Raw genomic sequence first — 57,671 nt, forward strand, 5'->3', positions numbered from 1 at the left:
CAAAAAAACTAAACCAATAGCCAACCAAAGAAAGCAAACAGTATAGAAGTAAACCACAACAAAAAGAAAACCACCGCAATAATCAAAAATGCAAGTCTAAAGGACAGCTAATGAAAGGAGATGGTTTATCACAGTTGTGAGGTAAAGCATAATAGCATTACAAAAGCCGGCTACAAAAAAAGCTTCCATCTCTTCAAGAGATGGAAGCTTTGAGGTTATTTATTGCGGTTTGAATGAACCGTTACTTTACGCCGGAACCCGGTTGTGTGAGGTTGTGCGGGCCAACGAGGATCAGCGAGCCGTCGGGCTGTTCGGCCGACAGGATCATACCCTGGCTTTCGATGCCGCGCATTTTGCGGGGCGCCAGGTTAGCTACCACAATTACTTGTTTGCCTACCAGGCTTTCCGGCGTAAAATGCTGCGCAATGCCCGATACGATGGTGCGGGTTTCGGCTCCCAAGTCCACCTGCAGCTGCAACAGCTTGTCGGCTTTGGGCACTTTTACCGCCTCCGTGATGGTGCCAATACGCAGGTCGAGTTTGGCAAAATCGTCGTATTGAATCTCCGGGATTTCGGGTTTCGGATTGGCGATTTCGGATTTGGGTGCTGTCGCCTCTGTTGCGGGTTGTGCTTCAGCAGCCTGTTCCTGTGCTGCTTTTGATGCTTCCAATGCTTTGGTTAGTTTTTCCATTTGATAAGCCACTTCGGCGTCTTCGATTTTTCTAAACAATAATTCGGGTGCCCGCAGCGAATAGCCCGTGCTGAGCAACTTCATGGAACCGGCGTTCTTCCATTCCAGCATGCGGTCCACCACTTTCATCATGTGGCACATTTTACGGGCCGTGTTGGGTAAAAACGGGTTGATGAGCACGGCCAGGTTGGCGCACAATTGCAGGCACACGTGCAGGCAATTGTCAATCAGCGCTTGTGCCTCGGCGTTAGGTTTGCCGTCTTCGCCCACTTGTTTGGCTTTGATCCAGGGCTCCTGCTCCTGCATGTAGCGGTTGCCTTTTCGGGCCAGGTCCACCACTTCAAAAAGTGCATCGCGGAACTTGTATGCTTCAATCAAATCTTCCACTTTGGCTGCCGCAATGCCAATTTCTGAAACCAGGCCTTTGTCGGCTTCGGAGGCAATATCGTTGTGGAAGGGCGGTACTTTGCCGCCGCACAGTTTGTGCATCAGCACAAAAGTGCGGTTTACAAAATTGCCAAAAATGGCCACCAGTTCGCTGTTTACGGCGTCTTGGAAACCTTTCCAGGTAAACTCGCTGTCTTTTGTTTCAGGTAAAATGGCAGTAAGGTAATAGCGCAGGGCATCGGCCAGTTGCGGGCCGCCATTTTCCTTTTTAATAAAATCGTCGATGTAATCTTGCATGTCCAGCTTCCATCCACGGCTGGTGCTCATTTTATCGCCTTCGAGGTTCATGAACTCGTTGGCCGGCACGTTTTCGGGCACAATAAAATCGTGCAGCCTCAGCATGGTGGGGAAAATGATGCAGTGGAACACGATATTGTCTTTGCCAATAAAATGCACCAGCTTGGTTTCCTTGTCTTTCCAATACGGCTCCCATGACTTTCCGTTGTTGAGCGCCCATTGCTTGGTGGCCGAAATGTACCCGATGGGTGCATCGAACCACACATACAGCACTTTTCCCTCGGCATCGGGCAGGGGCACTTTTACGCCCCAGTCCAGGTCGCGGGTAACGGCGCGGGGCTGCAAGCCATTGTCGATCCAGCTTTTGCACTGGCCCAGCACATTTGCTTTCCAGTCGTCTTTATGTTCTACGGTGATCCATTGGCGCAGCCAGTCTTCGTGGCGGTTGAGGGGCAGGTACCAGTGTTTAGTGGCCCGCTTTACGGGCGGCTGGCCGCTCAGCGTGCTCACCGGGTTGATCAATTCGTCGGGGCTGAGTGCGGTGCCGCATTTTTCGCACTGGTCGCCAAAGGCGCCGGGAAAGCCGCAGTTGGGGCAGGTGCCTTTGATGTAGCGGTCGGCCAGAAAGGTTTGCGCCTGCTCATCAAAATATTGTTCTGTTTCGGCAGTTTCCAGTTCGCCACGGTCGTTGAGGTAAGTAAAAAACTCCTGTGTGGTTTCGTGGTGAATGGGGCTGGAAGTGCGGTCGTAAATATCGAAGGAAATAGCCAGGTCCTCGAAGTTTTCCTTCATGATGGCGTGGTACTTATCGATGATGGCCTGCGGCGTGGTGCCTTCCTTCATGGCCTGGATGGGAATGGCAGTGCCGTGCTCATCGGAGCCGCACACAAACACCACATCGCGGCCCTGTGCCCGCAGGTAACGTACATAAATATCGGCCGGGATATAAGCACCCGCCAGGTGGCCAATATGTTTTTGGCCGTTGGCATAAGGCAGTGCCGATGTGATCAAATATCTTTTGGGTTGGTTCATGCTTTGGAAAGTTGAAGCGTTTGTGGCCAGGGGTTCAGGTTCTAGGTTTAAGGCTGGATGTACAACTTTCAACTTTGAACTTTAAACTGTTTCCGGCTTGGCGGCAAAAATACCGCATAGCGTTCAAGGCAAAAAAAGTGTCTGTTGACTGGTTGACTGCTTTGAGAAATATGGGTTTCGTTGTTTTGTTTTCTTTATGTTCCCTGTTTACAGATAGTTGTAGCCCTGTTGTAATTTGGACCAATGGATCGAAAGCAATTCCTGCAACTGGCTGCAACCAGTGGGTTGGTATCGGTGGCCCACCTGCCGGCTGCAGGTGCGGGGCCAACGGCAAAGGGCATACGCATTCCACCTTATTTAAAGGCTGGCGATACCATCGGCATTACGGCGCCGGCCGGTGCCATCTCCGCCGGCGAAATGCAATCGGCCATTGGCGTGCTGCAGTCCTGGGGTTTTAAAGTTCGGTTGGGCCAAACCATCGGGCTGCAGCATTTTACGTTTGGCGGCACCGATGAGGAGCGCCGTGCCGACCTGCAGCAAATGCTGGATGATCCGGGCATCCAGGCCATTTTATGTGCCCGTGGCGGCTATGGCGCCGTACGTATTGTGGATGCGCTGGACTGGAAAAGTTTTAAAAAACACCCCAAATGGGTGATTGGTTTTAGCGACATAACGGTGCTGCATGGGCATATCCACAGCCAGTGCAACGTGGCTACCATCCATTCCAAAATGACCAACAGCTTTCCCGATGACTGGGCCACTGCCGAACCGATTCAATTGGCTACGATCAATTCCATAAAAGATGCGCTGATGGGACTGGCACCCATGCGGTACGGTGCGCCGCCAAACATGCACAACCGCACCGGCACAGCGGAAGGAACCCTGGTTGGCGGCAACCTCAAAACCATCGAATCACTTTGCGGCAGCGCATCGGATATTGATACAAAGGGTAAAATACTTTTTGTGGAAGATACCGGCGAATACCTGTACAGCCTCGACCGGATGTTCTGGAACCTGAAGCGGTCGGGTAAACTTAGTCAACTGAATGGATTGATCGTTGGCGGTTTCAATATCAAACCGGATGAAGAGGGGGCGGAGTTTGGTAAAACGCTGGAGGAGCTTGTGCTGGAAAAAATATCGGGTTATAACTACCCGGTTTGTTTTGATTTTCCGGTGGGCCACCAGCGGGCCAACTTTGCGCTGAAATGTGGTGTGCGGCATCAACTCTTCGTGCATAATGATGTAGTTTCACTCACCGAAATATTATGATCACCATTCCACCCTATTTGCAAAAAGGCGACACCATCGGACTGCTGGCGCCGGCCGGCTTTATGCCGTTCGAAAAAATCCATACCTGCATTGATGTATTGGGCGACTGGGGCTACTCGGTAGCACTTGGCGAAACGGTACACAGCCACTCGGATACTTATTTTTCGAGCACCGATGAAGAGCGGTGTGCCGACTTGCAACGGATGCTGGACGACGACCACATCAAAGCGATTCTTTGTGTGCGGGGTGGCTATGGCGTTAGCCGCATCATAGACAAGCTGTCGTTTAAGAATTTCAAAAAATCGCCGAAGTGGATCATTGGATATAGCGATATAACGGTGCTGCATGCACACTTGTACCGCAAGCATAAAATAGCATCGCTGCATGCGCCGATGGCGGCTGCCTTCAACGATGAAGGATTCATGTCGCCTTATGTGGCATCGCTGCGGTCGGCGCTGACTGGGGAAACTTCCAGCTTTCGTTGCGAGCCGCTCCAGCTAAACCGCACTGGCGAAGCAGAAGGGAATTTAGTTGGCGGCAACCTGACGCTGCTGGCGCACCTGGTGGGCACTGCATCGGACCTGCCTACGAAGAATAAAATCCTTTTCATCGAAGATGTAGGCGAATACCTATACAACATCGACCGGATGCTGCTGCAATTAAAACGCAGCGGCAAATTGAAAAAACTTGCTGGCCTGGTAGTGGGCGGCTTTACCGATGTAAAAGATACCGAGCGGCCATTTGGTGCTACCGCTTATGAGATCATTCAAGACGCGGTGAAAGAATATGATTTCCCGGTGTGCTACAACTTCCCGGTGAGCCATACCAACGAGAACTATGCTTTGAAGAATGGCTTGCCGCACAAACTGGTGGTGGATGAAGCCGGCGTTCGACTGAGTGAAATAGTAGAAAAATAAATGCTACAGCTGTTGCAGTATGAATTAAAGGCTGTCCTGTGGGACAGCCTTTTTCGTTGGGTTTCCGTTGTAATTATTTCGAGTTACTGCGTAGTAAATGATCGTTTCAATTTTTGCCGCTTGGCTGGAACAAATGTGTAAACTTTTCCGGAGATTATTTATCGATTTTTTCGAATGCGTGATAGACGGAGTCTATAAAAGCTGGTCTACCTAGAGTGTAGCAATATGATGCTTTTGCGGTTGGTTAAAAATTAAGTAATGCATTTTTCTATTTTAATAATGCTTGCGTTGTTGGCGTGTAGTAAACAGTTAGTCTTTAATGTAATGCCTATAATGCTTGTTTGCTGTTGACATTATCAAAATGCTGAGCGCCGTTCCGGACGATGCAGTGTGCGACGCAAGGAACGATGATGGCTGTATTAAAGCCGGTAACATAAAAAATCCCGGCATGTTGATGCAGGGATTTTTATTTCAATAAAGGCTATGCAATTAACGCGAAATCCATTTGATCATTTCTTTCCAGCTTGGTTTTTTACCATACATCAAAATGCCGGTGCGATAGATTTTGGCGCTGAGCCAGGTGGTAGCTAAAAAGCCTGCTACCAGCAGCACCGCCGACAAACCAAGTTGCCAGTAAGGCACGGTATCGGGTACGCCAAAAGGTATGCGCGACATCATGACAATGGGCGAAGTAAACGGAATGATGGACGCCCAAACGGCCAGCGTGGAACTGGGATCATTGATGGAGTTGATCATAATGACAATGGCCAAAATGATGGGAATGGTGATGGGGAAGGTGAGGCTTTGTGCATCCTGTGCATCTTCGTTTACTGCGCTGCCCACAGCTGCAAATAGTGATGCATAAAACAGGTAGCCACCTAAAAAGTAAAAGATAAATGAGCCGATCACCATGGGCCAGTTGACCGACGAAAGTGTTTGCTGTGCCGATGCAATGTTGCGGATGGCATCGGAAGTTTGTGCATTGGCACCACCCATGCCGCCGCCGGCCTGCGCTGCCTGCTCCATTACGCTAGCGGGGATCAGCATGGATATGCCCGAAAAAAGCAGCGCCAGTAAAATGATCCACATAAGGAATTGTGTGAGGCCCACTGCACCGATGCCGACTATCTTGCCGAGCATCAGTTGAAAGGGCTTAACGGAAGACACGATCACTTCGGCGATGCGGTTGGTTTTTTCTTCCATTACGCCGCGCATCACCATTACGCCATATACAAACAGCGTGATGTAAATTAAAAACGCTGTGACATAACCAATGCCGCTGGCCAGGTCGAAGTTGGACGAGGAGAGTTCACCCATTTCATCTTTTTTCACCGCGTCGATGCTGATGGTGCGGGCCTGTTGTTTCAGCGAATCGATTTGTTTTGGATTGATGTGCAACTTCTGCGAAATAAGGTTGCTTTCCAGTGCCTGTGTAATGTCTTTTTCAATGCGTTCGTTGGCTACGCGGCTCAGGCTTTTTTCGGAAACCAGCTTGAAATTTCCGGTGTTGTTGATGCCGGTGTTTGGTGCATACAAAACTGCGGTAAAGCCTTTTGCCAAAAAGTTGCCCGTATCGGCATCGGTGGTAAACTGGTAGTTTACTGCTTTGCTCGATGTGAGGTTTTGCTGCAAAATGCCTGTTGGGTCGATTACGGCTACTTTTTCATTGCGTACATTCTTTACCGTTATATAAATAACAACGGCAAAAAATAAGGCGAACAGTAACGGCGTAAGCAGCGTGGAAAGAATGAATGTTTTTTTGCGAACACGGCTTAGGTATTCGCGTTTTATGATGATGAGTGTTTTGTTCATGTTGGTGGGGTTGTGGTGAAGAAGTGAATGGGCAATTGTGAATGGTGAATGTTTTAGCAATCTTGCTTATCGGCCATTCGCCATTGACGCTTCACGGTTTAAAAACTGTCTGCTGGCTGGTGTGCTTTCCACCAGTTGAATAAAGATGTCGTTGAGCGAAGGCAGCACTTCGTTGAACGAATGGATAACGGCACCCTGCTGCATCAGGGATTGCAACACTGCATTGGGGCCGTAGCCGTCGTTGATCTTTACGGTGAGTGTGCCATCTTTGCTGGCATCGGCTACTGAAAATACAGGCGTTTCCTGCAAGGCAGGCAATGCTTCAAAGCCAACACGGAACAAGTGTTTTTTAAACTGTTGTTTTACTTCTTTAACCGTGCCGTCCAGTATTTTTTTACCCCTGTTTACCAACACAATCTGGTCGCAGATTTCCTCTACCTGCTCCATGCGGTGGGTGCTGAAAATTATGGTGGCGCCGCGGCGTGCCAGTTCGTGAATTTCTTCTTTGATCACGTTGCTGTTTACCGGATCAAGGCCGCTGAACGGCTCGTCGAGGATAATGAGCTTGGGGCGGTGCAGCACAGTGGTTACAAACTGCAGTTTTTGCGACATGCCTTTCGACAGGTCTTCTACTTTTTTATTCCACCAGCTTTCCATTTCCAGTTTTACAAACCATTCTTTGATGCCCTCCATCGCTTCCGATTTCGACAGGCCACGCAGCTGCGCCAGGTACAGTGCCTGCTCGCCGATCTTCATTTTTTTATACAAGCCCCGCTCTTCGGGCATGTATCCAATGCGGCCAATGTCGTTTTGCGGATCAAAGGGTTTGCCTTCAAAAAGTATCTGGCCTTCGTCGGGGTAAAAAATACCGGTGATCATGCGCAGCAGCGTGGTTTTGCCGGCGCCGTTGGGGCCCAGCAGGCCAAATATTTTTCCGGGTTCAATGCCGAAGGAAATATCATCCACCGCTTTTTGCGTGGCGTAATACTTTTTCAGGTTTCTGGTTTCAAGTAAGTACATGTGTGTGCAGTTCCAGTTTAAGTAATAACGGTTGGTGCGAGGCAACCGGCAGTTTCAATGTCAATTTTCTGCTGGCAAGATAAAGTTTCTGCCACATAGCTGGTGCCTTCGGTAACGTTAAGCCGTTTGGTATGGACCGATTTGGCGGATAAGCGGAATTATTTGCGGGCAAGCGGTGAAGCAGGTTGCATGTAGGCAAATTGCTGCAACTTTGCAGAAATTTTCGGAATGAAACGTTTGTTGTTGTTTAGTACCCTGCTTTTTTCCCTGCTCGTTCTTTGCTCCAGCTGGGGTTTTTTGGTGCACCGCACCGTTAACCAGTTGGCCATTTACCAGTTGCCCAAAAACCTGCGCAATTTTTTTTATAACAATAAAGATTATATAGTGCGCCAATCGGTGCGCCCCGACCAGCGCCGAAATACCGACAAAACCGAAGCACCCAAGCACTTTATTGATGCGGAGCCATATGGCGATTCATCGCTATGGAAAATGCCGCATCAATGGGATGCAGCCGTGGCCAAATACACAAAAGATACATTGGAAAAATATGGCTACGTGCCTTACGTGGTCATGATGATGAAAGAAAAGCTGACCGGTGCTATGCGCAATGGCAACAAGGACAGTGTTTTGTTTTACGCCGCCGATATGGGCCACTATATTGCCGATGCGCATGTGCCGCTGCATACTACGGTTAATTATGATGGTCAGCTTTCGGATCAAAAAGGGCTGCACAGCCTTTGGGAAAGCATGGTACCTGAGCTGGAAATGAACCAGTATAATTTGTACAACCGCCATCGTGCACGTTATTTAAAAGATCCAGAAGAAGCCATCTGGAAAGCTTGCCGCGGTGGCTTTACGCTGGTGGATGATGTATTGCGCATTGAGCGGGAAGTATCGAAAGGATTTACCGACAGCACCAAGTATCGGTACCAGATGCGCAACGGCCGCCAAAGCCGCAGCTATTCCAGTGCATTCGGTAGGGCTTATGCAAAAGCACTGGGCAGCACGGTAAATGAACGGCTGTTGTTGTCGGCAAGATTGATCACCGATTTTTGGTACACCTGCTGGGTGGATGCCGGCAAGCCCGATTTGATGAAGGCGGCACCCATCACTAAGGAAAACAAAAAGGCACTGCGCAAAGAAGTACGTTCGTTTAAGGACAATGATTTGATTGAAGACGGATTGTTGCTGTCGCGGCAGCCGCAGGGTGGTAGTGAAGAATAGCGTATAGATAAGAGTTATTGAGTTGTGTTTTTGAACTGCAACGTCATGCCGAGCTCCATTCAGCATCTCCCATAATTAGCGGATTTTACGACAGTCGAAGGAGATGCCGAATGGAGCTCGGCATGACATTTCCGCTAAGCAAGGCGATACTTAAATAGCGGTTGGTTAAATGAAAAAGTGCTTCCGGGTTGGAAGCACTTTTTTTATGTTGTTGTTAAACTCTTTCGGTTTAAACAGAAAGGTTTTTATCAATAAAAATGCGGTTGCTGCTGTTACTGTGCGGCAATCAATGCAGCCACCCGTTCGCCATCCATTGCTGCACTTACAATGCCACCGGCATATCCAGCGCCTTCGCCGCAGGGGTATAAATTAGCTATCTGCGGATGTTGTAATGTTTCAGCATCCCTCGGTATGCGCACCGGCGAGGAAGTACGGCTTTCCGTAGCCACCACCACCGCTTCGTTGGTCAAATACCCGCGCATCTTTTTGCCAAACTCTTTAAAGCCGCCTTGCAGCGATTTGTGTATAAATGCAGGCAGCACGCTGCGCAAATCGGCAGGGGCAATACCGGGCAGGTAACTGCAATCAGGAAGGGATGCGGTGGCTTTGTTGTTGACAAAATCTTCCATCCGCTGTGCCGGTGCGACCAGCCCGCCTCCGCCTGCCACAAAGGCCTGCTGCTCCACCATTTGCTGGAAATGCAGGCCCAGTAATTCTTTGCCTTTTGGTAGTTCCCGCTCTTTAATAAATCGCTTCAATTCCTGCAGATCCTGCAAGTCCGCATACTCCGCGGTCACCACCATGCCGCTGTTGGCAAAAGGGTTGTTGCGCTTTGATGGCGACCAGCCGTTGACCACAATTTCGCCGGGTGCCGTTGCTGCCGGAGCAATGATGCCGCCGGGGCACATGCAAAAAGAAAACACGCCTTTTTGCTCCACCTGTTGCACCAAACTATACGATGCCGGCGGCAGGTGTTCGCCGCGCTGCGGTGCATGGTATTGAATGCTGTCGATAAGTGTTTGCGGGTGCTCAATGCGAACGCCCAGTGCAAAAGGTTTGAACTCGATCGCTATTTTTTTCTGGTGGAATAAATAAAAAATATCCCGCGCCGAATGGCCCGTAGCAAGGATCACGGCATCGGCATCAATGCGTTCGCCATCGGCTATAACTACACCGCTGCATGTATCATCGGCGATGATAAAATCGGTTACCTTTTTTTCGAAACGCACCTGGCCGCCGCAGGCTATGATTTTCTCCCGCATGGCCACCATTATGTGGGGCAGCTTATTGGTTCCGATGTGTGGGTGTGCTTCGTATAATATTTTTTCGGCTGCGCCAAAATGAACGAGTATGGAAAGAATGCGTTGTATGTCGCCGCGTTTGTTGCTGCGGGTGTATAGTTTGCCATCGCTGTAGGTGCCGGCACCGCCTTCGCCAAAACAGTAATTGCTTTCCCCATTTACAATGCCTTCTTTATTCATGGCTGCAAGGTCGCGGCGGCGACTGCGCACATCTTTGCCGCGTTCCAGCACAATGGGCTGTATGCCCAATTCAATCAGGCGTATGGCAGCAAACAACCCTGCCGGACCCGCACCAATCACCACTACTTTTTTTGTTGCGCCGTGCACATCCTGCAAATGAAGCGGCAGCAGGGCATGCGGCTGAAATGGCTCGTTGATAAACGCCTGCAGCGTCAGGTTTACCCACACCTGCGAACGGCTGCGGGCATCGATCGATTTTTTTAAAATGTTGTAGCCGGTAATTTCCGTTGGTTTTACCGCGCAGGCTTTGGCCACTATGTTGAGGAGGCTTGCTTCATCGGCTGCTTCTGAAGGCAGAACTCTGAGGCTGATTTTTTGTTGCATAAAAAGCTGCTTTGTGCAGCATGCAAAGGTAGGGAGGATGGAGGGAGTTGGCAGTTGGGAGTTGGGAGTTGGGAGCTTCCGTCATTGCGAGGCGCAGCAGTGTTTAATGATTACAATGATGTTTAGGCGCCGAAGCAATCTTCAGCTATACGTAGTGTCTTAGTTTTTGCGCTTATGAGGGATGTGTGAAAGAGAACGGGTATTTTGGGGTTTGCTTCGGCGCGGTAAATGGGTTTAATCAACAAGTGTTTTCGGCGCCTCGCAATGGCGGAGGCACATAGTATTTTGCAATGGGCTTTTGCTGGCAGTTTCTCTACTACCTACTATCAACTACCAACTACAAACTCCCAACTAGCATCTCCTAAATAAACACCCTAACCCCGGAAGTCTTATAATAATTCTCCCGGAACTCCTTCGGTGTGCAGCCTTTTTTGCGTTTGAAAATGCGGTTGAAATTGGCCATGTTGTTGAATCCGCAGTTGTAGGCAATTTCCGAAACAGAACCGGTTGTTTCAATTAGCAGGCGGCTGGCATGGCCCAGGCGGATGTCGTTGAGGCTGTCAATGAAATTGATGCCGGTGCGGGTTTTAAAAAACCGGCTGAACGCCGTTTCCGTCATATTGGCCAGGCGGGCCACATCGCCAAGGGTGATGTTTTTTTCAAAATTGGCGTGCAGGTATTCCATCGCTTTTTCAATACGGCGACTGTTGTACGATGGGGTGCGGTTGGCCGTAAACGTTACATCGGATAAGAATTTCATGTTGCGCGACACAGACAGGTCGTGCAGAATAGAAAACAGCTCCAGCACCGAATCGAAGCCGTGTTTTTGGTTCAGGTTCAGTAGCCGGTCGATGAGCATGCGGGTAGTTTCCGGCGAAAAAAGAATACCCCGAACCGACTGTTCAAACATTTTGCGGATAAATGCCAGCTGGTTGCGCCGCAGCAGCTTCTCATCGATCAGGTCTTTGTGAAACTGTATCGTCACCTCGCGGATTTCTTCGTTGGTGCATTTGTGGGTAAACCAGGCATGCGGCACCCCCGATCCCACTAGCACCAGTTCCACTTCTTCCAGTTCGCCAATATGGTCGCCCACCACGCGTTGCACGCCTTTGCCATTCAAAATAAGGTTGAGTTCAAATTCATCGTGGGTATGCAGGGGAAAATCGAAACTCGACTTGATACGGCTAAACACGGTAAAACAATCGTTTTGCGTCAGCGGTATCAGCTCTTTCATGATTTGATCTTTCATGAGCTGAAAAGAGGTTAAATGTTGGCAAGCTTAACTTAAATACGGCAGAGTATGCACTACTCGTCGGGAATAAAGCTATAGAAAACCGGTAATAATAGTACCAATATTTTGAAATTGTACAGTTGTCATGTATGCACATGATTTGCATCATGTTATGAAGTGTTTGGTTTACACTTATTAAAATAGTATGCTAAATAGTATCAGAGTTGAATAAAAAAGTATCATTGTTTGTCGCATTTATCCACCTAGTTTTGACATACAAAATAGTCTTGCTATATGAAAGGACATCGCATCCGCAGGGCGCTCACAACCATGTTGTGTGCCCTTGCTGTCTTCGTAACTATGGCCCAGAATCGGGAGGTCACCGGGGTGATCACCGATGACACCGGGGCCCCGCTCCAAAACGCAACTGTTGCCGTAAAAGGCGCCAACCTCAACACCACCACCGACGTACGTGGTGTATTCCGTCTCTCCGTTCCCGCTTCGGCACAAGCACTAACCGTATCGTATGTAGGCCTGCAAACACAGGAAATTGCCATTACCGGTAAGAACTCGATTACCGTAAAAATGACCCAGGCCGAAAACAAACTGAATGAAGTGGTGGTAGTAGGCTACGGCACCGCCCGCCGCGCCAACCTGACCAATGCCCAAACAACGGTATCGGCCCGGCAAATTGAACGCACCGTGAACACCACTGTAGAGCAGGCACTGCAGGGCAGGGCTGCCGGTGTGTATATTACCCAAAACTCGGGTCAGCCCGGTGGCGGTATCTCGGTAAATATCCGCGGTGTCAGCACCATTGGCGGCAACACTGAGCCGCTGTATGTAATTGACGGCGTGCAGATCCAGGGCGGCGGTACTACCAACTCGTCCAACCCGCTGGCATCGCTCAACCCCTCGGACATTGAAGATATCCAGGTGTTGCAAGGCCCATCGGCTACGGCCATCTACGGCAGCCGCGCCACCAACGGCGTACTGCTCATTACCACCAAGCGTGGTAAGTCGGGCGAAGCAAGACTGAACTACAACTTCCAGTACAATATTCAAACACCGCCCACCGACCTGCCGGTAATGAACCTGCGCCAGTATGCGCAGGCCCGCAAAGAGTTTCATGCGCTGGCTGGCGGCACCACGCCCCAAGAGTTCCTCGATCCTTCGATCCTGGGCACCGGCACCAACTGGCAAGACGAATTGTTCAACAACGCTGCCATGCAAAAACACCAGTTGAGCATCAGCGGTGGTAACAACAACACTACCTATTACATGTCGGGCGAATACCTGAAGCAGGAAGGCGTGGCCATCGGCTCCGGTTTTGACCGTTATGGCTTCCGCATCAACCTGGATAACAAGCCCCGCACATGGATTACACTGGGTGCCAACCTGAGCTTTAGCCAAACCAATGAAAAGTTGACCACGTCTTCGGAAAACGTAATTGCCGATGCGCTGCAGCTCACGCCGCAGGTGCCGGTGAAAAACCTGAACGGCGACTGGGGTGGTGGCGACGAAGTAAACGGCGCAACCCAATTTGCACCAGTTAACCCCGTTGCCATTGCCAACCTGCGTACCAACACCAACCGCAGGCGCCAGTTTTGGGGTGGATTGAACCTGGGCCTGAACCTGGCCAAAGGCCTGACGTTCCGCACATCGCTCAATACCGACATTGCGTACGGCAACTCGCTGTATTTCAACCCGGCATACCGCATTGGCTGGGCCATCAACAACAGTGCTACGTTGAACGAGAACGTAAACATGAGCACTTACTGGAACTGGAACCAGTTGCTGGAATACACCAGGCAAATTGGCAAGCACAATTTTACCGCCATGGCCAGCCACGAGTCGCAGGAGTCGATGTGGAAAAACATCAGCGCTGGTCGTGCAGGCTTTTTGACCAATGATGTATTTGACCTGAACGCCTCCGGTACACAAGGCACCGTGGGTGGTGGCTCGGGCCCCTGGGCACAGGAGTCGTACCTCGGACGGATCAACTACAACTACGACAACCGCTACATCATCACCGGTACGTACCGCGCCGATGGTTCGGCCCGTTTTGGCCCGGAAAAACGCTGGGGCGCATTTCCTTCCATTTCTGCCGCATGGCGTGTAGCACAGGAAAAGTTCTTTAACATTCCTGCCATCTCCGAGCTGAAACTGCGTGTGGAAACCGGTCTTACCGGCAACCAGGGTGGTGCCACGGGTATTTATTCGCCGCTGTCTTCCGGCATTTCCGATCTCGGCAACGGCTTTTTGCCCAATGCTTATGGCAACCCCGCACTGGCCTGGGAAGAAACCCGCACCGACAACATTGGTCTGAACCTGGGTTTGCTGAAAAACCGCATTTCGCTGGAGTTTGATTACTATATCAAAAACACCGACAACCTGATCATGCCCAACCCGCTGCCTTTTTACATGGGCACACAGGGCCAGGGCTCGGTAGGCAACCCGGTGGTAAACATCGGCGCCATGCAAACAAAAGGCTGGGGCTTTGCTATTAACTCTACGAACATCAACAACAAAAACTTCAAGTGGGAAACCAACCTGAACCTGTCGCATTTTAAAAGCGTGGTGAAAAGGTTTTACTCCGATGCTGCCGTGATTGACCGCACCTCTTCGTGGTACGACAACTGGTCGCAAACTTGGGTGCAGCGTTCGGCCGTAGGCCTGGAGCCCTGGCTGTTCCGCGGCTATGTAGCCGAAGGTTTGTTCCAATCGGTAGATGAGATCAACAAAAGCGCAGTGCGTGTTGACAACAACGGCAACCGCATCCCGACCGATCCAACCGGTGTGTGGGTGGGCGATGTTAAATACCGCGACCAGAACGGCGATGGTAAAATTGATTTCAACGATGAAACATACATCGGCAACCCATGGCCCAAACTGTTTGGCGGTTTAACCAACTCGTTTTCCTACAAAGGATTTGAGTTGAGCGTATTGGTTACCGGCACATTTGGCAACGATATTTACAACATGCTGAACATGGTGAACAACAAAGCCACCCGCTTTTACACCAGCCGCAACCTGATGATCGATGCCATGAACTATGCACGCCTGGCCGAAAAAGACGGCGTGGTGGGTATTGAAAATGCAGGCACCAATGTTCCCCGCCTTACCGGTTCGCAAATCCCCAACGACAACAACTACAACGTGATCAGCACCCGCTGGGTAGAAGACGGTTCGTTTGTACGCATTAAAAACGTTTCGCTGGGCTATAACGTGCCCGCAACTTACCTGGCCCGCCAAAAGCTGGTGAGCGGTATCCGCGGCACATTGGGCATCCAAAACCTGTACACCTTCACCAAGTATTCTGGGTACGATCCGGAAGTTGGTGCCTCTGTAGGTGGCAACGTAAACGGTGGCAACCAGGCCATCGGGCTGGATTATGGCCGCTATCCGTTAACCCCCATCTACTCGTTCACACTGGGTGTAAACTTCTAAAAAAAGACCAATGAAAAAGATCAATATAAAATTTGGCTGGAAAAACATCACTGCCTTTGCACTGCCCCTGGTGCTGCTGGCCGGCTGTAAAAAAGACTTCCTGGAAAGACCGCCCACAGATGCGATTGTGGATGCGAATTTTTATAAAACCGACGAGCAACTGCAGGCTGCCACAGCCTTGCTGTACAACAAGGTTTGGTTTGATTATAATGAAAACCCTGCTTTCTCCATTGGCGATATTCGGGCCGGTACCGCTTTCCGCGGATACAACGAACGCTCTAACGTAGAATTCAACACCACCGACCTGACGCCTGAAAACCGCAGGGCATGGCAGTCGCTTTTTGTAGTGGTGGGCCAATCGAACCTGGCCATTGCCAACGTAAACCGCTATGGCGGTGCAGCCGTTACGCCGGTGGCTAAAAAAACAGCCATTGCCGAAGCCCGCTTTATGCGTGCCGTGGCCTACAGCCTGCTGACGATGAACTGGGGCGAAGTGCCGGTGATTGAAAACAACCTCGACCTGCTGTCGGACCCGACCGTGAAGAAAGCAACCGTGCCCAGCATCTGGCGTTTTTTGACCCGTGAAATGCGTGCCGTAGCCGCCGACCTGCCCGAAACTGCAGCACCCGGCCGCGTAACGCGGTGGAGTGCCGAAGGCATGCTGGCCCGTTTTTACCTGACCCGTGCCGGCGTGGAAGCCACTGGCGCTACCCGCAACCAGGCGTTTTTGGACAGTGCTAAATATTATGCACAAAACGTAATTGCCAACAGTGGCAAAGCGCTGCTCACCAACTACGAGGATTTGTTTAAATATCCTTATGATAACAACAACGAGTCCTTGTTTGAATTGCAGTGGGCGTTCATCCCCGGCAATGCCGGTTATGGTTTGGGCAATGCGGCTATTTCGCATTTCAACCCAAGCAGCGAAATCAGCCCTGAAGGTTGGGGTGGCGATAAAGCTGCAACCTGGTGGATGTTGAGCCAATACGAAGGCTTTACTGCCTCCGGTGATACCATGCTGCAAGGCCGCACTGTTGACAAGCGCCTGCGTGCCACTTTTATGCTGCCTGGTTTTAGCTATCCCGAAATTACCCGCACCGTAAACCGTGTGGATACCAAGCCTTATGTGGTGCCTTACACTTTAGATGCCGAACGCAATTTTGCCAACATTAAAAAATATGTGATCGGGCAGGGCAAGGACTTTGGTATTCCCACCATCGAGCCGCAGCGTTATCCCAACAACACATACATGCTGCGCCTTGCAGAAATGTACCTGATCTATGCCGAAGCAGCTCTGGGCAACAGCCCATCCACTACCGATGCACAGGCCCTGGCTTATTTCAACCGCATCCGCAACCGTGCCGGCATGGCCAACCTGGCCGATCCTTCGACCGGTGCAGCCATTCCGCTGACGCTGGACCACATCCTGAACGAACGCTTTAAAGAGTTTGCAATGGAAGCTAGAGCTTGGTACGACCTGGTGGCGCTGCACTACTGGAACCCTGCAAAAGCATACAGTATCCTCAACTCGCAGGACCGCGGTTTTTACTACGTTACTCCAGACAATGTAAATAATGCATCAACCTGGACGATCAAGAAAACACCATGGGCCACGCCACCTGCCAACCCACGCATGATCAATGCAACCTCGGGTAACTTCCGCCTGCCGATTCCGGCCGCAGAAATGACCCAGGCACCATGGCTGGCAGAAGCTGCAGTGGAATACCCATAATCAAAAACTCATTCACAACATTATTTGCAAGTCAAATGAAAACAATAACAAAAACGTTGCTCCTGTTTATCGCTGCTTTTGCGGTGATGGGCATATATACATCGTGCACCAAGGACGACCTGCCCAATGGCGGCGAGCCACGTGTTCGGTACGTTCGTGTGACCAGCCCTGACTCGAAAGATTCGCTGCTCATTGGCGCAGGCCAGGGCCAGCTTATTGCCATCATGGGCGAAAACCTGGGTGGCGCCGTGGAGATCTGGTTTAACGACCAGAAAGCAGTGCTGACGCCGACATACATCACCGATAAATCCATCCTGGTAAGTGTGCCCAGCCGCATTCCAACCGAGGTGACCAACAACCTGAAGATGGTATTTGCCAATGGCTTTGTACTGAACCACAAATTTGAAGTACAGATCAGCGAGCCACAGGTAAACGGCATGCTTTCGGAGTATGTAAACGAAGGCGATATTGCCATCATTCGCGGCAACTATTTTTACGAGCCCTTGGAGGTGAACTTTACCGGTGGCGTAAAAGGCGAACTGGTAAAAGTGGAAGACCAGCTCATTCAGGTGCGGGTGCCTGCCGGTGCACAACCCGGGCCCATTACGGTAAAAACCAATTTTGGTGAAACCGAATCTGAGTTTTGGTTCCGCGACAACCGCAACATCTTTATTGGCGGCGATCCGCATGAAGGCTGGTGGGCAACTTACCATGTAACCAACCTGGAGCCCGGTGCACCACCCCGCATCAACGGCAACTACTACCGTTTTACCAAGCTGGTAAAATCGTGGGTATGGGAAGCGCCAGAAGTAGCTGGTGGCGCAGCCAGCTCTATGCCTTCTTACAGCAAAAATATTCCCGACGAAGCCATCCTGAAGCCAGAGAACTACTACCTGAAGTTTGAAGTGAACACGCTGAAGCCTTACACTTCCAACAGGATCGTGATCAATGCAGGTTTGAGTGCAGAGGACAACAACAACTATGCATGGAACCCGCCATACGATTCGAAAGGGCAGTGGAACACCGTGATCATTCCTTTTGAAGACATCATCAAAAGCTATACAACCAGGCCTGCACCCAATCCCGATGGATACTGGTCACGCATCCTCATTTTCGGTGCTGGCGAGCTGGATGCAGATATTGCTTTCGACAACTTCAGGGTAGTGCCCAAAGTGCATAACTAAAACTTCTGTAAAGAATTCAAACCAACAAAATGATCCGATCATTTAATATAAAACTGCTTTCCCTGTTGCTGCTGCTGGCCATCGGCGTATGGTCGTGCACCAAGGAAGATGATGAGGCCAACGGCCCTGTAGAACTGCTTTCATTTGGCCCCACCGGCGCCATGCACGGCGATACGCTTTGGTTTATTGGCAACAACCTGCACAAGGTTACCGCCATCCAGTTTACTGGTGCATTGGTAGAGCAAAAGGATTTTAAAAAACAAGACGCGGAACAAATCCTGGTGATTGTACCGGATGCTGCCGTGCGGGGTACGGTTACGTTGAAAACACCCGATGGTGACATTGCTTCAAAAACACAACTGAATTTTGAAGTGGCGCCAACTGTTACGGCACTTACGGCAGAAGCCCGCCCTGGTGCCAACGTTACCCTCACCGGTACATTCCTCAACTGGGTTACCGCCATCACATTTGCCGACGGCAAAGAAGTAACCACGTTTGTTAGCCATGCATGGGATAAAATAGAAGTGACCGTGCCTGCCGATGCGCAAACCGGTACACTGGAACTAGCGTACAGCGGCACCGAGCCCCTCACGATGGAAACAGAGCAGGAACTGAAAGTAACCTTGCCCGTGGTAGCAGGCCTGGCCCCCAACCCGGTGAAGCATGCAGAGAATGTTACAATTAGCGGAACAAATCTGGACCTCACCAATAAAGTAATCCTTACGGGTGTATCGGCTCCAATAACCACATTTGTGAGCAAGTCCCAAACAGAGTTAGTTGTTGCAGTTCCGGCAGGCACCCGCAAGGGTAAGATTACGCTGGAAGCACTTTCAGGTGTACAAACAGTTAGCGACCTGGAACTCGATGTGATGCTTCCATCGGTTGCAGCCATTCCGGCAACGGCAGTAGAGCCTGGAACAAATATTACCATCACTGGTACCAACCTCAATTTGGTCGATTCGATTGCGTTTCAAAATGCACCGGCGGTTAAAACTTTCGTGAGTCAATCTGCCAGCCAGATCGTAGTGCGGGTGCCTACAGGTGTTACAGAAGGAAAAGTAACACTGCACGTAAAAAATTCAACCCTTACCGTGCAATCTGGTGAAATTTTAAAGATTGCAGGTGCCGTACCTCCGCCCACTATTGCATTTCCATTTTATAAAGACGCGATCAATACAACCAATTGGAACGGTTGGGTAGGTGACGGCTGGGGTGGTACGCGTGATTACGCCAATACCACTCCTGTGCGGGAAGGCACAAACTCCATAAAAATAAATTATACCGGAGGTTATGGCTCACCTCTGCAATTGGGCGGTGCTAATGTTAATGTTGGCTCCTATACTACTTTTAAAATTTCCATTTATGGAGCGCCAGGCAGTGGGGGCAAAAGGGTAAGCATTGGCATAAACGGTGCAGATAAATATACCATTACCGTAGTAGAAGGCAAGTGGACAGATTATTCCATTCCAATTGCCGATCTGACAACAACCGGTAAAATCACAGAGATCTTGGTTAAAGAATACAGTAACGCAAGCGGCTATTCTATTTACGTAGATGCTCTTGGTTTAAATTAATCGGGCAACTGGCACAATCGGCTAAATATTGCTACCGAATAGCCCCAATGTTTGCACTGTGTAAGTAATTCTTCAAACCTCCTGATTAAGAACGGAAACTGCCTAAGTTTCTTGAATTACATCAGGAGGTTTTTCATTTAACATAGAATGGTTGTATGATACCCATTTCCCGAACGATCGCCACATTGCTGTTGGTTATTGCTGGCATCACAGCCACGGCCCAACAATCGTTTGTGCAAACTTCAGGGCACCAGTTTTACCTCAATGGCAAGCCCTATTATTTTGCCGGCGCCAACTATTGGTACGGCGGGCTGTTGGGTTTGGAAAAAGACCAGCGCAGGGGTGCAGGCCGCTTGCAAAAGGAGCTCGATTTTTTGCAGCAAAACGGTGTAACCAACCTTCGCTTGGTGGTGGGTGCAGAAGGTGCCGGCAAAATCAATGGGGTGGTACGCATAGCACCGGCGTTGCAGCCGGAGCAGGGTGTTTTCAATGAAAGCGTATTGGATGGATTGGACCTGTTACTATCGGAGATGGGTAAGCGCAATATGAAAGCGGTGCTGTATTTTTCCAACAATTGGGAATGGAGCGGCGGCTTCCAGCAATACCTGGCCTGGAATGGCGAGGTGCCCGAAGACCAAAAGGAGCGCAAGCTAAACTGGGACGAGCACCGCGATATTGTTTCCAAATTTTATAGCTGCACACCGTGCAAAGAAGCCTACAACAAACAAGTAGCGCTGGTGCTGGACCGCACCAACAAGATCACAGGAAAAAGGTACACTGATGATGCCGCCATCATGGCCTGGGAACTGGCCAATGAGCCACGGCCCATGCGGCCTGCAGCAAATGAAGCTTACCTGGATTGGATTAGGGAAATGGCTGCGTTCATTAAATCAAAAGATAAAAATCACCTGCTCACTATTGGCAGCGAAGGCAGTATGGGCACCGAAGGCATGCCACTCTTTGAAGCATCGCATGCGGTAAAAGAAATTGATTACCTCACCATTCACATCTGGCCCAAAAACTGGGGCTGGTTTAAGGACACGGCTATTGCACAGGGTTTTGCAAATGTTGTGGCGCAAACAAAAGATTACATCCGCCAGCACGAGTTGGTTGCGCAGCAAATGAACAAGCCATTGGTGCTGGAAGAGTTTGGCCTGCCCCGCGATGGGCATGTATATAACGCCGGTTCCAGCACAAAATTCCGCGATCGGTATTACGAAATGATTTTTGCACAACTAAGCCAAAGTGCAGTAGCAAATGGCGTACTCGCTGGTGCCAATATATGGTCGTTTGGCGGCACGGCCAGACCGGTAAGGGGACAAGTATTTTGGAAAAAAGGCGATGAATTAATGGGCGATCCACCCATGGACGAACAGGGCTTAAATTCTGTGTTCGACAACGATAAAAGCACCTGGAATATCATTCGGGCACATGCACAAAAAATGGCGAACCAAACCAGCAATATCGCCGCTACAAAGCCAATAGACCCCAAAGCAACCATTGAAACAAAAAACTTATTAAATGGCTTGTACCGCCTGCTCGATAAAGGCATCATGTTTGGCCATCAGGACGATATGGCCTACGGCGTGAACTGGAAATACCAAAAAGGTCGCAGCGATATTAAAGACATCACCGGCGATTTTCCTGCAGTGCAGGGCTATGAATTGGGGCACCTTGAGATCGATTCGCTGGTTAATTTGGACAGCGTTCCGTTTGATCGTATGAAGGAATTTATCCGCACTACTTATGCCAAAGGCGGCGTTGCTACTTTGAGCTGGCACTTGCGCAATCCGCTCACCGGCAAAACATCCTGGGATCCTGCGCCGGGCACGGTTGCGTCTATTTTGCCCGGTGGGCAAAAACACGAATTGTACCAATCATGGCTCGATAAAGTAGCGCATTTTTTAAACGATCTGAAAGGTCCCAAAGGCGAAGCCATTCCCATTATTTTCCGGCCTTTTCACGAATTGAATGGTGCCTGGTTTTGGTGGGGCGCAGCACACTGCACGGCTGAAGAATACAAGGCACTGTTTCGTTTTACGGTGCAATACCTGCGCGATGTAAAAGGCCTGCACCACCTCCTGTATGCGTTTAACACCGACCGGTTCAACTCCATCGAAGCATATGAAGAACGCTATCCCGGCGATGAATGGGTGGACGTGATCGGGTTTGATATTTACCAACGTGCCACCGGCCCACAAGCCAACGAGCAGTTTGCAAAAGATTTGGGCAGCATGCTGACCATGCTGGAAACGCTGGCGCAAAAACATCGAAAGCTGCCGGCACTCACCGAATTTGGTTTTGGCAACCTGCCTGATAGTACCTGGTTCAGCAACGTGTTTTGGAAAACAGTACAACAGCACCGCATCTCGTTTGCACTTGCCTGGCGCAATGCAGGCTACAAGCCCGAGTCGAACAGCACTGAATTTTATGTGCCGTACAAAGGCAGTGTTGCTGCGCCTGATTTTTTACGCTTATACCAGCACCCGCGCAGCTTGTTTATGAAAGAAGTGGGCAAAGAAAAATTGTACCAATCAAAGTAACACGCAACGTAAAAGACCACTCATGAAAGCAGGGATACAGTCAACATTGTGGAGCATCGCTGCAACGGTGTGTTTGCTGGCTTGCACCAAAAACGGCAGCAGTGAAACGCCGGTTACAATACCACCTGTTACACCGCCTAAAGATACCATTCCGTCGTTGGCTAACGTTCGCAGTTGGTTGGTAGATAAAGCGGCAACTGCCGAAACAGCTGCGCTTTTTTACAACCTAAAGAAAGTGGCGAAAACGGGCATTTTGTTTGGCCACCAGGATGCCACCAAACGCGGTGTTATAGATGCTGCCACGCAATGGGCCAACGAGCAGCACCTGCCTGCGGTTTCCCGTGATCGGTCGGACGTAAAAGAAGTGACTGGCGCTTATCCTGCTGTGTATGGCCACGACTTTTTACACATCGCCAATTTCAATAAAAGCCCCTGGTTTCAATACGAAGCCAGCATTGCCCGCCAGCTTACGATAGATGCCTATAACCGTGGTGGCGTCAACACATTTGCATGGCATTACAACAACCCGGTTTCAAAAGGCAGCTTTTACTGGAATGAGTCAAAAGTAGCAGCGGTAGCCAACATTTTGCCTGGCGGCAGTCACAACGATGTATTCAAACAGTCACTTAAAGAGATAGCCGACTTTGCAACATCATTATTAGGTGCCGATGGCAAATTGGTGCCTGTGATTTTCCGGCCATTTCATGAGTTTGATGGCGATTGGTTTTGGTGGGGAAAAGCACATTGCACTGCCGATCAATACAAGCAGCTTTATCAATTTACGGTTACTTATCTCCGTGATAGTTTAGGCGTACGCAATTTTCTTTATGCGTGGTCGCCCGACAAAAATTTTAACACAGAATTGCAATACCTCGAACGTTATCCCGGCGATGCTTATGTAGACCTGGTGGGAATGGATAACTACGGCGATATGGCTGTGGGCACCGCGCCATCGGTAGCGGGTGCCAAGCTCAAAATCATTTCGGATTATGCCATTCGGAAAAACAAAGTGGCCGCACTTACTGAAACCGGTTTAAGCCGGTTGCTGCAATCGGATTGGTTTACCGGCTTGTTGCAAAAAGCCCTGCAAAGCAGCACACCGCAACTGGCTTATGTGCTGGTGTGGGCCAATACCAAGGACCATTTTTGGACCCCCTATAAAGGCCATCCGGCGGAAGCAGATTTTATCAAATTCAAGCAAAGCCCCTATGTGCATTTTGGTGATGAAATGCCGAAGATGTATGAGATCAAATAAATGTAGCCGAACAACTATGATGCACATGCAAACTCGTTTTCGAGCATATAGAATAGCGGCGGTTGTAGCAGTGATGGTGTTGTTTTCGTCCTGCGTTGCGCAGAAACGATCAAGCGCTGTGCGCAACAGCACGCCAACGCCAATTGACCGCAAGGCAACAGCGGAAACAAAGGCGTTGTTTCGCAACCTGATGCGGCTTTCCGACAGCCATACGCTGTTTGGTCACCAGCATGCCACCGAATACGGGCATGGCTGGGCCGGTGAAAAAAATCGTTCTGATGTAAAGTCGGTTATAGGCTCACATCCGGCAGTGATCGGTGTAGACTTTGCCGGGTTTAGCGGCAGGCCAGCGGCTGCTGTTGCTGCAGCGAAAGAGGCGTTGCGGCAAAATGTAACGGACACGTATAACCGTGGTGGTGTTACTACTGTTGCGTGGCATTTTTCAAATCCTGTATCCGGCGGCGATTTTTACTGGAAGGATTCTGTATCCAAGCCTGCGGTTAAGTACATCATTCCGGGTGGCGCGGCGCATGAGCAATACAAGGAAATTCTGCGCGGTATTGCCGATTGGGCTAAAAGCGTTAAAGGTGCCGATGGCAAAGCCGTGCCCATGATTTTTCGGCCATACCACGAGTTTGATGGCGACTGGTTTTGGTGGGGCGCAAAACATTGCACCCGCGAAGAGTTTATTGCGCTGTGGCGCTTCACTGTTGCTTACCTGCGCGATAGCCTCAATGTGCACAACTTCTTGTATGCATTTTCACCCGATAATCGCTTCGACACCGAAGCGCAATTTCTGGATCGGTATCCCGGCGATGAATGGGTGGACATGGTAGGCATGGACAACTACGGCGATATGGGCCGCGATGGCAAGTACAACCTGGAAGCAGCCATCCGCAAGCTTCAGATCGTTTCCGGCTATGCGCAGAAAAAGGGCAAGCTGGCTGCATTCACCGAAACAGGACTTGAATCAATTCCCAACCCGGCGTGGTGGACCGATGTACTGTTGCACGTGATGAAGCAGGACGGAATGAAGTTGAGTTATGTGTTGGTGTGGCGCAACGATCGCACCAGTGCAACCCATTATTATGCACCATTTCCGGGCCATAGCAGCGTACCCGATTTCATGAAATTTTACAACGACCGGTATACATTATTTGAAAATGATTTGCCCGATATGTTGTACCGCTAAGCATGGGGCAAAATGTATCGGCGGAAAAGGGTTGTGTAAATCATAAAAGATCGGATGTAAATCAGGAATCCGGCGCAGCAGATCAGATATTTTGGATACCAAATAAATGATCAGATCATGAAAAAGACCGGCCTAATACTTAGCCTGCTGATCGCCGCGCAGGCAACCGAAGTGCAGGCACAACTCAACGCGGCCAATGAAGCAAAAGTGGCGCAGCTGCTCAACAGCATGACGCTGGAAGAAAAGGTGGGCCAGATGGCGCAGGTTTCCATCGAATCGATGGGCGCTGTGCAGGGCAAAACTTTTGCGTTTGATAAGGCTAAGTTGCAAGATGTGGTGGTGAATTACAAAGTAGGTTCTATTCTCAATACACCTGGTCCGTGGCTGGGTACAAAAGAGTGGAATGCATTGCTTACGGAAATACACCAGCATGCATTAAAAACACGGTTGAAGATTCCTGTAATTTATGGGCTGGATAACATACACGGTGTAAACTATGTAAACGGCTCCACGCTGTTTCCGCAACAAATAGGGCAGGCCGCTACATGGAACCGCCAACTGGTATTTAATGGCGCTGCAATTAGTGCATATGAATCAAGAGCCGCAGGTGTGCCGTGGACTTTTTCGCCGGTGCTTGATCTTGGAACAAACCCGGTGTGGCCGCGCATTTGGGAAGGTTATGGCGAGGATCCATTTCTTATTTCAGAGCTTGGTGTGCAGTTTGTGAAGGGTTCGCAGGAGTCCTTGGGTGGCAAGGAAAAAGTAGCGGTGAGTTTGAAACATTTTCTTGGCTATTCCGATCCAAAATCGGGCAAGGACCGAACCGATGCATGGATACCGGAACACTATTTACGCGAATACCACCTGCCGCCGTTTCGTGCAGCGCTGCAGGCCGGTGCCCGCAACGTGATGGTGAACTCTGCGCTGATCAATGGTGTGCCGACGCATATCAACAAACGTATTCTGACCGACTTATTGAAAGAGGAGTTGGACTTCACCGGTTTTGTGGTAACCGACTGGCAGGATATTGAAAACGTGCAGCGCCGCGACCGCATTGTAAAAACAAATAAAGAAGCCATCATGCTGGCTATTAATGCCGGTATTGATATGGCAATGATCCCGTACGATTACAAAGGTTTTTGTACTGACCTGGCAGCGCTGGTAAAAGAAGGCAAAGTAAGCGAGGCCCGCATCAACGATGCCGTTACCCGCATCCTCCGCGTAAAAGGAGAGTTGAACCTGTTTGATCGGCCATTGACTTTTGCAAAAGATTACCCCCGCTACGGCAGTGCCGAGTTTGAACGTGCTGCATACAATACTGCTGCCGAATCAATCACGCTATTGAAAAATGGGAACAACATTTTGCCGTTGGCAAAAGGGGCTAAACTGTTGGTGACCGGACCAAACGCCAATACCATGCGGCCGCTGAACGGTGGCTGGAGCTACACCTGGCAAGGCGAGCAAACCGATGCACTGGCCGAACGTTACAACACGTTTGCAGAAGCGCTGCGCAAAAAGTTTGGTGCTGCGCAGGTGCAGTTTGAGCAAGGTGTTGCTTACAAAATGGACGGCAAATACTACGAAGATTCAATCGTGAATCTAGATGCGGTGGTGCAAGCTGCAGCAGGGGTGGATGCAGTAGTGTTGTGCATTGGCGAAAACAGTTATACCGAAACGCCGGGCAACCTGAACGACCTGACACTTTCTGAAAACCAATTGCTGTTGGCTGAAGCCCTGATCAAAACCGGCAAGCCTATAATTATAGTACTTACCGAAGGCCGGCCGCGCATCATCAACCGCATTGAGCCCGGCGCAGCAGCAGTGGTGCACACTTATTTGCCCGGCAATTTTGGAGGCGATGCATTGGCCGATGTATTGGCAGGTGATGTGAACCCAAGTGGCAAGCTGCCCATTACATATCCGCGTTTTACAAATGCGCTGACAAATTATATTCATAAAATTTCGGACAGTGGACAAAACCCGCAGGGTGGCGATTTTAACCCGCAATATCCGTTTGGTTTTGGCCTTTCGTACACTACGTTTCAATACAGTAATTTGGGCATTGCGCAAACTGCATTAACGGAAGCCGAAACGCTGACCGTAAGTGTAACCGTACGCAACACGGGCGGCCGTGCAGGCATGGAAGTAGTTCAGTTGTATGTTTCGGATTTGTATGCTTCGCTGGCGCCGGATGAGAAAAGATTGCGTGGGTTTGAAAAGATTTTGTTGCAACCCGGTGAAGCAAAAACCATTCAGTTCAAGGTGCCGGTTAAAGACCTTGCGTTTGTAAATGCGGACAATAAACAACAGTTAGAAGCTGGCGAATTTAAAGTGCAGGTTGGCGAGTTGACGCAGGAATTTGAAGTAAAAAAAGACCTGATTTTTTAGGCGGCATTATGCTGCTGTGTTTGATCCGTAAACTTGGTATTCCTTGGGCGACGCTGTTGCAGCCAGCGTTGCCGGGGGCTACAAAAAGAATTACAATAAAGTTATTGGAACGTTGTTGAAATTGATAACGTAACAGTTTAACGGCTATATGCAACAGTTGGCTGCGTTGAAACGGATGCAGCAAAAAAATGTACAACACACAATGAAGCAAAACAGCATTGGCATTAAAGAGAAGATTGGTTATGGCTTTGGCGATTTTGCATCGTCTATGTTCTGGAAAATCTTTTCGGTATACCTGCTTTATTTCTACACCGATGTTGTGGGCATTGCAGCCGCAGCAGTGGGTACCATGTTTTTGGTTACCCGTATTTGGGACACTGCTTTCGATCCGCTCATTGGCATCATTGCCGACCGCACCAACACTCGCTGGGGCAAGTTTCGCCCATACTTGTTGTGGGTGGCCCTTCCGTTTGGTTTGATCGGGATTCTTACGTTTACCATTCCTGATCTTTCAAGTGGTGGCAAATTGATCTATGCTTACATCACCTACACTTTGATGATGATGATCTATTCGGCCATCAATGTGCCTTATGCATCCCTGATGGGTGTGATGACTTCCGACATTAAAGACCGCACTACGCTGTCTACCTTCCGTTTTATTTTTGCTTTTGCAGGTTCCATTCTGGTGCTGGCTACTGCCGAACCATTGGTGAGTGTGTTTAGTAAAAGTGCTGAGGGTACTACCGATCTGCAACGTGGCTGGCAGTCATCAATGATCATTTATGCGGTGTTGGCGGCTGCACTTTTTTACCTAACATTTTTGTGGACCCGCGAACGCATTCAGCCACCCCGCGAACAAAAAACATCGCTGAAAAAAGATCTTGCTGATTTGGCTGCAAACAAGCCCTGGTTTGTATTGTTGGGTGCAGGCATTTGTACATTGGTATTTAATTCGCTGCGCGATGGATCTGCCATTTACTATTTCAAATATTATTTCAGCAATCAACAGGCTTTTACACTTCCGATGTTTGATGTGGCGATCAATTACAGCACGCTTTATTTGGTGTTGGGGCAAGCTGCAAATATTGTAGGTGTAGTATTAGCAAAACCCGTTTCTGATAAAATTGGCAAGAAGGCTACCTTCCTGTATGCGATGTTGCTGGCTGGTGTTTTGAGTTGCATGTTTTACACCTTTGGCGAAGGGGATGTAGCACTCATTTTTTCGTTTCAATTCCTTATTTCTATTTGTGCCGGGGCCATTTTCCCGTTGCTGTGGTCGATGTATGCCGACATTGCCGACTACTCCGAATACAAAACCGGGCGCAGGGCCACGGGGCTTATTTTTTCTTCGTCATCCATGGCGCAAAAACTGGGTTGGACACTGGGCGGCGCACTAACCGGCTGGCTGTTGGCGCTGTGGGGTTTTGAAGCCAATGCCGTGCAAACTGCCGAAGCACAAAAAGGCATTCGCATGATGCTTTCATTCATCCCTGCAGCGGGTGCTTTGTTGTCGGCTGTATTCATTGTTTTTTATAAACTAAGCGACCGTTTTATGATGGACGTCAGCCATGCGCTGGAACAGCGAAGAGCAGGAGAACTGGCAGGGAATACAGCTGCAGTACCGGCGGATAAAGGACAAGCATTTTAAACCTTCCAATACATTCATTAACCAGTTAATTGTCCACACATCAATCATTGGTCAGGTGGGCTGCAAGCTGACAAACAAGAACACGATGAACACAACTTTCCAAAAGCGATGGGAAGCATTGCAACAGGCACACGAGGCATTGATCAGTAGGAAAAATGTAAAGCTTCCTTTGGGCAACGGCATCTTTGACCGGTATGAGCACCCGGTGCTTACGGCGGCGCATGCACCGCTTACTTGGCGTTACGATTTAAACCCGGCCACCAATCCTTTTTTACAGGAGCGCTTTGCCATCAATGCCGCTTTCAATGCAGGCGCCATAAAATTCAATGGAAAATACGTGGTGGTGGCTCGTGTGGAAGGTGCCGACCGGAAATCTTTTTTTGCAGTGGCTGAAAGCGACAATGGCGTGGATGCCTTTCGTTTTTGGGAATACCCGGTACACATGCCGGAAACCACGGAACCCGATACCAATGTGTACGATATGCGCCTGGTTCAGCACGAAGACGGATGGATCTATGGGCTGTTTTGCACCGAACGCCGCGACCCATCGGCACCCGCAGGCGACCAGTCGGCGGCGATAGCACAATGCGGCATTGCCCGCACCAAAGATCTGGTGCAGTGGGAACGTTTGGCTGATTTGAGAACATCATCGGCGCAACAGCGCAACGTGGTGTTGCACCCCGAATTTGTGCAGGGCAAATATGCGTTTTACACCCGCCCGCAAGATTCGTTCATAGAGGCCGGAAAGGGCGGTGGTATTGGCTTTGGTCTGAGTGCCTGTATCGAGTGTGCAGTCATCGATGAAGAAGTGATCATTGATGAAAAAAGGTACCATACTGTATACGAAGCCAAGAACGGGCAGGGGCCGGCACCCATTAAAACCGACAAAGGTTGGCTGCACCTGGCGCATGGCGTTCGGGCATGTGCTGCCGGACTGCGTTATGTGTTGTACCTGTTCCTAACCGATTTGCATGATGTGACCAAAGTGATCCATAAACCTGCAGGATATTTTTTAGCGCCGGAAGGAGCGGAGCGCATTGGTGATGTGTCGAATGTGGTGTTTGCAAACGGCTGGATAAAAGATGATGATGGAAGAGTGTTTATTTATTATGCTTCGTCTGATACGCGGTTGCATGTTGCTACATCCACAGTGGAGCAATTGCTGGATTATGTAATGCATACCCCGGAAGATGGTTTTCGTTCGGCTGCATCGGTGCAAACCATTTACAATATTGTTGATAAAAACAGGGCTTATTTAGCTGCGCAAAAACAGGCAGCGCCGCAAAGTGCAGATGTGCAAAAGGTTTGAGCCATGGCAATTGATCTGGTGCAATACCGCAACGAAATAGCGCAGGAGCTGGATGCAATTCTTAATTTCTGGATCACGCATTGTGTAGATGAACGCAACGGAGGTTTTATTGGCCGCATGGACCATCAAAACCGTATTGATCCGGATGCGCCAAAAGGCTCAGTGCTCAATAGCCGCATCCTGTGGACTTTTTCCGCTGCGGCCCGCTACACCGGCAGCGATGTGCATCGCGCCATAGCCGACCGCGCATTTACATACCTGCAACGACATTTTATTGACCCCGAGTGGGGCGGTGTGTATTGGAGTGTAAATGCCGGTGGACAGCCGCTTGATACCAAAAAGCAAATCTATGCATTGGCCTTTGCTATCTATGCTTTTAGTGAATACTATCGCCTCACGGCAAATGGCGCAGCGTTGGATGCAGCAAAAGATTTTTTTGCGCTTATTGAAACACATAGTTATGATGGTGAACATGGCGGCTACATTGAAGCAATGGCTCCGGATTGGCAACCGCTTGCCGACCTGCGCCTGAGTGCAAAAGATTCCAATGAGAAAAAAAGCATGAATACACACCTGCATGTGTTGGAAGCTTATGCCAACCTGTACCGAGTTTGGCCCGATGCGTTGCTTTGTAAAAGACTGGTAACGCTGGTGCGCCATTTTCTCGATCATATCATTCATCCCCATAGTGGCCACCTACAATTATTTTTTAACGAAAGCTGGGAGCCGCGATCTGCAGCTGTTTCCTACGGGCACGATATAGAAGCGGCCTGGCTGGTGCAAGAGGCTGCAGCAGTAATTGGCAATGAGGATTTGATTACGGAAGTAAAGACCCGATCACTGCAGGTAGCGGAAGCTGCAGCCCGCGGCCTTGACGTGGATGGCGGGCTTTGGTATGAAAAGGATGGCGAACATTTGGTAAAAGAAAAACACTGGTGGCCGCAGGCCGAGGCGATGGTTGGTTTTTTCAACGCATGGCAGCTTACCGGCGATGCCGTGCAACTGGAGCGGTCGGTAAACAACTGGCGGTTTGTGCAACAGCATATAATTCATCGCGATCTGGGCGAATGGATCTGGGGCGTGCGGGAGGATTACAGCCCCATGCCCGGCGAGGATAAAGTAGGCATTTGGAAATGCAATTACCACAATGGCCGCGCCTGCATTGAGTTGTTGCACCGCATGGATGGTCTGATTAAGGCATAAGGTTATATGTTTTTTAGGCGATGCAATGCTTTGGTTGCGCTGTAAAAACCTGCAGTAAAAAAATATGTACTTTTTTATTGCCTGGAAAATCGAATTAATAAATCAGCCCCTCTTTTAGCAGGCGCTGATTTATGTTGCATCAAGAATTTTAAATAAAGAAGCGGCCCTAACCTACGTATCAAAGCACTGAAAAAAGAGCCGCAAAAAATTTTGTTTTTCTTAAACCCCGCACGGTTGCGCTTTTCCGAAGCAGACATGTCATTTTTACGATACCGCCACCGTGGAAAAAGTGGGTAAGATGTGGAAAACTGAAAAAGTCGACGGATATTTGCGGCCCAAAGTTGATCAAGTGCACCGCATCAAACACCATTTTTTTTATTTACTGGTATGCGCCGGGTTGGTAGCCTGCAGCCGGCCCATGTTGCCGCAGCAACTCGTTTATTCGGGTTACAATATTTCGGCAGCCAATGCTACCGACAGTACCCTGGGTAAATTGTTGCAGCCATACCGCGATAGCGTGGAGCGCAGCATGAGTGTGGTGGTGGGCAACGCATCGGCCACCCTTGAAAAAGCAAAGCCTTCCAGCACGCTGGGCAATTTTATGGCCGATGCCGTGCTGCAGATGGCCAATAAAAAATTCAACCGCACCGTGCATTTTTCCCTGCTTAACTATGGCGGCATCCGCCTAACGCAATTGCCGCAAGGTGCCGTAACCAGGGGGAAGATCTTTGAGTTGATGCCATTTGATAATTTGATCGTGGTGCAGGTGCTTAATGGCGCACAAGTTCAAGAGTTGCTCGACTTTATTGCCGCCCAGGGTGGCTGGCCTGTGGCAGGTGTTTCATTTACCATTCGCAACAAAAAAGCAACAGATATTACCATCGCCGGCAAGCCGTTCGATGTGCAGCAAACATATACCATTGCCAACTCCGATTATGTGGCCAATGGTGGTGATGGTGCTGCATTTATGCGGGCTATTCCGCAGGTAACAAATGGTTACCTGGTGCGTGATGCATTGTTTGATTATGTAGCTTTTTTGCAAAGCCAGAATATGACTATTTCAGCCAACAACGAAATGCGCATTAACCATGTACAATAGACGAAAATTTATTGCGCAGTCGGCCATGGCTGCAGGTTCGGTGCTGTTGGGCAGCCGTGCATTGCATGCGGCATCAATGGATGTTGCGCCGGTTCAATACCTCACCATTTTACACACCAACGATACGCATAGCAGGCTCGATCCTTTTCCGATGGATGGCAGCCGCAACGAAGGTTTGGGTGGTGTGGCACGTCGCGCTGCTTTGATTGAAAAGATCAGGGGCGAAGCGGAACATGTATTGTTGTTGGATGCCGGTGATATTTTCCAGGGTACACCGTATTTTAATATATATAATGGTGAGCCCGAAATAAAAGCATTGACCCAGATGGGCTACGATGCGGTAACGATAGGCAACCACGATTACGATGGCGGCATTGAAAACCTGGCGGCGCAAATGCAGGCCCATGGCCGGTTTGAGACCATTGTTTGCAATTATGATTTTGCCGGCACGCCAATGGAAAATGTGGCAGTGCCGTATAAAATATTTAAAAGAGGCGGATTGAAAATAGGTGTATTGGGTGTGGGCATTGAACTGGATGGATTGGTGCCTGCAAACCTTTATGGCAATACCAGATACCTCGACCCGGTGGCAAAAGCAAACGAAACTGCAGCATTGCTGCGGTCGAAAGGTTGCGACCTGGTAATTTGTTTATCGCATTTGGGTTACCGTTATAGTGGTAATAAAATAAGTGATTTGAAATTGGCTGCTGCAACTAGCAACATCGATTTGATTATTGGTGGACATACACATGATTTTTTAGAGCAGCCGGAAGTGGTGCGCAATAAAAATGGTGCCGAGGTCATCATTAACCAGGTTGGGTGGGCCGGCATCAAATTGGGGCGCCTCGACTATCGATTTGAACGGGGAAAACGGGGAAAAGTTGAGCGTGCCAATTCTCTTTTAGTTACAAAAAAAACGGGCGAATAAAAATTTTTTTTTGATTAACTTTTCTTAGAAATTCGTCCTTCTGTCACGGCCAAATTTTTTTATACACAAGGTGTGTACAACGGGCCCCGCAAGCATCATACTTAATTCACATAAACTACGACGTCATTCATGGATAAGAACGCCGAACATGTTTGGGCTAACTGCCTTTCTATCATTAAGGATATCGTAGAGTGGCAGCATTTCAAAACATGGTTCGAACCCATCAAGCCCGTGCAGTTGAAGGAAAATGTGTTGGTGATTCAGGTTCCGAGCCAGTTTTTTTACGAATATCTGGAAGAGCACTATGTAAATCTTTTAGCCAAAACGCTGAAGCGTGAATTGGGTAAAGATGCCCGGCTCGAATACCGCATTATGGTAGATGGGGGCAACAGCTACAACAAGCCTGTAACTGTGGATGTTGCAACGCATGGCTACAAGTCTTTTTCAAATAACGAAATGGATTTTCCGCTGGTGATCAATACGCCGGTGAAAAACCCATTTGTGATACCGGGTCTTAAAAAAATGCACATCGACCCGCAATTGAATGCGATATATACATTCGATTCATATGTGGAAGGCGATAGCAACCGCGTGGCACGCCGTGCAGGTAAAACGGTGGCCGAAAAGCCTGGCGCTAACTCCTTTAACCCGTTGGTTATTTATGGCGGCGTTGGTTTGGGTAAAACTCACCTGGCGCAGGCCATTGGCAATGAAGTAAAAAAGCTGCATCCTAACAAAGTGGTGCTGTATGTAAGCTCCGAGAAATTCATCAACCAGTTTGTAGACCATAGCCGCAACAATGCCATCAACGACTTCATTCATTTTTACCAAATGATTGATGTGCTGATCATTGACGACGTGCAGTTTTTCAACCGCGCCGAAAAATCACAGGATGCGTTTTTTGCCATCTTCAACCACCTGCACCAAAGCGGCAAGCAGCTGGTGCTTACTTCCGATAAATCGCCAAAAGACCTGGAAGGCGTGCAGGAGCGCCTGCTGAGCCGTTTCCGTTGGGGTTTGAGTGCCGATATCCAGATGCCGGATTATGAAACCCGCATCGAGATACTGGAACGGAAAATGAAGAACGACGGCCTGGAGATGCCGAAGGAAGTGGTGAAATACATTGCATACAACATCAACAGCAATATCCGTGAGTTGGAAGGTGCGCTGATTTCGCTGCTGGCGCAATCGTCGCTCAATCGCCGTGAAATTGATCTGGAACTGGCAAAAAAAGTGCTGCGCAATTTTGTAAAATCCTCGAGTAAGGAAATTACCATCGATACCATTCAGCGAATGGTGTGCGAATACTTTGATGTGCCCTACGATAAACTGTTGCAAAAGACCCGCAAACGTGAAATTGTACAGGCGCGTCAGATAACCATGTACCTCTCAAAAGCATTTACCAAAAACTCGCTGAAAACAATCGGTGAACATTTTGGTGGCCGCGATCATACTACGGTGATTCACTCTTGCCAAACGGTAAAAGACCTGATGGATACCGATGGTTTGTTCCGCGATAACGTGATGGAGCTGCAGCAAAAAGTGCAACTGGCAGCCATGTAACGATGCGCTTAAAATCTTTTAGTATAAACGGCCTGAACGTTGCCCATCGAGGGTTTGTTCAGGCCGTTTTGCTCTTACGTACGGTTTGGTAATATTTATACCGGCGATACTTAAAAAAAAGAACACTGATTTTTAGGAAATTGAATGCCGGCTCCCTATTTTTGCAGCCCTTGCAAAGGAGCTCTGCTCTGAGAGAGGACGGTGAGGTGGATGAGTGGCTGAAATCAGTAGTTTGCTAAACTGCCGTACGGGTTAAACTGTACCGCGGGTTCGAATCCCGCCCTCACCGCAGCAAACAGCCGATTGAGAGATTGGCAAAAAATATTCGGGAAGTAGCGCAGGCCGGTAGCGCACCTGGTTTGGGACCAGGGGGTCGCAGGTTCGAATCCTGTCTTCCCGACTTAAACCTTGTCAAAAGGAAACTAAACCTGTAAGTTCTAAGTGACTTACAGGTTTTTTTATTTTCTTCCTGTCAATTTATAGCAGAAAATAGCAAAACTCTGGTGAGTCATTCGGTGAGTCAAACATGGCACCCGTTTTGGACTCACCAGCTTCGTTATAAGTTGTTGATTTACATTGAAATGGGTTAATTTTTTTGACCTGTTTTGATAGGATTAATATACGATTTGGGCCGCGGATTAGAAGGAACGAGTGAGAGAGAAATCAAATCTTTTTTAAACCTGTCAAAACAAATTGTATGGAGACTATCCACACATTCGGAATTGACCTGCTGATCCGAAAATGCAAGCACAACAAAAAGCAGGGCTTCATCTATGCTCGTATCACCGTTGACGAAGAACGAGCCGAAATTTCAACAAAGGAGAAAATTGACGTCGCTGCCTGGGACCCGGACAGGGAAATAGTAAAGGGAAAGACTATTGAGGTCAAGGAGATCAACCAGCACCTCGATGACATTCGCCACAAGATCCGGTCTAAATACCGAATGCTGAAAGAAAACGAATCCCTTATCACTGCCGAAAAGGTTAAGGAGGCATACGAGGGCATACTTTCCTGCCAAAAGGGTCACACGCTGGCGGAGCTTATGGCTTACTACAAGAAGATTTGGGAGACCAAGATGAAGAAAGGCGGCTTCAAGAACTACAAGACCACCATAGATTACCTGACCAAGTTCCTGGAGAGCAAATACCCTTCAAAAGATGTTTACCTCGCTCAATTGAACATGGAGTTTGCAACTGAGTTTGAACACTACGTCAGAACCTGCCCCCTCAAGGAATATGATCCCAGCCTGGGAAATGGCGTAGGCAAACACATACAGCGCTTCAAGCGTATACTGAATTGGGGCGCTGATGCAAAGGACGGAATTGGTTGGATGAAAACCAATCCTTGCGGGAAGTACAGTTGTCCCCTCAAAAAGAACAAGCGCAAGAAACTGACGTTTGAACTGCTGGTAAAGCTTGAGCAAAAATCCTTTCAGGATGCCACACTCAATTACGTCAAGGAACTGTTCCTCTTTAGTTGCTACACTGGTTTTGCTTTCGCCGATGTCATGGCACTTCGGGAAAGCCATTTTGAATGGGACGGCGATGATACCATCTGGTGCAGAATTTACCGGGCCAAATCCGATATTCTGTCGCCAATCCCGCTGCTAAAAGACGCGGCCAAAATCATTAACCGGCATCGGAACGATGAAGGCTTGGGCTATGGCGATTCGATTTTCAAACGACTCACCAACCAGTTCGTGAACCGTTGCTTGAAGGTAATTCAAGAAGCTTGCGAATTCGATATTCCGCTAACCTTTCACGTTGCCCGGCACACTTTCGCAAAGACAGTTGCCTTGAAAAACGGCATTCCATTGGAAACCGTTCAATTGATGATGGGGCATACCAAAATCACCACAACGCAGATTTATGCCGAAGTGGACGAAGAGAAAATCATCAGTGATATGTCCGGTATTGAGGAGAAACTGGCGGCAAAAAGAGGAAGTGTAATCGATCGCCTAAGTAATCCTGTTTCACTTTCTGCTTAAGAAAGCGTTAGCTCAAGTATTAAAATCCCAACTTTTAGCCGCTTATGGGTTTCGCTATAAATGGCCAAAACCTTTGTATTGAAGGTTGTGTAATTGTTTGCCAGCATATTCACCCAAACGGTGCTTGTGAAATTGCTACGTGTTTTTGTGGGCGCGCTCGGGGAAACGTGGTTTTTACCGTAGCCTGAGAGCCACTGATGATTGGCATTTCACATAGTAACATTCGTCAATAATGTTCTATGATAGACTTTTTGGAACCCTGTACTTTTCCAGCTTCCAGCCAATAGTGTCCGGAAAATCTATGACTAATCCTAGGATCGACATCCGTACCAGCATTTCGGCCACTTAAAATTTGCTTTTGGCCGAAGACTAACCAGCAAAGCTTATAACCACTTTGTGCTAGATACAACTCGAAAACATCTCTTCTGACAAGCAGGGTCGATGGACCTGGTGCATTGACTGAAGGATCTTGGCAAAGTACAATGCCGTTGTGGTCAGCGAATTCACCTACCTTATTCGTAAATCTCAAATCTAGACCATACCATATTTTTTCAGACGGCATATAGAAACTAATTGGCCTTTCTTTCGAACGGTCTTTGGCTTTATCCCAGAAATACTCCTCTACTGGTAGATGTACATTAATAGCCTTGCCATTTCGGCCTTTTCCGATATAAAAAGTTTCATCACCGTTCCCTCCATACCATGGTTTTTGTAATTCCTTGTAACACTGTGACCAATAATACTCTCTGTAAAATGTCGCAGATTTGCTTGCTGGATCGGGAAGATGTTCATTATAAAAATCAGTTGAAACTGCCCACGCTGAGAAAGCAGCAAAATCTTCCTCCTTAACGAGGTATGCACGTGAAAGCACATACATACGTTTAACCGGATATTGGAATCTTTCTTCTCCCAGTGGTGTTTTCTCATCCCAATCTGCATGCATCCATAGTGATATCCATTCCACTCCATCTCCGTCCGTTATATTTACCAAATTTTCAATAGCAGGTATATCACCTTCTAAGCCCATCCACACTCTGTTGGTCATGGAAAAATCTATAGTGTGATAACTTAACCACCATGGTTTATGTTTGACCCAGTCTTCGGATTTGGTGTCCATTGTCTTTGTAATGGTAAGAGTCGGATCAATATCCCGTACATTAGGTTCCCAAGTGCCCTTATATGTTGTTGGTTCATCATTGCTGGAATCCTTCATATCTGCGTGATCAGCCACTCTTGCCAACACTTCCATCATCGCAATCCACTGGTACTTTTTACCAATACGTTCACTTCCCTCATTACGATTTCTTCTGCCACTCCTTTCATATTCTCCGTGTATTTTATAAGAATATCCCATATCGAATATGCGCTTGATAGCATAACGACTCAACTCAGACGGGTCGACGTCCCAATCACTCAACGCATTGGCAAATGTGTATCTTCCAAAATCCCCATAATTGGAACCAGTTTTCATTGACTCAAAAATTTCCTCCTGGTAGTACGCATTTTTATCATCCGGATCTTCTACTACATACTGTGCTTTAAGCTGCGTGTAATCGGGTATGTCAGTTATTGCTTCGCTTGAATAAGGGGGAAGTGCTTTACTTGGGTCGAAAGTAAGCTCAATGGCATGATACCTAGCGTAATCAATTATTCCCTTTGCATAATCCCTCGTAAGTAGGTCAGGGTACACGTTTTCTTGACTGAAAAATGTGTTATTTAAGTACTCGCATAATGCTGACCTGTGCTTATTATCTTTGGTTCTCAGGGATACGCCATATGCAGCAGCTAGCAACCTTTGATAAACGTATGGATCATTTACTCCTTCGAATTTTTTGAGCAGCACTAACAATAGATGCGGCCGATATTCCAGAAGCGAAACAAGTGCTTTGGTCGAGCGATCTCTGATATTACGGTCCGCACTGATCAGGAACCAAGAAAGTGTTATTGATGTAAGCAAAACGCTCTCGTCTGATAAATTGCTTCTATCCTCGTCTTTCCAAGACCAATCAATAATTCGCTGTATAGAAGAATCATCATCATAGTACTCATTACTCAGCCAAGACTGCAGCTTGGCATCGCGTTCTGCCATCGATAATCTGATAAAATTTTTATGAATGAACTCAGCATTGAAAATATGCTTGGGATTAGAGGTTACCAGCAATATATCATACATGAATACCGTAAACATGCGGTTGGTTTCAATTACCACATCCTGTACATATCTTAACAGTTTATCGTACTTCGAAATTTCCTTTTTACCAAACTTATTACTTAACCATCCCCTGCATTTTTCCCACCTTGTTTTCCCTTTATAGCCTTCACTGAAGCTATCTGCGTTTCTCCAAATAAGGCTTTTAGTAAATGAAGAAGCAATAACATCAGATTTCCGGACTGAATCGGGAACCAATTCAAACAGTTCTAAATCATGCTCTTCCGGCAACAATACGCTTAACGCTTCGGCTAAACCAGCGTTTTGATAAACTGACTGCTCATCTTTAAAATAGGGATATAAAACGCCTTTTTTACTGAAAGCCTTTTTACAATTACCATTGGCTTTTTGCAACAATTCGGTAGCAACGAGGTAATCAAAGAACCGCTCATACATGAAATACACTCCCTCCACAGGATGTTTTCCTGGAAAGTAGTACATGTTCTTTGCTAGCACTCCTTCCGAAATCAGGTCGTCGAGGAATTGCTTACGATCGTGAATTATGGACAGGAAGGGGAGTGAATTTGTGAAATAGACAGCATCCTCATACGGTAAATTCACGAGCTTTTCGTCCGCAAATTTCTTGGCAAGCGCCATTACAAATCTCCGGACGAGGTTTATGCCCACGTAACTATGCTTCACAGCAAGTTTTTCGTTGATACCGTTTAGGAAAAACTCAAGTATTTTGGAAAGTCCGTTGTGACCATCTGGTACCTTTGTCCTTCCTAAGCTTTTAAGTCCCTCGCAGAACAATCTAAGGAATAGAGGACTTCGGAATTCAGGATGCAGTAATGGAATTGACGGCTTTTCTATGCCATAATTATCAAAAAAGTAATCTGCAGCTTCATACTGCGCTTCCGAAAAACCGGTATGTACCAACTTTATCGATACCTTATCATTATAGATAGTTTCGTCCACCAGAAAGGCATGATACCCTGTTCTTACAGACACCACCACACCCAGCCATTTGTATTGTTTGATGGTTTCAATAAATAACCGTAGGTAATCACGCCAGAACAATTTACCCTGTCCTTCATTTATCGCATCTATAAAAATAACAAGCCGATGACCGGTTAATGCAGCTTTTGCATTAAGTGATGATAAGAGGTCCCTTTCTGTGTGATAGGGTAATAATAAATGGTTTATTATCTGCTGCCATGGATTTTGTCTGGTTACAAAATGCTGGCCCAATAGCAACATACTCAAATGGCCATCATCCATTCTTTTTTTCACAAGGTCAGCCAGAAGGTGTGACTTGCCATAACCAGCTTCTCCCTGTAGAATTACAGATGGATTATTGACAAGAAGAGATACCTCAGCATTCAACAGTCTGTTGAATTTCTGTATGCTGTTATACAAATTATCCATCTCAGCAGTCTCACTGGAGAGTGGAGGGTATGAATGTCTAGGTGTTGGTGTAGTCGCTTCAACCTTTCGACGCTCTTGGTAAAGGTCACCTAAACAGCTGTAAATCTGCTCTTGTATACTGTCGCATAAATCTATTATCGGTTGAAAAGGGACAGCATCACACCCGTCTGTTAAAAGATTGAGGTACTTGCCATGAATAGCTTTGAGATCAACATCAATTCGAGCAGTTTTTGTTTTTATGACCGGTGAAGCAAATGCATAATAGCACCTGCGACGTTTTTCCATTAGATCCTCAAATGCGCTGTCTAAACGGTTCTTAAATGCTTGATTTCTTGAAAGCCCATCAAATACTTTGACGATATCGAGTTCAAAATTATGATCAGGTGTATAGCGTTCTCCCAAGGCAGCAACAGCAAAATCTATTCTTTTGTCAAACCAGTCGTTTGTGAGATGTGAGGTATCCGGCTCGAAGATGTGGACAGGCAAAGATTTCAGGTCAAAGCCTAGTGTTCGTAATGATTCTACGCTGCAGAATTTAAGCGTCGCATGGTCTGCAAAGTCAGGAATGGAAATGAGTACACCTGCGCAGGCCAGTATTTCCTTATTATCATAAAACAATGCTGAACCTGAAAGACCCTTCAGCCACTCGCTACCATACTGGAAATCTCTATTAGCCAGCATTTGCCTATCTATAGTACAGGTGAAATGGTTGGGATTCAACTTCTCTTTGTATTTGATATCCTGCCGGGTTTCCGGTCCACCGCCATTACCATAATAGCCTCTGAGTATAAAAGTCCTCTTGTTTGTTGCAGGTATCTCAGAAAAATACACTTCCGCGTAGTCATTGCCTATCTGAATTTTTCCGAGGTCCAGCAATGCTATGTCCATTTCCTTACTCTCTATTTCATTGCCAAAGAAGCCATCAACTGGCAGCATTTTACCATGATTGTCTTTTATTAATATTTCGGCGGGCACGCAGGTTTCGTTGAGATCTACACCATAGAGGTTATGGGCGACTGTTATGCAGTACAGGTTGCTGTCTCGGGTGAACAGAAGACCCGAACCTTTGAAATTGCCACCTTTGTAAATAGCTGCAGTGGTTAGTTGGAATGTTTGTGGTAGCATTAATCGGCAAAATCTATTTCTGGTGAATGTGTAAATATTATGTTTAGACTCGTCAGTTCATCAGGCGTCAGCAGCCCCTCCGTACTATTTGGATAATTGCAATGGACCGTTATAGGCTGATTTTTATTATAGCGTCCATACTCGCTGAGCCTGATGATAGTTTCTCTATCCGGATGGTAATCTTTTCCTGCTCCACTTGTCGAGATGTAATAATTTGAGCAATTAAGTATCGAAAGTAGTTTCTGGCTTGTGTTGTGCTTGGAACCATGATGGCTAAGCTTGCAGCAATTCAGTTTTAGTTTGTTTTGGGCGTTGTACCCCAACTTCACAAGTGAGTCGTACACGATATCCGGGTGTGCATCTCCTAGCATCAATATGTTGGTGCTTCCATTAGTTACCAAAAGCGCAATAGAGGAGGCATTTACTACTCCTTGTTTCCAGCTAGGAATATTTTCCGGTTCGTTTACTATTTCATCGTAATTTTTCAGATTTAACGTTCGTCTACCTACCTTTCCCTCGTCATGTTTTTCTTTTTTATCAGCTTCTGAAATTGTTTCTGCATTCCATTCTTTGACTAACTGGGTCAGTATTTCTTGATCCGGTGATAATATCTTTAGTTTCAGATCTCCAAATGCTAGTATATCATTCTCATAATGACCTTTGAATAAGGGATGCACTTCCACACCCTTGTCACTGAACCATTCATTCAACTTATTAGCATGAGAGTAGCCCACTTCGCCAGTTTCTGATGGTAATCCAAAAGCAAGGTCAGGGGTATTTATAAATACTGGGCAAGCGGGTATGAGCACCTCTTTTGCTTTGATCAGGCTGTATATACCACCAATATGATCATAATCGACATGCGTGAGTATTATTCCTTCTAATTTCGGCCCACTTTTTAAAACCTCTCTTATGAACTTATAAGTCAATGCGATTCCTGCATCTATCAATATGGCTCTATCTTGTTCACATTCTCTCCATGAAATCAGGAAAGAATCGCCCTTGCCGGCCATAAAACCTCTTAGTTTCATTTAGTTATAAGTTTAGGTCTGCAAAAATAGCATAGGTTAGATAACCTACGGGAGATGAAGAAATATCGAAGGACAGCATTAGCTAGAGTGAAGTTTAGCTTTAAGTTTCAGAACATTACCATAAGTGAGTTGTATCAAGGGAAAAAGTGGCGTATCATGCACCCTTTGATAAGTGCAATAGGGTATAGCATTATAAGGTGGCTTCAGGATTTTTTGAGGGGTGTTGAGAAGAAAAAAGTCGTCGGCTAAATAGAAAACAAAGCATGGACATTAATTATTTATTAGCGTACATAGAAACAAGAAAAAATACGCTGCTTCACGACAACGACCTGATTCCGTCTATGTATCGCAGTGAGATAGAGACGGCTGCTTCGTACGACGGCCGACAGTTGCTGGAAATGTTGCAGAATGCAGACGATGCAAAAAGCAGTACCGTACGCATTATTTTGGATACAAAAGCGCAGTTGCTGGAAATAGCAAATGTTGGGACGCCCTTTGATGATGGAGGGATCGAGAGCATCATGCTGGCGCACAAGAGTCCGAAGAGCGTTGACAGGGCTTACATTGGAAATAAAGGGCTCGGTTTCCGTTCTGTCATTAGCTGGGCCACTGAAGTGGAGATTATTACAAGGTGGGCGTCGTTTCTTTTTTCGAAAACCCAGGCCAGTGATTTTTTTGATGAACTGGTGAAAGAGGAGAAAAAAGTGGTCATGAAGGCTGATTCACGGGTGCGGAGAGGGGAGGCTCCTTTTCCCATGCTGGCCCTGCCTTTCGTGGATGTTTCTAAGAAACAGGAAGGAGCATGGGAAACCACTATCCGGCTCAAATACGAGAAAAAAGTAGAAGGGAGCATTCTAAAGCAAATGGAGGATTTGCGACCCGAAATTTTGCTGTTTCTGAATTCAATCCGTTCCCTTGAATTATGTCATGATGGTGTTACGCAGGTGCTCAAATGCGACGAGGTGCAGCGGGATTTTCGCATAATTGAAGGAAAAAAATGGCTGCTCTCGGACTCTGGTGATGTTCCTTATCCTGAAGAGCCGGGAAAATTTTACCGCTTTATTCTTGCCTATCAGGAGGACCTTGCTGACGACTACTATCGCTTGTTTACGTATTTTCCAACGAAAGTATTGATTCATCTGCCCCTGCTTATTCATGCCACCTTTGAGCTCGACCCTGCACGCAATGGCCTGAATGACTCTGCCTACAACCGTGACCTTTTAAAGAAGCTCGCGGCATTTATCGGAAAAACGGCGCTGGACCGGAAACGGCCCGTTGCCGATTGGCGTGTTTACCGGATGGTAAACCCTTTGCAGCCACCGGGCAGCGACATACTGAAAGAGCTCTATTCCGGTCTTGCCGAAATTCGAAACGAGAAAGATATCTACCCCTGTGTGGATGGCACATACCGGAAGTTGGACGAGGTGAAACACTACAGTGTTGATTTTGCACAGTGGATTGCAGAGACAGGCTACCTACGAAATGTACCAGAGCTTCTTTTAGCGGATAAGGAGGGCATGGTGATTTTACGTGAAAGTATGTTCCGCAACCGCCGGTGGCAGGCTGGTGTGCTCAAGCAGAAAATTGATGGCCTGAGTGCCGCTCTCCGGGACCAAATTCCAGGCGGACAACGTAACTGGCAGGAAAGAAAAGATTTGACCGACCTGTTACTCGACCCTTCGTTTTCGCCTTATCCCCCTGAAAAGTTTTCCCTTTTTGTGAACGAGGCTGGCCGTGTGATTCCGTCTTCCGAAGTCGCTTACACGCCTGTTATTTTAGGGGAGAATGTGTTCAGTAAACCATCTTTCGTGGGGATTGAGTTGATGAACCGTGAGTTGTACCAACTTTTGGTCACACAGCACAAAGCAAAATTTGCCCGGGAAGACGCCGATGTCCAAGAGTCACGTCAGTTCAAAAACTATTTTGAGAAGCTTGTCAACATTCAGCCCTACGATATCAATACCGTTTTGCTGAGGATCATTGCAGCAACTCGTTCTGCATATAAAAAGGCACAAGGTTTAGAGGCCCAACATTCGATTATCAGAGAGGCGATTCAGAGCCTTTTTGATAATTACAAACGGCTTAGGGACCCTGCAGAATGTTTTTCAGACAGTTGCCCCGTACTAACGAAAAAAGGGGAAATCAAGGAAAGCAGCGAGGTGTTGTTGAGCAATGCTTATCCGAGTGGCCAGTTAACGGAACAAATCTATGCTGGTGTTTTGAACGGAAGCGATTATCTGGGCGCCCCGGAGCAGCACGGTTTACAAGGTGATGGCACGGATGTCGAGGCTTTTTTTGTCTGGCTTGGGGTGAATCGTTATGTAAGGCTGGAGCCCTTTTCATTTGAAAGCAAGACCGCTGCAACTGAACCTTACCTGTCCTATCTGTTGGTGAAAAAAGTGATTACCGATGAAGCGGCATCTTTCTCACTGAAAGGAGAGCAGATTTCGGCATTCCGGGAAACGATTGCCAGGCTATCGGCTGAGCGGATATTGCAGTTGGTGCTGAGTGATCCCAAAATACGGGCCCGTATGGAGGTGCAGAACGAAGACAAGCTGACGCAGGTAAAACCTCGGCATGTGCTTGTGCCGAACAAACCCTCATACATCAACTACCAGTTGGAGTCACTGGGCCGTTTTTCGAACTATGTTGCCGATCACAATGAGCTGCTTCTGCTCAACGATAAAACGGCGAACCTGGAGAACTTTGTTTTCAATGGTTGCACCATTGCAACCGGGGAGGTGCAGCACATTTTGCACCGCCTTGGGGCCAAGCTTTCATTTGACGAATTGCTGCCCAACCAGGTTTATCACTTTATCGCCAGGTGCGGGCAGGAGTGTTGGACCGAAGCCCAAGCAAAAAAGCTTTACCAGCTTTGCTTCAATTATTTCCGCAAAAGAACCGAAAAAGAGGAATTTCCAATCCCTTCTTATAAGCTGCTTGCCGAGAAAGAGAATGAAACGGGATACATAGACCGTGATCTTGTTTACTACAGCGACAATGCCACGCTCCCTTCCCATCTTGCACAAACGTTTTGGATGTTTGAATTTCCAAAACGGCGTGGTGAAGACCAGGTGTCCGGCTATTTTGGAACAAAAACTTTCAAAAATCTGCACTTGCAACGGGTTGGTGAAGCCGGCCTTCATCAGGCAGCGCCGGATTTTGAAAGCTGGGTTGAGCGCATCAAACCGTTTGTGCTTGCCTTTCGTTTGGCCGATTTGAATGATGAGAAAACCAAAAAGACAACCATCAGTCAGTTAAAATCCTTGCGTGTTCAACTGGTTAGCGGCCTTGCGTATTCAATAAACAGTTCGGATACAAAACCTTTACAACCGGGAGAGTTTATCCAACTTGATGATGACGTGTATTATTTATGTGCCGCCCAGGGCTTGGCGATGGCAAAGTTGAAAGAAGAACCGGCGATTGGCGCTGCATTTGCCGAAATCATCTGTGTGCTTTTTAAAGTGAATGAAAGCTATGATACGTATCAGGCAATATTTAATGACAGCGAGTCATTAAAGCATACCCGGTTTCAGATACAATCCCGGAAACTTGGGGCGTATTTAGTAGAAGCTAGGAAGTGGCTGGGGCTTTCTTCTTACGAGCTGTCTTTTTGGACTGCAGTTCTTTCCTGGCGAAACACTACCCTTCCTTCGGAGGTGGAGAAGCGTGAGGTTTTGCACGAATTGATAAAGCAAACGTTGTCCTATCTGCCCGCCGAAGCTGCCAAAGCCGATTATGAAGCCTGGTCAACCCAGGAGTCTTACGCACTTCTGAAAGAATTATCGCTACGTTCCAAAATATCGCCGGAACAGATTCGAGAAAAAGATGCAGGTTTCATGGGATTGCGAAATTGGCATTACAAAAGGCTGTGTGCTTACATAGCAGATTTTGAAAAGCCTTGGACCCTTGCCTTGTGGAAAAAACTAAAGGATGTCGGGACGCACCTGCAGAAACAGTTTATGCCTGAAAGACTCAAATACAACAAAACGGCCGAGAAAGCTGCCGATGAACTTGCAGCGGAAAATGCTTTGGCTGTTGATGTTGATTATAAGATTGTTTTGCGTAACCGGCTAAGTGAGGTATCCGGACTTGTTATATCATTTGACGACGAGCCTGATATATTTTGTAATCTGTACACGTCAGTGCTTGCGGAAGCCGGCGTTTCCGAAGAAGATTTACCGGAAGAGCTACAAAGCCTCTTGTACTTTACAGGTTATGATGAAGAAATAAGAAAAGGCGTTTTTGCCTTGCGGGCTACTTCGGGTGCAGGGAAAACAGAGGAGAATAAAGGTAAGGGCACCACAACATCAGTAACTTTAAACGAGGTTTCTTTCGGGGCTGGAACGCCCCGGCCTTTTCATCACACTTCCAAAAAGGCAAACGGTGAAACACCCAGAGTCTATAACAGCTCATCTGCAGAACAGCAGAATGTTGCCGGGAAAGCCGCTGAACGCCTTGTGCGTGACAAGTTAATTGAGCTTTATCCAAATGGTAAAGTGCAGTGGCGCTCCCGGTATTCGGACGAAGACGCATTAAATAAGGACGACACCTTGGGGTATGATATTGAATATAAATGTGACTCAACTGATGATGAATGGTATTTGGTGGAAGTGAAGTCTGCGTCGGGGGAAAATTTTATCATCAGTAGAAACGAAGTAATGAAGGGAATTGAAAAAAAAGATCGCTACCAAATAGCCATCGTGCAGAATGGGGTCATTTACTTAGACAAGCATTATTTTTTAAGTGATGACCGGATTGAAACATTTAAAGCGTTGTTGGGAAATCCTGAAGTTTTGCCGTTGAATTTTGAAGTCAGCTTTACCCTACCGCGGTAGGCACAGAGCACTGAGGTTTGTCGTGCCTAGACCAATGGCTAAAGTACAATAGTTAAGATTTGATCTTACGGACAGTGTCAGACAAGTTTAGACTCGTCGTACAAAACACTCCATTCAATATTTTCTTGGCAATGCCCCTCCACAAAAGAAAAGGGGTTTGGCAAGAAAATATTTGATCCGACAGGATCAAGGCCTAAACACAAAGACTGTTTGTAAGATCAAATACTGAGTTTTACAGCTAAAGCAAGTGCTTCGACCTTTGCTGTGTCGTAGTCTTTTATTTCAGCCTAATCTCGTAAGAAAGCTTTCCAGCAAGACAAACTTGTGAATGGCAACTATTTCTCTTTTTTTATGATCAGATGCTTTAGCCCGGGATGATTCAGCAAGTCCTCCATTTGAGACTGCACAAGGTCTTGCACATCTTGTTTAATCTGTAGGTAATTGCGTTGTATAATCGTATTATCCAGCTTCTTAATAATAGGTATTTCTTCATAGTGCTCTTGTTCCTTTTTCAAAGCATCATGGTCGTTTGATAGCTGGCAGTGGAAGGCCTTTAGTTCTATTTTCTGATCAGGATTGTCTGCCACCATGCCTACAAATTCTCCAGATGAAAGGGCTGCAATCTTTGAGGGGGGTATAGCCGCATCCAACTGTTTGGAGCGGCTGATAGAGGTATCAGAGCTGTTGATGGAGTAGCTGGATCTGTCCTGCATAATCTTGCCAAAACGTTCGGAGAGCTGCTTAGCGGTTTCTCCGGTAACCTGGCCGCTGATGATGTTGCCGGTGATATTCATGATCACATCTGCCTGCTCTTTACCATAATCTTTTCGGAGCTGGCTAAAGTCCTGAACACCCAGCGAAGTAGCTACTTTGTTGCTCCTTGCCGTAGCAATCAGGCTATCCATATTGTTGAGGTAAATGGTAGGAAATTCATCGAAAATGAGGCTGCTTTTCTGCATCCCTTTTCGGTTCACTAGCTTTACCAACCGGGTTACATAAAGGGAAAGCACGGCGCCATAGATTTGAAGCTTTTGCGGGTTGTTGCCCATGCACACAATTTTCGGCTCCTCCGGATTATTGATGTCCAGGGTGAAATCATTCCCGGATAAAACATAGTAAATCTGTGGCGAAGATAGCCGGGCCATGGCCACTTTAGCGGCCGCAATCTGTCCTTCCAACTGCTCCATGGCATCATTCAAATAAGCGGTAATGAAGGGGTTGATCAGCACCTCAATTTCCTTTTCCGTTCTTAGTACCGAAAACAATGTATCGTAATCCACCTGCATCAGTTCTATTACATGTGGCAGAGTGCAGAATTCGCCATCCTGGTACCGACGCAAAAACCATATGACTGCACTTAGGAAATTAATCGGAGACTCTACAAAAAAATCACCCTGCCGTTTTATCCATTCCCGGTTTAGTCCCATCAGAATGGTGCGGGCCGATTCTGCTGCATCAGTAATGTCTGACATGGTGGATGGTTCCAGTGGATTGCAGCGGTGACTGCGGCTTAGATCATCAAAGTTGATGACATGAAACTGGGGTGCAACAGGGTAGAGGTGCCTGTATTTTAAGTAAGTGTTGTAAGCTACAAGCGACAGGTCAGCAAACTTAAAATCATAAACAAACATGGTGAACCCTTTCTTTATGTGCTGGGTAATTACATGTCGAATGACAAAGTAAGACTTGCCTGATCCGGGTGAGCCTAGGACCAGCAAGGCCCGGAAGGGATTGATAATATTGATCCAACTCCTGCGCCACCTGCCTTTTAAATTATAACGTGCTGGCAGGTTGATGGAAAACTCGTTTTGAAGCAATCGTTCTTCCTGCGGGAATGTTTCATTCGCTTTATTGAAGACGTCTTTATGAATGAACTTTCCTTGTACAACACGGGATAGCAAGGTGCCTCCGGTTAGCATCAGAATAAAGCCAATGGTTGTTACTCCCATGTAGCATAAAGCAGCCGTTTCAGCCGCTGAAACGGCTTTTATACACCAATAGCTGGCGAAATAAATCAATAATCCAATAACAATAATAGCGCTTGCTTTTTTGTGGCTTAACGTTTCCTTCTTCCTTCCTTTTGCGCCCAATAAAGAGATGGCAAGAAAAGCCATTGCGATTGCCTTAGACGTATAAAAATGGTCGAATAAACCCGTCCCTTCGATGTTCTGGAGAAGTCTATCCGTTAACGTCGTGGTAAGCTGCCACTGCACAAAAGCACCGTAGCAATAATAGTAAAAGTGAAGGGCCAATAGCAATATGCTCATTAGCCGGGTCATGTCTAAAATCTTCCGCAATCCTTGCTCATTTTCGCCTGTGTGCATAGCCATAGGTCGTCCATTTTATGGGTGGTGGGAAATGCGTTTCCGCTTTTTCTTTTTGGTGCTTTTCAGTTGGTGAGGCACATAGCCGGTGGTTTGTTCAGGCTGCAGCAACTCGTTTACGGCTTTCGGAATGTTTATCGAATTGTCTTGTTCGGTATAGAGTTTTTGCCCACTTTCTCCAGTCTGTTTATCCATCTCGGGACGTTTGTCAGCAGTATGGTGAAGCCGTACATTTAGTGCCAAGCCTTCGGTTTTACTACACCTTTCCTGAAGTCCTTTAGCACTATAGGCTTTTCCTAAATTGCTGCCGTTGAAGACAGTTTTTGTGCGGTGATCAATGTAGGTGACACCATAAATAAGTCCTTGGTCATTCTGTCGAACGGCTGTATGAATTCCGTCTTTTTCAAGTGTGTTTACGAGACTTTGCAGGGTGTGTTTCGGGTTCTTCAGAAGGGCTAAATCGATCGCATTTTTTACCCTTGCTTTATGCGGTTGTCGTGCTACTTCATTCTGTGCATAGCGCTGTTGGAGATGCTTCAATGTAGGCTTATTGTAAAAATCGCTGGCCTTTATGGGAACACCTATTTTCTTTCCTTCTGCATCCATTATCCGGTAAACCAAGCCTCCGTTTTTGTAAATACGGGACCCTTCATTGCCATTATCAGCCACAACATTGTACGGCTGCAAGACCGCATTTAATTCGGGCAGGGAGGTGTACTTATAGTTGTTCAGCACATGCTGCAACACGCCAGCAATAGCTCTTTTTGTTTCGCTTTTCCCGTATTGAACTTTCACTGCATTCACTGGCTCTAGCTCGTATGCTTGCCTTTGTTTGTGCTCATCAGCCTTCACTAATCCAAAGGCTTGTTCAATCTCCTTCCGGACTTTTTGAGATTGATTTTGCCCAATATTCTGAGTGTCTATCCGGCTGCCGTCAGGTCTCACTTTTACCGTTACCAAGTGAATGTGCGGGTGGCCGGCATCATGGTGTTGATACACTAAGTAGGGCTGTCCGGCAAAGCCAATTTTGGTCATGTAAGCATCTGCGATTTCACTCAGCTGCACATCGGAAAGGTGCTTTTCTGATGGGTCGAAGTTGAGCGATATGTGCACGCTGTTACGGGTCACATTTTCATTCAAAGCAGCCTGCTTCAGCAGCCGGTTTAGCTTGTTGGAAAGGGTTAATTGTGATACATCTTTGGGGTAATTGACAGCCGCTATGCACTCCGCGACGCCTTGCTTTACCTTCTGTTCATTGTAGTTTAGGGCTCTGTGAATGGACGTTCCTGTTTTGATTACTGCAACCATTGGTCGGCGATTTTGTTGATACGATTTTTGATCTCTTCTACTTTGTTTGAGAGGATTTCTTTCTCCAGTTCGTAGGTGATTATCCAGCTTCTGAATTCAGAAATTTGGTGCAGGGTGTGCAGTTTTTTCACGGCTTGATTGACGTTATTTCCGATGCTGTTTAGCTCACCTCTGAGCTGCATCATCTCTGACATAAAGTCATCCAAAGACTGGTTGCGGTAAGTGGCAACAACAGGCTTGCCCAGCAGGATCTTACGGGCATACTCACTCAGCTTTCGGCAGGTTGTTTTTTTGAAGCCCTTCTGGAGTTTGGTGTATTCCTCCGGCTTTAATCGCAGGTGTAGCCACTTTGTTCGATTATTGTTTTGTTCACTCATCACGGTTTCTTTTTCACGGTTTTTATAATCTGTTGCTTATTGGCAGCACCGCCCACGACTTCGGAGTGACGGTAGCCAGAAGCGGTTGTGATACAACCGGACATCTGGCCGATTGCGAAAAAGAGGCAATCTGAAAGACATATAAGGTCTTGAGCGATATTCATAGTGGTTGTTTCGGCTTTTAGCTTCTTTATGCTAATGAATAGAGACTGTTTAATAAGGCACTTTAAAACGTAACCTGAAGGCTTGCTACTGCCTCCGGTAATCTGGCGATGACTTGCCAATGTTTACCATCCAATCGTTGAAATCTTTGTAGTACTTGTAAAGGGAGCTTTTGTCTCTGTATTTTTCACTGAGGGATAGAGCATAGCGGGTGCAATTTTGTCCGGTTTTATCCTGGTCTAAAAAGAGGTTGATACAATCGTGTTTCTCCATGAACGATCTGGCTTTTTCAAAAAACGACAACGAATTCAACACAAGAAAATCACCAGGTAATAGCTGTTGATTTGTTGCAATGGCCATGAAAGAAAGGAAATCAAAGAAGCCTTCGAAAACGGCCACTTCATTCGCACCTACCGCAATAGAGGTAAAGCTTTTGGGAGCGCTGCTGCCCTTGAAAAAGGCGTTTCTTAGTTCATAGCCACCAACATCATTTTTGAAGCCAATGGCAAAATAACGCCGCTGATTAAGCTCGTAAGTAACCTCCCTACAAAAGCTCCCTGCAATCTCAAAAGGTATTCGCCTTTGACGTAAATAGCGGCAAAGGGCGAACGATGACAGCGGCCGTATATCGAGAATTTTGATTTGCTCCGCTGTCTCAAGTTGGGGCGATGTTTTGTTTAATAAGTCCGGCTGGTGAAGAGAAGGGACAGCATGTACAGCACGCAGGAATTCACCGACTGTGCAATTATTGTACAGGATAGCAAAGTCGATCAGATTACCCCCTTTACCAAGGCCATGATCATACCACCTGTTTAGTTTTCGGTTTACTTTGAAGGACGGCGTTTTTTCATTGCGAAGTGGGGAGAGATACCAATAATCAATGTTCTGAACCTTTGCTGGCTCATAGCCTAATGATGATAGGTAAGAAACCATGTCAATGTTTTTGGCTTCTTCGCAGGAAGCCATTTGTTTTCTGAAAACCATAGCGCCACATTTTCGTTTTTACACAATTCAGAGAAAGCGAAAACGAAATTAGTTTGGCAATATGGCCTTACCTATCCTCATTAAATTTTAATGGGGATAGGTACGTCGATGGCAAATACATTTGTGATTGAAGTGATTGATAATTTTAAATGTGCAGTTATGCTTACAACAAACGACATCGCCCAAGTGTATGATACAATCTTAAGTATCCCTGGCATGAACGAAACCGTGAAGATTGACCTGAAAATGTCCCGTAAAAACGTGTTGCTGTTGAACAGAGTAATAGAACGCGGACTGACGCCAAAACCGGATGACAAAGCATCGAACCTACTCGAAATTGTCTCCGAAGATGCTCTGAAAGAATTGACGTCTCTTGCGGAAGACTGCCTAAAGAAAGCAGGTCTTACAGAGTTAAGTGAGAAGCTGAAATCATTAAAGCAATAAGCTCATTTATCCAGCTTCCAGCCATCGTCGCTCAATGTAAGACGGGCTTTGCGGGTGGCTTTATTAGAGAAGTTTATTGTTGTTAAGGGGTGAAAAGGGAGTGATGTTTTTGTAAGCGGTTGTGTATTCAACCACTGCTCCTTTGCCGTCGTTTTCTGTTTGCACGGATGTTACCTCGGAAAGATCTTCATCGGCAATTTTTACCTTTTGCACATCCAATGATTTATCTTTCTCCGGAGTGGCAAGTAAATAAGATTGCGCCTTTGCAGTAAACTGAATTAGCGACTTACCGACATCACCCAATTTTTGTGTTCGCTGCACGGATACCAGCCCTTCCTTTTCCAGCCCGGCGTCGATGGCTTTTTTCGCATGCGAAGGGTCGCTGCAGTAAATGTCATAATTGATAGCCTTGGGATATTTTCCTTGCTGCCTGATTACCTGCGTGGCTTCTTCTTTGCTCAATTCTTTTGTTGAACAACTGGCGTAAAACAGCGCAATTGTGGAGATAAGGAGGGTTAGCTTTTTCATGGTTGGGTGGTGTTTGATTAGGGTATTAAAATTACTGAATTCGATAATGAAGAACTTGCGGTTTGGATAAAAAAAGGGCTTTACAGCAGCCCTTCGTCAGCAAAGGAGTAATATCCTTCGCTGGAAATAATCAGGTGATCCAAAACCTTGATGTCAAGGAAAGAACCGGCACATTTTATTTTCTGCGTAAGCTCTTCATCTTGCCTGCTCGGTTTGAGTGATCCGCTCGGGTGGTTGTGCGAAAGAACAAGGCTTACGGCATTTACTTTTAATGCTGCGGAATAAATCAACCGGGGGTCGGCTACAGTGCCCGTAATACCTCCGGATGAAACGTTGTAAACACAAAGAACTTTGTTGGCCCGGTTCAAAAACAACACTTTGAATTGCTCCACCAGGTCCATTTTCCCCTCTTCCCAAATAGCCTGCAGTACATCATACGCATCTTTGGAGGAGGCAATCGCAGGACGCTCGGAAGCCTTTACTTTGGACTTGTAAACTAACTCCACTTCGGCTACATTGCTCAATACTTCGGCGATGACTTTCTTTTCCATAATCTTTGTTTTACGTGTTTTGAAATTGATTATGGAGCCTGCCCGGCTTTCGCCGCCACCAGGCGCAAGGAGGAACTGAATAAATACGTGGACGATAAAAGTTGACCACTTGTTTTAGCTGGTGCAGGATAAAAAGACAAAGGTTTGACCCTCTGTTTTATGCGGTAGTTCCTTGTCGCCCGTGACGGCGAAAGCCGAACTTTGTGCAGTGATGCAATGAAAAAACCTACGCTTCGTTTCAACCATCTTTAATGATAAAACCACCGCCCGAAGGGCGGCGATTTTTTGGTTTTGGTGCCTTTTACTTCGGCTTAAAACTCTCACTCACGCCTCGCTTGACAAGACCTTTTGCCGTCTTAGGGTCTTCCAGTTGTTCACAAATTGCCACCTTGTAACCAGCTTTGACAAGCGTTCGTAAATGCCGATCCAAAGAATGAAATGGAAAGCCTGATAACTTTTTCAGTTCGTCGCAGGAGGATGTTGTCAGGACTAATCCTAACGTTTGAGAAACTGCCTTTGCATCAGCACCAAACGTCTCGTAGAAGTCACCAACACGAAAAAGAAGAATGGCGTCTGGGTATTTTGCCTTAATTGCTTTGTATTGCTCCATTAGTGCACTCATAAAAGAAAAATTGAAGGAGAAAGGGTGGCCGTAGCCACCCGGATTATGTTTAATTCAGATGAAGAGCGGCACTGCCGTGCTTTGCAAAATTTTCGCACAGATGGAAAGCCTTTTGCGTCCGCACCTGCGCCGTGCCACCGTACAGCAACGACTTTAACTTGGCTTCGCTGTTCTTGTAAGTCCGTACATTTTGATAGTAGCCGGTCACCGCATTGTAAGCGCCGAAAAGCGTTCCTTTCGTTGTTTCTTGTTGCTGTGTAGGATTGCTCATGGCGTATTCAAAAGCGGCATCACACATGTTGGCAAAGCAGGTAGAAAATTCATTTTCTTTTCCGGCTTGTACCGCTTGCAGTGCTTCTTTGTTCGGCGTCAACGCTAATTGAATGAGCTTTTTTGTTTCTGCGTCCGTGATGCAAACCTTTGTCCAATGGTTGAAAATTGTGTCCAATTCTTTAGAAAAGTTATTGGAAATGCCTATGACTTTGTGCGCCTGTTCCAGCCGCTCTTTTGCACCCATCGTGTGACGGATTTTAATACAGTTGGTATGGTTGCGAAGGGCTGCGTTTAGTGTGTTGGCGCAAACAATCCTCACCGGAGTAAACGCTGCTGTAATGCTTCCAAAACCATCATGAGACGTTGTAAGAAACAGATACTTTTCGATTAAATCATCGATGCCCACTTTGATATAGCCGGGCAATTTTGCCGTGATGAAAATGCGTTCGCCTTTGCCGAGTGCGCCGGCTGTTTCGTATTGGATGCCTTCACCGCATACAATGGCGTCAAAGAAGCTAAACGCATCTACGTTTTGCACCACTTCATAATCTCTGCCCACTACGCCTAAAGCCTGTTCAGTGTCTGTGCGGACGGTAGCAAAATAGTTCGGCACTTCAATTTTCGGCATGATAATATCGCTGTTGCCAAAGCTGTTTTCATTGTCGTAGGTAAACAGCTTTCGTTTGACAACGGTAAAATCTAACTCGGCAAACTTTAGTGCTTCAGCACTATTTGGGTAATCGGTAACAATCTGTCCCAAGCCGTGCCAGGCTTTTTCTTTCACTGAAAAGAAACTGTGGCCTCCTGTTTTTTCGTTGTAATTGATGTTGTGAGCCATGATGTGCTACCCAGCTTTGATTTCTATCCCGCAGGCGGTACTACTGCGGTTTGTTTTGAATAAATAAGTTTGAAAAGTTCCGGCACTGGAATGCGGGAACTGCGGTGAGGTTAGAACGGCACGTCCTCTGAGCTTGCATCGTTTGGCGTGGCTTGTTCAGCTTTGCCGATAACTTCCACTTCCTTCGGCCATGCGTGAATTTTTATGTTGTTCACGTGGCAGTTCAGCGAAGCCTTTGCCGTGCCATCTGCACCCGGATAAGCGTTTACGTAAATGCGGCCGGTGACTTCTACCAATGTGCCTTTTTTCAAATTAGCGGCTACCTTGGTGCTTATCCAATATGCGCAGTTAAAGAAGGTGGCGACCTTTATGGCTTCGCCGCTTTTCGGTTTGAAATAGTCGTTCACAGCAATTGAAAAGTTTACCACCTCTCTTTCGTCTTTTAGTTGGTTCACAACTGCATCTCTGGTTAATCTTCCTACGATTGTCATAACGGTAAGTTTTAAAAGTGAAGAAATGTTTATGCTTGAAAAAGAGTTAAGTCCTGCGGTTGTATTTTATTCGTGTAGCGTTCGTGACTGTGCTTCCTAATCAAGTGATAAACGGTGATATCTTCTGTTAGAAAAATTGTCCATGCTGCAAAAAGAGATTTGGAGCGGCTGTACTTTTTCTTCCGTTGTATTTCCCATGACAGGTACATGAGCCTTGAAAGATCTTGTTTTTGCATACTTTAAAAGTTTTATTGGTTAGTGCGTTGTTGATTGTTGCAACAGATGGGACAAAAACAGCGTGACTTCTTGTAGTTTTTTAGTTTGCGTTCAAGGTTCCGGTCTCCCTTGTGCCAAACTCTTACTACTTGCCAACGAATACCTTGATTGTTCACAGCCGCTATCAGCTTTGCGCCCCGGTTGCTTAGGTGTAATTGGATGCGCTGTGCCAAATTGGTTTCAACAAAACCGAGATAGTGCTGTGCATGATGCAGCTTATCTTGGAAGTGAATCAGGTAAACCATAAAAAACTGTTTTGTAAAAGAAAAAAAGGGAAAAAAGAAAGCATTGGAAGGAGCGGCTTCATGCAAAAGCCAAAAGGAAACGGAATAAAAGATGGCCTTTTGTGCCGTGGGTTTTGTGTTTATGCCGTAAGCTTTTGGCAGGTTGGCTTTCTGTTTGTTTGGCTCTGTTGTGCGGATGGAAAAGCCGCTAACTTCGCTGTTCTTTTGACCCTTTTGTGTTTTACAAAACAGCGTATCAGAAATCTTGTGCAATCGACTTAAAGTGTCCTTCCGCTTTATTGTGTCTTTGCCGGCTCTTGTGAGGAACGAGCATGTGCCGGCGCAATGATCTTTTCAAGTGCAGTTCCTGCGAACCATAGCTAACAACTACATTCTTACAGGTACTGCGCCAGTCTAAAAAACATTCCAATTCCTTCAACAATGCTTTGCTGATCAACAGAAGTGCCCGGGAAAAAATACGGGCAGCGGGTGGACTGAATGCGACCGAAATGAATGTAGGACGTAGTGTAGCGGAATGGAACCCAGTGAGTATTGTAGCGTGGCTTGCGAAAGGATTTGTGCAGCTTTGTAGTCATGCTTTGTGTTGTAGGACAGGTTGCCAAGCCTTGCAGCAAATAGTCGTGCTACGAACGTGGTGTAATGGAGCGGAACGAAGGACGAAATGAATGAGGTGGCATGAAGGACACAAAAGCTACCGTGACGAATGCTGTATGAGCTGCAAGCAGTGTGACAAACTGCGAAGCGTAGCGGAGCACCTGAAGGGCGTTGTCAGCTTTGCCAATACCATATAAGTTTCATAAACAGCTTTATTGGCAATGCTGCAATGGTTTGGCGCATCTGCTTGCCGAATAGGCATGAGGAACACTGCTTTACCTTG

General features: G+C 47.3%; 37 protein-coding genes, 2 tRNA genes and 1 pseudogene. 22 read left to right on the forward strand and 18 right to left on the reverse strand.

The features are described 5' to 3' along the window. Window positions 1-241: 241 nt before the first annotated feature. Window positions 242-2,407 carry a methionine--tRNA ligase gene (gene metG / locus DRJ53_RS18470; RefSeq protein WP_114237240.1) on the reverse strand — a complete coding sequence of 722 codons (2,166 nt, stop codon included), beginning with the start codon at window positions 2,405-2,407 and terminating at the stop codon, window positions 242-244. A 243-nt stretch (window positions 2,408-2,650) separates the two neighbouring features. Here metG and DRJ53_RS18475 point away from each other — a divergent pair, with 243 nt between their 5' ends. Continuing rightward, window positions 2,651-3,676 carry a S66 peptidase family protein gene (locus tag DRJ53_RS18475; protein WP_114237154.1) on the forward strand — a complete coding sequence of 342 codons (1,026 nt, stop codon included), beginning with the start codon at window positions 2,651-2,653 and terminating at the stop codon, window positions 3,674-3,676. Then, window positions 3,673-4,593: a S66 peptidase family protein gene (locus DRJ53_RS18480; protein WP_114237155.1), complete on the forward strand. Its 921-nt coding sequence runs from the start codon at window positions 3,673-3,675 to the stop codon at window positions 4,591-4,593. Before DRJ53_RS18475 ends, DRJ53_RS18480 begins: the two co-directional genes overlap by 4 nt. 489 nt (window positions 4,594-5,082) lie before the next feature. Here DRJ53_RS18480 and DRJ53_RS18485 read toward each other — a convergent pair whose 3' ends face one another. Both DRJ53_RS18485 and DRJ53_RS18490 read right to left on the reverse strand, forming a co-directional pair. Beyond that, a complete protein-coding gene (locus DRJ53_RS18485) occupies window positions 5,083-6,405 on the reverse strand; it encodes an ABC transporter permease (RefSeq protein WP_114237156.1) in 1,323 nt (440 codons plus the stop codon). A 66-nt stretch (window positions 6,406-6,471) separates the two neighbouring features. Next, window positions 6,472-7,425, reverse strand: coding sequence for an ABC transporter ATP-binding protein (locus DRJ53_RS18490; protein ID WP_114237157.1), 954 nt, complete (start codon window positions 7,423-7,425; stop codon window positions 6,472-6,474). Window positions 7,426-7,653: 228 nt separating this feature from the next. On the opposite strand from DRJ53_RS18490, the gene DRJ53_RS18495 reads away from it, so the two are divergent. Further along, entirely contained in the window at window positions 7,654-8,649 is a 996-nt protein-coding gene (locus DRJ53_RS18495) for a zinc dependent phospholipase C family protein (protein ID WP_114237158.1), read from the forward strand. Window positions 8,650-8,921: 272 nt separating this feature from the next. On the opposite strand, the gene DRJ53_RS18500 is transcribed toward DRJ53_RS18495, so the two are convergent. After that, window positions 8,922-10,514 carry an NAD(P)/FAD-dependent oxidoreductase gene (locus DRJ53_RS18500; protein ID WP_114237159.1) on the reverse strand — a complete coding sequence of 531 codons (1,593 nt, stop codon included), beginning with the start codon at window positions 10,512-10,514 and terminating at the stop codon, window positions 8,922-8,924. A gap of 361 nt (window positions 10,515-10,875) precedes the next feature. Then, window positions 10,876-11,763 carry an AraC family transcriptional regulator gene (locus tag DRJ53_RS18505; RefSeq protein ID WP_114237160.1) on the reverse strand — a complete coding sequence of 296 codons (888 nt, stop codon included), beginning with the start codon at window positions 11,761-11,763 and terminating at the stop codon, window positions 10,876-10,878. Between the two features lie 276 nt (window positions 11,764-12,039). Between DRJ53_RS18505 and DRJ53_RS18510 the strand changes: the two genes are divergently transcribed. The 17 genes from DRJ53_RS18510 (at window position 12,040) to DRJ53_RS18590 (ending at window position 36,800) form a co-directional block, all read left to right on the forward strand. After that, window positions 12,040-15,195 (forward strand): SusC/RagA family TonB-linked outer membrane protein, encoded by a 3,156-nt coding sequence (locus DRJ53_RS18510; protein ID WP_114237161.1) that lies wholly within the window; start codon window positions 12,040-12,042, stop codon window positions 15,193-15,195. A gap of 10 nt (window positions 15,196-15,205) precedes the next feature. Next, window positions 15,206-16,927, forward strand: coding sequence for a RagB/SusD family nutrient uptake outer membrane protein (locus DRJ53_RS18515; RefSeq protein ID WP_114237162.1), 1,722 nt, complete (start codon window positions 15,206-15,208; stop codon window positions 16,925-16,927). A 35-nt stretch (window positions 16,928-16,962) separates the two neighbouring features. Next, window positions 16,963-18,111, forward strand: coding sequence for a glycan-binding surface protein (locus tag DRJ53_RS18520; RefSeq protein WP_114237163.1), 1,149 nt, complete (start codon window positions 16,963-16,965; stop codon window positions 18,109-18,111). Between the two features lie 29 nt (window positions 18,112-18,140). Next, on the forward strand, window positions 18,141-19,685 hold the full coding sequence (locus DRJ53_RS18525; protein WP_114237164.1) for an IPT/TIG domain-containing protein: 1,545 nt from the start codon (window positions 18,141-18,143) through the stop codon (window positions 19,683-19,685). 155 nt (window positions 19,686-19,840) lie between these two features. After that, entirely contained in the window at window positions 19,841-22,228 is a 2,388-nt protein-coding gene (locus tag DRJ53_RS21425) for a glycosyl hydrolase (protein ID WP_162303926.1), read from the forward strand. A gap of 22 nt (window positions 22,229-22,250) precedes the next feature. Continuing rightward, window positions 22,251-23,483 carry a glycoside hydrolase family 26 protein gene (locus DRJ53_RS18535; protein WP_114237165.1) on the forward strand — a complete coding sequence of 411 codons (1,233 nt, stop codon included), beginning with the start codon at window positions 22,251-22,253 and terminating at the stop codon, window positions 23,481-23,483. Window positions 23,484-23,508: 25 nt separating this feature from the next. Further along, the gene (locus tag DRJ53_RS18540) at window positions 23,509-24,675 is read left to right on the forward strand and encodes a glycoside hydrolase family 26 protein (protein WP_206609830.1); all 1,167 of its coding nucleotides are present in this window, start codon (window positions 23,509-23,511) and stop codon (window positions 24,673-24,675) included. A 117-nt stretch (window positions 24,676-24,792) separates the two neighbouring features. Beyond that, window positions 24,793-27,063 carry a glycoside hydrolase family 3 N-terminal domain-containing protein gene (locus DRJ53_RS18545; RefSeq protein WP_114237167.1) on the forward strand — a complete coding sequence of 757 codons (2,271 nt, stop codon included), beginning with the start codon at window positions 24,793-24,795 and terminating at the stop codon, window positions 27,061-27,063. A 202-nt stretch (window positions 27,064-27,265) separates the two neighbouring features. Then, window positions 27,266-28,711 (forward strand): MFS transporter, encoded by a 1,446-nt coding sequence (locus DRJ53_RS18550; RefSeq protein WP_114237241.1) that lies wholly within the window; start codon window positions 27,266-27,268, stop codon window positions 28,709-28,711. Window positions 28,712-28,796: 85 nt separating this feature from the next. After that, the gene (locus DRJ53_RS18555; protein ID WP_114237242.1) at window positions 28,797-30,020 is read left to right on the forward strand and encodes a glycoside hydrolase family 130 protein; all 1,224 of its coding nucleotides are present in this window, start codon (window positions 28,797-28,799) and stop codon (window positions 30,018-30,020) included. A gap of 3 nt (window positions 30,021-30,023) precedes the next feature. Continuing rightward, complete coding sequence (locus tag DRJ53_RS18560; protein WP_114237168.1) at window positions 30,024-31,223, forward strand: AGE family epimerase/isomerase; 1,200 nt, start codon at window positions 30,024-30,026, stop codon at window positions 31,221-31,223. A 298-nt stretch (window positions 31,224-31,521) separates the two neighbouring features. Beyond that, entirely contained in the window at window positions 31,522-32,322 is an 801-nt protein-coding gene (locus tag DRJ53_RS18565; protein ID WP_114237169.1) for a 5'-nucleotidase C-terminal domain-containing protein, read from the forward strand. Continuing rightward, on the forward strand, window positions 32,312-33,250 hold the full coding sequence (locus tag DRJ53_RS18570) for a bifunctional metallophosphatase/5'-nucleotidase (protein WP_114237170.1): 939 nt from the start codon (window positions 32,312-32,314) through the stop codon (window positions 33,248-33,250). Before DRJ53_RS18565 ends, DRJ53_RS18570 begins: the two co-directional genes overlap by 11 nt. A gap of 129 nt (window positions 33,251-33,379) precedes the next feature. Further along, a complete protein-coding gene (gene dnaA, locus DRJ53_RS18575) occupies window positions 33,380-34,813 on the forward strand; it encodes a chromosomal replication initiator protein DnaA (protein WP_114237171.1) in 1,434 nt (477 codons plus the stop codon). Between the two features lie 200 nt (window positions 34,814-35,013). Further along, window positions 35,014-35,102 (forward strand) — tRNA-Ser (locus DRJ53_RS18580). A gap of 37 nt (window positions 35,103-35,139) precedes the next feature. Continuing rightward, window positions 35,140-35,213: transfer RNA gene (locus tag DRJ53_RS18585), tRNA-Pro, on the forward strand. Window positions 35,214-35,510: 297 nt separating this feature from the next. Beyond that, window positions 35,511-36,800, forward strand: coding sequence for a site-specific integrase (locus DRJ53_RS18590; RefSeq protein ID WP_114237172.1), 1,290 nt, complete (start codon window positions 35,511-35,513; stop codon window positions 36,798-36,800). 226 nt (window positions 36,801-37,026) lie between these two features. Here the strand turns inward: DRJ53_RS18590 and DRJ53_RS18595 are convergent, their stop codons facing one another. After that, a complete protein-coding gene (locus DRJ53_RS18595; RefSeq protein WP_114237173.1) occupies window positions 37,027-41,502 on the reverse strand; it encodes an NACHT domain-containing protein in 4,476 nt (1,491 codons plus the stop codon). Then, window positions 41,502-42,533 carry a ComEC/Rec2 family competence protein gene (locus DRJ53_RS18600; protein ID WP_114237174.1) on the reverse strand — a complete coding sequence of 344 codons (1,032 nt, stop codon included), beginning with the start codon at window positions 42,531-42,533 and terminating at the stop codon, window positions 41,502-41,504. Before DRJ53_RS18600 ends, DRJ53_RS18595 begins: the two co-directional genes overlap by 1 nt. A 263-nt stretch (window positions 42,534-42,796) precedes the next feature. Here DRJ53_RS18600 and DRJ53_RS18610 point away from each other — a divergent pair, with 263 nt between their 5' ends. After that, window positions 42,797-47,371, forward strand: a complete 4,575-nt coding sequence (locus DRJ53_RS18610; protein WP_114237176.1) for a protein NO VEIN domain-containing protein — start codon at window positions 42,797-42,799, stop codon at window positions 47,369-47,371. 335 nt (window positions 47,372-47,706) lie between these two features. On the opposite strand, the gene mobC is transcribed toward DRJ53_RS18610, so the two are convergent. From mobC to DRJ53_RS18630, 4 genes and pseudogenes are all read right to left on the reverse strand, one after another. Then, window positions 47,707-49,701 carry a conjugal transfer protein MobC gene (gene mobC, locus DRJ53_RS18615; protein WP_241558618.1) on the reverse strand — a complete coding sequence of 665 codons (1,995 nt, stop codon included), beginning with the start codon at window positions 49,699-49,701 and terminating at the stop codon, window positions 47,707-47,709. Window positions 49,702-49,713: 12 nt separating this feature from the next. After that, a complete protein-coding gene (locus DRJ53_RS18620) occupies window positions 49,714-51,003 on the reverse strand; it encodes a relaxase/mobilization nuclease domain-containing protein (RefSeq protein ID WP_114237177.1) in 1,290 nt (429 codons plus the stop codon). After that, window positions 50,991-51,386, reverse strand: a pseudogene (locus DRJ53_RS18625) (plasmid mobilization protein); the annotation flags it as partial. The pseudogene DRJ53_RS18625 and the gene DRJ53_RS18620, both read right to left, overlap by 13 nt. A 243-nt stretch (window positions 51,387-51,629) precedes the next feature. Next, window positions 51,630-52,526, reverse strand: coding sequence for a toprim domain-containing protein (locus DRJ53_RS18630; protein WP_114237179.1), 897 nt, complete (start codon window positions 52,524-52,526; stop codon window positions 51,630-51,632). A 123-nt stretch (window positions 52,527-52,649) separates the two neighbouring features. On the opposite strand from DRJ53_RS18630, the gene DRJ53_RS18635 reads away from it, so the two are divergent. Further along, entirely contained in the window at window positions 52,650-52,970 is a 321-nt protein-coding gene (locus DRJ53_RS18635; protein ID WP_241558619.1) for a hypothetical protein, read from the forward strand. A gap of 63 nt (window positions 52,971-53,033) precedes the next feature. Here DRJ53_RS18635 and DRJ53_RS18640 read toward each other — a convergent pair whose 3' ends face one another. The 7 genes from DRJ53_RS18640 to DRJ53_RS21170 form a co-directional block, all read right to left on the reverse strand. Next, window positions 53,034-53,498 carry a hypothetical protein gene (locus DRJ53_RS18640; protein WP_114237180.1) on the reverse strand — a complete coding sequence of 155 codons (465 nt, stop codon included), beginning with the start codon at window positions 53,496-53,498 and terminating at the stop codon, window positions 53,034-53,036. 80 nt (window positions 53,499-53,578) lie between these two features. Next, a complete protein-coding gene (locus DRJ53_RS18645) occupies window positions 53,579-54,049 on the reverse strand; it encodes a JAB domain-containing protein (RefSeq protein WP_114237181.1) in 471 nt (156 codons plus the stop codon). A 301-nt stretch (window positions 54,050-54,350) separates the two neighbouring features. After that, window positions 54,351-54,671, reverse strand: coding sequence for a MutS N-terminal domain-containing protein (locus tag DRJ53_RS18650; protein WP_206609831.1), 321 nt, complete (start codon window positions 54,669-54,671; stop codon window positions 54,351-54,353). Window positions 54,672-54,720: 49 nt separating this feature from the next. Further along, entirely contained in the window at window positions 54,721-55,728 is a 1,008-nt protein-coding gene (locus DRJ53_RS18655; RefSeq protein ID WP_241558621.1) for a DUF932 domain-containing protein, read from the reverse strand. A gap of 164 nt (window positions 55,729-55,892) precedes the next feature. After that, entirely contained in the window at window positions 55,893-56,273 is a 381-nt protein-coding gene (locus tag DRJ53_RS18660; RefSeq protein ID WP_114237183.1) for a single-stranded DNA-binding protein, read from the reverse strand. Window positions 56,274-56,521: 248 nt separating this feature from the next. Beyond that, window positions 56,522-57,046, reverse strand: a complete 525-nt coding sequence (locus DRJ53_RS21605) for a hypothetical protein (protein ID WP_206609832.1) — start codon at window positions 57,044-57,046, stop codon at window positions 56,522-56,524. A gap of 122 nt (window positions 57,047-57,168) precedes the next feature. After that, window positions 57,169-57,369: a hypothetical protein gene (locus DRJ53_RS21170; RefSeq protein ID WP_123893694.1), complete on the reverse strand. Its 201-nt coding sequence runs from the start codon at window positions 57,367-57,369 to the stop codon at window positions 57,169-57,171. Window positions 57,370-57,671: the final 302 nt, after the last annotated feature.

Source organism: Paracnuella aquatica, assembly GCF_003332885.2.
Taxonomy (GTDB): Bacteria; Bacteroidota; Bacteroidia; order Chitinophagales; family Chitinophagaceae; genus Flavisolibacter; species Flavisolibacter aquaticus.

What these genes read in the sequence shown, in the direction of transcription:
- metG (WP_114237240.1), bottom strand. Translation starts at nt 2,407, where the DNA reads ATGAACCAACCCAAAAGATATTTGATCACATCGGCACTGCCTTATGCC.
- DRJ53_RS18475 (WP_114237154.1), top strand. Translation starts at nt 2,651, where the DNA reads ATGGATCGAAAGCAATTCCTGCAACTGGCTGCAACCAGTGGGTTGGTA.
- DRJ53_RS18480 (WP_114237155.1), top strand. Translation starts at nt 3,673, where the DNA reads ATGATCACCATTCCACCCTATTTGCAAAAAGGCGACACCATCGGACTG.
- DRJ53_RS18485 (WP_114237156.1), bottom strand. Translation starts at nt 6,405, where the DNA reads ATGAACAAAACACTCATCATCATAAAACGCGAATACCTAAGCCGTGTT.
- DRJ53_RS18490 (WP_114237157.1), bottom strand. Translation starts at nt 7,425, where the DNA reads ATGTACTTACTTGAAACCAGAAACCTGAAAAAGTATTACGCCACGCAA.
- DRJ53_RS18495 (WP_114237158.1), top strand. Translation starts at nt 7,654, where the DNA reads ATGAAACGTTTGTTGTTGTTTAGTACCCTGCTTTTTTCCCTGCTCGTT.
- DRJ53_RS18500 (WP_114237159.1), bottom strand. Translation starts at nt 10,514, where the DNA reads ATGCAACAAAAAATCAGCCTCAGAGTTCTGCCTTCAGAAGCAGCCGAT.
- DRJ53_RS18505 (WP_114237160.1), bottom strand. Translation starts at nt 11,763, where the DNA reads ATGAAAGATCAAATCATGAAAGAGCTGATACCGCTGACGCAAAACGAT.
- DRJ53_RS18510 (WP_114237161.1), top strand. Translation starts at nt 12,040, where the DNA reads ATGAAAGGACATCGCATCCGCAGGGCGCTCACAACCATGTTGTGTGCC.
- DRJ53_RS18515 (WP_114237162.1), top strand. Translation starts at nt 15,206, where the DNA reads ATGAAAAAGATCAATATAAAATTTGGCTGGAAAAACATCACTGCCTTT.
- DRJ53_RS18520 (WP_114237163.1), top strand. Translation starts at nt 16,963, where the DNA reads ATGAAAACAATAACAAAAACGTTGCTCCTGTTTATCGCTGCTTTTGCG.
- DRJ53_RS18525 (WP_114237164.1), top strand. Translation starts at nt 18,141, where the DNA reads ATGATCCGATCATTTAATATAAAACTGCTTTCCCTGTTGCTGCTGCTG.
- DRJ53_RS21425 (WP_162303926.1), top strand. Translation starts at nt 19,841, where the DNA reads ATGATACCCATTTCCCGAACGATCGCCACATTGCTGTTGGTTATTGCT.
- DRJ53_RS18535 (WP_114237165.1), top strand. Translation starts at nt 22,251, where the DNA reads ATGAAAGCAGGGATACAGTCAACATTGTGGAGCATCGCTGCAACGGTG.
- DRJ53_RS18540 (WP_206609830.1), top strand. Translation starts at nt 23,509, where the DNA reads ATGCAAACTCGTTTTCGAGCATATAGAATAGCGGCGGTTGTAGCAGTG.
- DRJ53_RS18545 (WP_114237167.1), top strand. Translation starts at nt 24,793, where the DNA reads ATGAAAAAGACCGGCCTAATACTTAGCCTGCTGATCGCCGCGCAGGCA.
- DRJ53_RS18550 (WP_114237241.1), top strand. Translation starts at nt 27,266, where the DNA reads ATGAAGCAAAACAGCATTGGCATTAAAGAGAAGATTGGTTATGGCTTT.
- DRJ53_RS18555 (WP_114237242.1), top strand. Translation starts at nt 28,797, where the DNA reads ATGAACACAACTTTCCAAAAGCGATGGGAAGCATTGCAACAGGCACAC.
- DRJ53_RS18560 (WP_114237168.1), top strand. Translation starts at nt 30,024, where the DNA reads ATGGCAATTGATCTGGTGCAATACCGCAACGAAATAGCGCAGGAGCTG.
- DRJ53_RS18565 (WP_114237169.1), top strand. Translation starts at nt 31,522, where the DNA reads ATGTGGAAAACTGAAAAAGTCGACGGATATTTGCGGCCCAAAGTTGAT.
- DRJ53_RS18570 (WP_114237170.1), top strand. Translation starts at nt 32,312, where the DNA reads ATGTACAATAGACGAAAATTTATTGCGCAGTCGGCCATGGCTGCAGGT.
- dnaA (WP_114237171.1), top strand. Translation starts at nt 33,380, where the DNA reads ATGGATAAGAACGCCGAACATGTTTGGGCTAACTGCCTTTCTATCATT.
- DRJ53_RS18590 (WP_114237172.1), top strand. Translation starts at nt 35,511, where the DNA reads ATGGAGACTATCCACACATTCGGAATTGACCTGCTGATCCGAAAATGC.
- DRJ53_RS18595 (WP_114237173.1), bottom strand. Translation starts at nt 41,502, where the DNA reads ATGCTACCACAAACATTCCAACTAACCACTGCAGCTATTTACAAAGGT.
- DRJ53_RS18600 (WP_114237174.1), bottom strand. Translation starts at nt 42,533, where the DNA reads ATGAAACTAAGAGGTTTTATGGCCGGCAAGGGCGATTCTTTCCTGATT.
- DRJ53_RS18610 (WP_114237176.1), top strand. Translation starts at nt 42,797, where the DNA reads ATGGACATTAATTATTTATTAGCGTACATAGAAACAAGAAAAAATACG.
- mobC (WP_241558618.1), bottom strand. Translation starts at nt 49,701, where the DNA reads ATGGCTATGCACACAGGCGAAAATGAGCAAGGATTGCGGAAGATTTTA.
- DRJ53_RS18620 (WP_114237177.1), bottom strand. Translation starts at nt 51,003, where the DNA reads ATGGTTGCAGTAATCAAAACAGGAACGTCCATTCACAGAGCCCTAAAC.
- DRJ53_RS18630 (WP_114237179.1), bottom strand. Translation starts at nt 52,526, where the DNA reads ATGGTTTTCAGAAAACAAATGGCTTCCTGCGAAGAAGCCAAAAACATT.
- DRJ53_RS18640 (WP_114237180.1), bottom strand. Translation starts at nt 53,498, where the DNA reads ATGAAAAAGCTAACCCTCCTTATCTCCACAATTGCGCTGTTTTACGCC.
- DRJ53_RS18645 (WP_114237181.1), bottom strand. Translation starts at nt 54,049, where the DNA reads ATGGAAAAGAAAGTCATCGCCGAAGTATTGAGCAATGTAGCCGAAGTG.
- DRJ53_RS18650 (WP_206609831.1), bottom strand. Translation starts at nt 54,671, where the DNA reads ATGAGTGCACTAATGGAGCAATACAAAGCAATTAAGGCAAAATACCCA.
- DRJ53_RS18660 (WP_114237183.1), bottom strand. Translation starts at nt 56,273, where the DNA reads ATGACAATCGTAGGAAGATTAACCAGAGATGCAGTTGTGAACCAACTA.
- DRJ53_RS21170 (WP_123893694.1), bottom strand. Translation starts at nt 57,369, where the DNA reads ATGACTACAAAGCTGCACAAATCCTTTCGCAAGCCACGCTACAATACT.